At 35.9% G+C, this 41,189-nt stretch carries 34 protein-coding genes, 1 pseudogene and 1 riboswitch (1 of these 36 cut by a window edge); of the genes and pseudogenes, 13 read left to right on the top strand and 22 right to left on the bottom strand.

The features are described 5' to 3' along the window. The first annotated feature begins 179 nt into the window (after nucleotides 1–179). Genes rsxD through nth form a run of 4 tightly spaced genes read left to right on the top strand, consistent with a single transcriptional unit; the run spans nucleotide 180 to nucleotide 3,499 of the window. On the top strand, nucleotides 180–1,271 hold the full coding sequence (gene rsxD, locus Q4503_RS08060; RefSeq protein ID WP_303601934.1) for an electron transport complex subunit RsxD: 1,092 nt from the start codon (nucleotides 180–182) through the stop codon (nucleotides 1,269–1,271). A 3-nt stretch (nucleotides 1,272–1,274) separates the two neighbouring features. After that, nucleotides 1,275–2,006 (top strand): electron transport complex subunit RsxG, encoded by a 732-nt coding sequence (gene rsxG, locus Q4503_RS08055; protein ID WP_303601933.1) that lies wholly within the window; start codon nucleotides 1,275–1,277, stop codon nucleotides 2,004–2,006. After that, the gene (locus Q4503_RS08050) at nucleotides 1,996–2,796 is read left to right on the top strand and encodes an electron transport complex subunit E (RefSeq protein WP_215972572.1); all 801 of its coding nucleotides are present in this window, start codon (nucleotides 1,996–1,998) and stop codon (nucleotides 2,794–2,796) included. The genes rsxG and Q4503_RS08050 overlap by 11 nt, the downstream gene beginning before the upstream one ends. A gap of 43 nt (nucleotides 2,797–2,839) precedes the next feature. Beyond that, a complete protein-coding gene (gene nth / locus Q4503_RS08045; protein ID WP_215972573.1) occupies nucleotides 2,840–3,499 on the top strand; it encodes an endonuclease III in 660 nt (219 codons plus the stop codon). Nucleotides 3,500–3,505: 6 nt separating this feature from the next. On the opposite strand, the gene sigX is transcribed toward nth, so the two are convergent. Continuing rightward, nucleotides 3,506–4,030: an RNA polymerase sigma factor SigX gene (gene sigX / locus Q4503_RS08040; RefSeq protein ID WP_215972574.1), complete on the bottom strand. Its 525-nt coding sequence runs from the start codon at nucleotides 4,028–4,030 to the stop codon at nucleotides 3,506–3,508. A gap of 515 nt (nucleotides 4,031–4,545) precedes the next feature. Here sigX and Q4503_RS08035 point away from each other — a divergent pair. Then, the gene (locus Q4503_RS08035; protein WP_303601932.1) at nucleotides 4,546–8,718 is read left to right on the top strand and encodes a two-component regulator propeller domain-containing protein; all 4,173 of its coding nucleotides are present in this window, start codon (nucleotides 4,546–4,548) and stop codon (nucleotides 8,716–8,718) included. A gap of 145 nt (nucleotides 8,719–8,863) precedes the next feature. Beyond that, nucleotides 8,864–9,282 (top strand): annotated as a pseudogene (locus Q4503_RS08030) (VOC family protein). Nucleotides 9,283–9,350: 68 nt separating this feature from the next. Here Q4503_RS08030 and Q4503_RS08025 read toward each other — a convergent pair. Further along, nucleotides 9,351–10,472 carry an alanine--glyoxylate aminotransferase family protein gene (locus Q4503_RS08025; RefSeq protein ID WP_303601931.1) on the bottom strand — a complete coding sequence of 374 codons (1,122 nt, stop codon included), beginning with the start codon at nucleotides 10,470–10,472 and terminating at the stop codon, nucleotides 9,351–9,353. Between the two features lie 169 nt (nucleotides 10,473–10,641). On the opposite strand from Q4503_RS08025, the gene Q4503_RS08020 reads away from it, so the two are divergent. Beyond that, nucleotides 10,642–11,184, top strand: coding sequence for a YaeQ family protein (locus tag Q4503_RS08020; RefSeq protein ID WP_303601930.1), 543 nt, complete (start codon nucleotides 10,642–10,644; stop codon nucleotides 11,182–11,184). A gap of 61 nt (nucleotides 11,185–11,245) precedes the next feature. Next, complete coding sequence (locus Q4503_RS08015) at nucleotides 11,246–12,622, top strand: M28 family peptidase (RefSeq protein ID WP_303601929.1); 1,377 nt, start codon at nucleotides 11,246–11,248, stop codon at nucleotides 12,620–12,622. 14 nt (nucleotides 12,623–12,636) lie between these two features. On the opposite strand, the gene Q4503_RS08010 is transcribed toward Q4503_RS08015, so the two are convergent. The 4 genes from Q4503_RS08010 to Q4503_RS07995 form a co-directional block, all read right to left on the bottom strand. After that, nucleotides 12,637–13,104, bottom strand: coding sequence for a GNAT family N-acetyltransferase (locus Q4503_RS08010; protein ID WP_215972580.1), 468 nt, complete (start codon nucleotides 13,102–13,104; stop codon nucleotides 12,637–12,639). A 122-nt stretch (nucleotides 13,105–13,226) separates the two neighbouring features. Continuing rightward, a complete protein-coding gene (locus Q4503_RS08005) occupies nucleotides 13,227–14,090 on the bottom strand; it encodes an EamA family transporter (protein WP_303601928.1) in 864 nt (287 codons plus the stop codon). A 131-nt stretch (nucleotides 14,091–14,221) separates the two neighbouring features. Continuing rightward, a complete protein-coding gene (locus tag Q4503_RS08000; RefSeq protein ID WP_215972582.1) occupies nucleotides 14,222–16,114 on the bottom strand; it encodes a TonB-dependent siderophore receptor in 1,893 nt (630 codons plus the stop codon). A gap of 529 nt (nucleotides 16,115–16,643) precedes the next feature. Further along, a complete protein-coding gene (locus tag Q4503_RS07995) occupies nucleotides 16,644–17,150 on the bottom strand; it encodes a peptide-methionine (S)-S-oxide reductase (protein ID WP_303601927.1) in 507 nt (168 codons plus the stop codon). 341 nt (nucleotides 17,151–17,491) lie between these two features. On the opposite strand from Q4503_RS07995, the gene Q4503_RS07990 reads away from it, so the two are divergent. Both Q4503_RS07990 and Q4503_RS07985 read left to right on the top strand, forming a co-directional pair. Beyond that, the gene (locus tag Q4503_RS07990) at nucleotides 17,492–17,719 is read left to right on the top strand and encodes a DUF2798 domain-containing protein (protein ID WP_215972584.1); all 228 of its coding nucleotides are present in this window, start codon (nucleotides 17,492–17,494) and stop codon (nucleotides 17,717–17,719) included. Between the two features lie 328 nt (nucleotides 17,720–18,047). Next, complete coding sequence (locus Q4503_RS07985) at nucleotides 18,048–18,359, top strand: EthD family reductase (RefSeq protein WP_303601926.1); 312 nt, start codon at nucleotides 18,048–18,050, stop codon at nucleotides 18,357–18,359. 107 nt (nucleotides 18,360–18,466) lie between these two features. Here Q4503_RS07985 and Q4503_RS07980 read toward each other — a convergent pair whose 3' ends face one another. From Q4503_RS07980 to Q4503_RS07925, 12 genes are all read right to left on the bottom strand, one after another. Next, nucleotides 18,467–18,646 (bottom strand): DUF6435 family protein, encoded by a 180-nt coding sequence (locus Q4503_RS07980; protein ID WP_215972586.1) that lies wholly within the window; start codon nucleotides 18,644–18,646, stop codon nucleotides 18,467–18,469. A gap of 298 nt (nucleotides 18,647–18,944) precedes the next feature. Then, nucleotides 18,945–20,774, bottom strand: a complete 1,830-nt coding sequence (gene atzF / locus Q4503_RS07975) for an allophanate hydrolase (RefSeq protein WP_303601925.1) — start codon at nucleotides 20,772–20,774, stop codon at nucleotides 18,945–18,947. Beyond that, nucleotides 20,774–24,385, bottom strand: a complete 3,612-nt coding sequence (gene uca, locus Q4503_RS07970; protein ID WP_303601924.1) for an urea carboxylase — start codon at nucleotides 24,383–24,385, stop codon at nucleotides 20,774–20,776. Before uca ends, atzF begins: the two co-directional genes overlap by 1 nt. Before the next feature lie 121 nt (nucleotides 24,386–24,506). Further along, complete coding sequence (locus Q4503_RS07965) at nucleotides 24,507–25,145, bottom strand: urea amidolyase associated protein UAAP2 (RefSeq protein ID WP_303601923.1); 639 nt, start codon at nucleotides 25,143–25,145, stop codon at nucleotides 24,507–24,509. A gap of 2 nt (nucleotides 25,146–25,147) precedes the next feature. After that, nucleotides 25,148–25,972 (bottom strand): urea amidolyase associated protein UAAP1, encoded by an 825-nt coding sequence (locus Q4503_RS07960; protein ID WP_303601922.1) that lies wholly within the window; start codon nucleotides 25,970–25,972, stop codon nucleotides 25,148–25,150. Further along, nucleotides 25,965–26,798 carry an ABC transporter ATP-binding protein gene (locus Q4503_RS07955; RefSeq protein ID WP_215972590.1) on the bottom strand — a complete coding sequence of 278 codons (834 nt, stop codon included), beginning with the start codon at nucleotides 26,796–26,798 and terminating at the stop codon, nucleotides 25,965–25,967. Before Q4503_RS07955 ends, Q4503_RS07960 begins: the two co-directional genes overlap by 8 nt. Further along, entirely contained in the window at nucleotides 26,798–27,610 is an 813-nt protein-coding gene (locus tag Q4503_RS07950) for an ABC transporter permease (protein ID WP_252727433.1), read from the bottom strand. The genes Q4503_RS07955 and Q4503_RS07950 overlap by 1 nt, the downstream gene beginning before the upstream one ends. A gap of 20 nt (nucleotides 27,611–27,630) precedes the next feature. Beyond that, nucleotides 27,631–28,719, bottom strand: coding sequence for a putative urea ABC transporter substrate-binding protein (locus Q4503_RS07945; RefSeq protein ID WP_303601921.1), 1,089 nt, complete (start codon nucleotides 28,717–28,719; stop codon nucleotides 27,631–27,633). Between the two features lie 51 nt (nucleotides 28,720–28,770). After that, nucleotides 28,771–28,866, bottom strand: a riboswitch (guanidine-I (ykkC/yxkD leader). 440 nt (nucleotides 28,867–29,306) lie between these two features. Next, entirely contained in the window at nucleotides 29,307–30,638 is a 1,332-nt protein-coding gene (locus Q4503_RS07940) for a TIGR03503 family protein (protein WP_303601920.1), read from the bottom strand. Beyond that, on the bottom strand, nucleotides 30,617–31,417 hold the full coding sequence (gene dnaQ / locus Q4503_RS07935; protein ID WP_215972594.1) for a DNA polymerase III subunit epsilon: 801 nt from the start codon (nucleotides 31,415–31,417) through the stop codon (nucleotides 30,617–30,619). Before dnaQ ends, Q4503_RS07940 begins: the two co-directional genes overlap by 22 nt. Before the next feature lie 28 nt (nucleotides 31,418–31,445). Further along, the gene (locus Q4503_RS07930) at nucleotides 31,446–31,946 is read right to left on the bottom strand and encodes a DUF2919 family protein (protein WP_215972595.1); all 501 of its coding nucleotides are present in this window, start codon (nucleotides 31,944–31,946) and stop codon (nucleotides 31,446–31,448) included. Then, nucleotides 31,943–32,677, bottom strand: a complete 735-nt coding sequence (locus tag Q4503_RS07925) for a DUF599 domain-containing protein (protein WP_215972596.1) — start codon at nucleotides 32,675–32,677, stop codon at nucleotides 31,943–31,945. Before Q4503_RS07925 ends, Q4503_RS07930 begins: the two co-directional genes overlap by 4 nt. A 331-nt stretch (nucleotides 32,678–33,008) precedes the next feature. On the opposite strand from Q4503_RS07925, the gene Q4503_RS07920 reads away from it, so the two are divergent. Then, nucleotides 33,009–35,324, top strand: coding sequence for a carbohydrate binding family 9 domain-containing protein (locus tag Q4503_RS07920; protein WP_303601919.1), 2,316 nt, complete (start codon nucleotides 33,009–33,011; stop codon nucleotides 35,322–35,324). A gap of 6 nt (nucleotides 35,325–35,330) precedes the next feature. Here the strand turns inward: Q4503_RS07920 and Q4503_RS07915 are convergent, their stop codons facing one another. From Q4503_RS07915 to Q4503_RS07905, 3 genes are read right to left on the bottom strand one after another with little or no spacing between them, the layout of a single operon-like run. Next, nucleotides 35,331–36,545, bottom strand: a complete 1,215-nt coding sequence (locus Q4503_RS07915; RefSeq protein ID WP_303601918.1) for an RDD family protein — start codon at nucleotides 36,543–36,545, stop codon at nucleotides 35,331–35,333. A 33-nt stretch (nucleotides 36,546–36,578) separates the two neighbouring features. Next, complete coding sequence (locus Q4503_RS07910) at nucleotides 36,579–37,751, bottom strand: VWA domain-containing protein (protein ID WP_215972598.1); 1,173 nt, start codon at nucleotides 37,749–37,751, stop codon at nucleotides 36,579–36,581. A gap of 18 nt (nucleotides 37,752–37,769) precedes the next feature. After that, on the bottom strand, nucleotides 37,770–38,615 hold the full coding sequence (locus tag Q4503_RS07905) for a MoxR family ATPase (protein WP_215972599.1): 846 nt from the start codon (nucleotides 38,613–38,615) through the stop codon (nucleotides 37,770–37,772). Nucleotides 38,616–38,800: 185 nt separating this feature from the next. Here Q4503_RS07905 and cysK point away from each other — a divergent pair, with 185 nt between their 5' ends. Continuing rightward, nucleotides 38,801–39,796: a cysteine synthase A gene (gene cysK, locus Q4503_RS07900; protein ID WP_215972600.1), complete on the top strand. Its 996-nt coding sequence runs from the start codon at nucleotides 38,801–38,803 to the stop codon at nucleotides 39,794–39,796. Nucleotides 39,797–39,941: 145 nt separating this feature from the next. Beyond that, nucleotides 39,942–40,376 (top strand): hypothetical protein, encoded by a 435-nt coding sequence (locus tag Q4503_RS07895; RefSeq protein ID WP_215972601.1) that lies wholly within the window; start codon nucleotides 39,942–39,944, stop codon nucleotides 40,374–40,376. A 54-nt stretch (nucleotides 40,377–40,430) separates the two neighbouring features. Here Q4503_RS07895 and Q4503_RS07890 read toward each other — a convergent pair whose 3' ends face one another. Further along, on the bottom strand, nucleotides 40,431–41,189 hold the 3' portion of the coding sequence (locus Q4503_RS07890; protein WP_303601917.1) for a methyl-accepting chemotaxis protein. The gene runs 408 nt beyond the window's last position; only the last 759 of its 1,167 coding nucleotides appear in the window; its start codon lies off the right edge, out of view; the stop codon is at nucleotides 40,431–40,433.

Raw genomic sequence — 41,189 nt, 5'->3', positions numbered from 1 at the left:
CAGGTAGAACAAGTAACAAGCCAAGCTGATGATAAAAAAGCTCGGATTGCGGCTGCCGTTGCAAAAGCTAAAGCGAAGGTAAATGCTAAAAAAGCCCAAGAACAAGAAGCTCTCTTACAAGTCAATAACAGTGATAACACATCACCTTTAAAACCTAGCAATGAAGAATTAGAATAATTATGGCATTTTGGATAGCAAGTTCGCCCCATAATCACAATCAAACCGAAACATCGGCTTTAATGCGTTTAGTCATTTATGCTTTATTCCCTGGGATATATGCTCAATGGTACTTCTTTGGCTGGGGTAATATTATTCATATAGCATTAGCTATCACCACAGCATTACTCTGTGAATTTTTCGCTTTATCACTACGAAGTAATTCAAAGAAAATCAATAAACAATTGTTCGATGGTAGTGCCATATTAACGGCAATACTAATTGGTATTTGTTTACCTGCTGTTGCTCCATGGTGGATTTCAGTTATTGGCGCTGCATTTGCTATTTTAGTGGTAAAACAACTCTATGGTGGTTTAGGGCACAACCCATTCAACCCAGCGATGGCTGCTTACGTTATGTTGCTCATTTCTTTTCCTGTTCAAATGACATCATGGCAGCCGCCATTGCACCTGATGAATATAGATTTAAATTTCACCAATACGTTAACCACAATATTTACCGGTTTTACCAATGAAGGCTACTCCGTCGAGCAACTTCGCACGAGTATTGACGGCTTTACTATGGCTACGCCATTAGACACTTTAAAAACGAACCTAAATTTAGGTTTTACCACATTAGAAATCATACAAAACAACTTATTTTCTAATACTATAGGTCCAAGTTTAGGTTTTGCTTTTGGTTGGGAGTGGGTAAATATTGCATTTTTAATTGGCGGCTTAATCCTAATAGCCAAAAAAGCTATTGCTTGGCAAACCCCTATTAGCTTTTTAGTAAGCTTATTTATCTGTTCTTTTATTGCTTATAGTCTAAGCCCAGATACCAGTGCTTCACCTCTATTCCACTGGACAACAGGTGGTTGTATGTTAGGGGCATTCTTTATTTTAACAGACCCTGTCTCTGGTGCTACAAGTGTAAAAGGTCGATTAATTATGGGTGCTTTAGCAGGATTATTAGTGTACTTGATTAGAACGTTTGGTGGCTATCCCGACGGTATTGCCTTTGCTGTATTACTTTGTAATATGACAGCCCCTTTAATAGATCAATATACACGTCCGCGTACCTACGGCCATGATATTGATAGTAACAAAGGTTAAATAATGACTAACTCTTTACCCCCTAATAAAAATGCTAAAGATAAATCAGCATTCCGATTACCAATACAAAAAAATAGTCAAATACTCGCAATATTTGCTATTGTTTGTACAGTTATCGTTGGCCTAGTTAATGAATTAACAAAAGATAGAATACAAGAACAAACACAATTGCAATTATTAAATACATTGCATGAAATAATTGAGCCAAGTAGTTATAACAACGAAATAACTCAAGACTGTGTGAATATTAGTTCACCTTTACTTGGTAGCACCCAAAATACCAATATAGTGCAAAAAGCTTACATAGCTCGTAATAATAACTCTCCTGTAGCAGTAGCTATCACAAGTACAGCACTCGATGGCTATAATGGTAAAATTGAACTGATTGTTGCTATCAATATAGATAATAGTATTAGTGGCGTTAGAGTGTTAAAGCATCAAGAAACGCCGGGGTTAGGTGATAAAGTAGAGCTTAAAAAAAGTAACTGGATCACAGCCTTTAATGGTAAAAAGCTATTATCAGAGCTAGACACTCGCTGGCAGGTAACAAAAGATGGTGGTACTTTTGATCAATTTACCGGAGCAACTATTACGCCAAGGGCAATCGTTAAAGCAGTGAAAAACACGCTATTATTTTTTATCGAAAACAAAAACAAAGTATTAACGCTTCCTAATAGCTGTTTAATAGGTGATCAAGAACCTCAACCTGAATATGAGGCTACTAATGAATACTAGTGAAAATAATGTAAATGAAGCTCCTCAATTGTCAGAGAACAATATTGAGCTTGAGCAACAATTAGCAGAAAAAACATTAGCCCAAAAAGCACTTAAAGCTGAGTATAAAGAGTTAGCTATTCAAGGGCTATGGAAGAATAACCCAGGTATAGTTCAATTACTCGGCCTATGTCCATTGCTAGCAGTAACCGCCACTATCACCAATGCTTTAGGTTTAGGACTAGCGACCTTGTTAGTTCTAGTCGCCTCTAATGCTACTGTTTCTGCTATCCGTCATTGGGTACCTAAAGAAATTCGCATCCCTATTTTTGTCTTAATTATTGCTTCATTTGTTACTTGTGTTCAGCTATTAATGAACGCATATACTTATGGTATATATCAATCATTGGGAATATTTCTCCCATTAATCGTCACCAATTGTGCCATTATTGGTAGAGCAGAGGCTTACGCATCTAAAAATCCAGTAAAACAAGCCAGTTTTGATGGCTTAATGATGGGACTTGGTTTTGCATTAGTGTTAATTTTGCTAGGCGCGATTCGAGAAATCTTAGGACAAGGTACATTATTTGATGGTGCTCACCTACTCTTTGGTGATTGGGCAGGTGTTTTACGCATTGAAGTGGTAAAATTAGATAGTCAGTTTTTATTAGCCATACTCCCTCCAGGAGCGTTTATTGCTATGGGCTTTATCATCGCACTTAAAAACAGTATTGATACTTATATAAAACAACGTCAACCCAAAAAAGAAAAAGCCACTATTGAGCGAGTTAGAGTTAACTTTGACTCATAAGTAACATGATACCAATTGCAATGAATAATAGTGACCGATACAAATGAATAAAGCCAAACGATTAGAAATGCTGACTAGGCTGCGTGATAATAATCCGGAGCCAACGACAGAGTTAAACTTTAGTACCCCTTTTGAATTACTAATAGCAGTACTTCTTTCGGCCCAAGCAACAGATGTAGGGGTAAATAAAGCAACCGCAAAATTATATCCGGTAGCGAACACTCCTCAAGCAATACTTGATCTAGGCTTAGAAGGGTTAATTTCTTATGTGAAAACCATAGGCTTATTTAATACCAAAGCTAAAAACACCATGAAAACCTGTCAAATGTTGGTTGACTTACATGGTGGTGAAGTACCAGAGAATCGAGCTGCACTCGAAGCATTACCCGGTGTTGGTAGAAAAACAGCCAATGTTGTATTAAACACTGCTTTTGGTTGGCTTAAAGATAATGAAGGTAACTACTTTTTAGCCGTTGATACTCATATTCAGCGACTGGCAAACCGTACAGGCTATGCCAAAGGTAAAACGGTTGAACAAACAGAACAGGCGATAATAAAAAACACACCAAACAAAACAGAGTTTATGTTCAATTTGCATCACTGGTTCATTTTACATGGACGTTACACTTGCACTGCACGTAAACCTAAATGTGGTTCTTGTATCATTGAAGATTTATGTGATTTTAAAGAGAAAACAGATTAACGCTACTTATTTTAGCTTTTGCTTTAAAAACTCGACAACCCGTTTATGCCGCATTTTTACCGCTGAAAGTTTTAGCTGATGAATATTCGCAATATCCTGAAAACTTAATTCACTACGATAACGTAATAGCATAATGTTACGATCGGTCAATGATAAATGTTGTATTAGCTCAGATAATACGGAAGCAGGGTCTTCGCTATCAGTCTTCTCATCTATTAAGTTTTCGAGGTATTCTTCATCATTCTCAATAATTCCCCAACGTCGCTCTCTTATCTTGTTAATACATTCGTTATAAGCAATTTTGAATAGCCATGCTCTAAAAGACACAACCCACTTAAAAGCCTTTAAATTTTTTAATGTTTTTATAAGAGTTTCTTGTACTACATCCTCAGCATCAGACTGATTATTAAGCAATTTTACACAGTACCCTTTTAATTCAGGTAAATATGGAGTAATTAACTGCTGAAATAAACGCGTATCATAAGGAAGACGCTCTTGTACTAAAACAACAAGCTGTCGTTCATTAAGCATAGTAAACAGTAACTCTTCTTGAAGGCTTTAATTTAATCGAAAAACTATTAGTTATAGTTAATCGATTGCAGAAATTAATTTAAGGTTATTACGAACAAAAAGTACTTAAGGGCTGTTGTGATCAGATATAACTACCATCTACTACTGATATAAATACAGAAGAAGTTATTAAGGCAATTACTATACCTACAGCGAATAACACTCTATTGTTCATTAAGGTTTCCTGACTCATTTGGATAAGATTTGGCACTACAGATGAGTCACTTAATCATGTATCTATGATAGGGGGAAAGTAACTTTAGCGTTTATCAAAATCGGACGTTATTTTATCAATAACGGTCTAAATAACTTAAAAAGTAAATTTTCATGTTAAAAATAAACAGTTTACGATGTATGTCTGAAATGCGACAATAATAACTTACTGATAAAATGACGTATAAAAATTTTCTATGCCATCAAAAACAATAAAAAATAACTGTTCACTATCCTCCTTTTCTTGGGGGGTATTTTTTATCTTGTTTTTTTCACCAGCAAGTCTAGCAGCGTCCATTGATTACCTTGGTAAAGAACAAGGATTAAGTAACTCCAATTTGCATACTATTTTTCAAGATAGCGATGGTATTATTTGGGCAGGTACTGAGACTGATGTTAATTGGTATTTAGGAGGACAGTTTAACGAGTTAGCTATTGAGTTAAACGATACAGGAGAGAAGCCATTAAATGTTGCCCATATTTATGAAGATAACCACAAGGGAATTTGGTTTTTAAATTTTTCTAATGGTATTTTTCGATTAGACAAACGTGAATGGAAACTAGCTAAAATCTCATTCAAAGATCTACACGGTAAATTAATAGAACTAACTGGTCATCAAGTTTTTGTTGATAAAAAAGGAACTATTTGGTTAACGACTGATTCGGGGGTATTCACTTATGATGCCAATACACAATTACTCACTGCAATTCCTATCGCAAATACTGAACCTAATGAGTTATTAATTTTTAATCAGATTAGTTATTTCTCTGATAATCAAATGGCCCTAGCAACCAGCCAAGGAGTTTATTTTTGGCAAGAGCAATACGGTAAGTTTTATCCGCTAAAATCTGATTTTTTAGAAAACAAACCCGTAGAAAAAATCATTTACAATAATGGCTATAGCTGGATATTAACGACAGAATCAGTTTATCAAATAAATCAACAGACCGATAAAATTAAAGTTGTTTTTACTTCTGACTCCCCCACCAATAAACTGCTAGATATGCTTATTGAACATGATGCTAGCTACTGGGTAACAGCTGATAACGGTATTTATCAGTTGTCAGCAGAAAACAAACTAATCCAACACTTTCAACCTAAGCTTTTTAATCAATCGGAAAACAACAGAGCCTTAGCAATAAAGAAAATTGATGAAAGGCTATGGGTAGCCTTACCCAGTTCATTAGTTGAATATGATTATAGCAGCGAAAAAATGAAGTTTATTGCACTAGGTGCTTTTCCCAAAAGTGATGAAAGTAACGAGATACTCAATATTTTTAGTGATACCTCAAAAAACTTATGGATGATTACCTCACAAGGGATTGCCAAAGTAAGTTTTAACCGACCAACATTTAATAGTTACCTTTTTGATCCTAAGTCATCTTTTGGACCTATTAGCACATTAAGTCGTGCAATTATGTATGATTCTAAAAACCGCTTATGGTTGGGTAGCCAAGATAGAGGTATTAGCCGCTATCACAGCCAAACTAAAAAGTGGGACTACTTTTCTCATCGTATAAATGACAAAAGCGCCTTGTCCAATAATCATGTAAGAGCCCTTCTTGAAGATTCACAAGGTGACATTTGGGCAGGAACAGAAGGAGGTGGCCTTAATTTATTTAACGAAGAAACCAAAAAATGGCAGCAATTTAAACAAAACGGTTGGCAAGATCATATTTTCAATTTACATGAAGGGAAAGCCCATAACTTATGGATAGGTCATGGCAGAGGCATCACTTCTTTTTCAACCAAATCTCACGAATTTACCAATTACTCTCCAGTAGAAGACAATGATACGGCACCAATGGTCAGAGCATTAAGCCCTGATAATAAAGATAACTTATGGATAGGCACCCATTTTAATAAAACAAAAGAACAAGAAAAATACACTTATGCGAGGGGGTTATATAAATTTAATACGCTAAGTCATGAATGGAAGAACTTTAATCATGATCCCGAACAGCCAGATAGTTTATCTAATGATTTAATATTTGCCATTAAAGTAGACAGTCATCAAGATGTTTGGGTGGGAACTTGGGGGGGAGGCATTAATTTATTAAAAAATGATGGTAAAAGTTTCCAGCATTACACAATGAAAGATGGTCTTTCGAGCAATGTTATTTATGCTATTTTTGAAGATACATTAGGTAATCTGTGGATTAGCTCGGCTGGAGGGCTTGATAAAATGACCCCTTGTCATAGATACCCAGTCACATCTAACTATCAATGCAAACCGATAATAAAACACTATAAATTTTCAACTCCGTTATCGGAAATTGAATTTGATTCCGAGAGCGCGTTTCAGGCCGAGGACGGTACAATATATTTTGGCGGCTTAAATGGTGTACTTAGTTTTAATCCAGAAAAACGTATGGGCTCTAACCCAAATATTCCCAAAAACACATTTTTTAGCCAACTTAGAATTAAAGACCAATTAATCACGCCTGAATTACATCAAGGTTTAGATCAATGGATAGGCTACGCAGATAAATTACAACTCAGTTATGATGATCAGCCCTTCTCACTCTCTGTCGCTAATAATGAATTTACTCAACCAGAAGAAAACCAGTATCGCTATAGAGTTGATAACGGCTATTGGTCAAGCATCAATCCTGATTTCAAAGACTTAACATTTAGAAAGCTACCATTTGGGCAGTATAAAATTGAAATTGATTCCAGTAATAACGAAGGTATGTGGTCTAATAATCCCAAAACACTAATGCTAACAGTTACCCCGCCATTTTATTACTCTTGGCTAGCCTTTACTTTATATGCCATAACTATTATCACCGGTATTTATCTTTATATATTAGCTCGACAAAATGAACATAGAAAACGTGAAAATCAGCTTAAAAGCCAAGTAAAATTAAAAACTGTAGAAATTTTACAAAGTAAAAATGAAGTTGAAAAACTGCTTAAAGAAAAACAACATTTTATTGAAAATATATCACACGAATTAAAAACCCCATTAACACTTATTTTCAACGCATTAGAAACGGTATCTAATACCGACTTAAATGCCGAAAATAATAAAAAAATAAGTAATATCAAACATAACGGCCAACGATTATTTAATCTTGTTGAGCAATTATTGTCACTTGCTAACAACAAACAATCAACTGCCAAAAAGTCAATTGTTAAGTTAGAGCATACCTGTAAACAAATCATTAATAATTTTTCTAGTTTAGCCTCAGCAAAATCGCTAACCTTTTCATTTGATTGTAAAACCAATGCCGAACTAATTATTGAAACTGAGTTGCTAGAGACTGTTTTAAGTAACCTGGTTTCAAACGCCATAAAATATGCCGAGAGTTCGAGTGAAATTAAAATTATCTGTATGTTAGATAACCCTTTTTGCATTATTAAAGTCACCAATGTAGGGCCTAATATTCCAGAACAATACGAAAATGTTATTTTCGAAAAATTTTATCGTCTTAAACATCACCACCAAACGGAAGGACAAGGCATAGGTCTTTCTTCAAGTAGAGAGCTAATTGAGTCTTATCAAGGGATGTTAACTTTAGATAATACTCAGCCTAATCTAGTTCAATTTATTATTTCCTTGCCTATTGATTTGATTTTTAATATCGATCAAACATTAATCGAGAATAAAAACAATCAAGAAGCTAATTTACAACCCAGCATCGCTATAAATCAATGTAATACCAAGCTACTTATTGTTGAAGATAACCTAGAAATAAACCAATTTCTGACGGAGTTATTGGCATCAAACTATGACGTTTTAAGCGTACACAACGGACAAGAAGCCGTTGAGCTTATTGATGGATTTCAACCTGATTTAATTTTATCTGATGTGATGATGCCATTAATGAATGGCTTTGAACTTTGTCAATTTATCAGGACAAGCAATAAACCATATAGTAAATGCCCTATCATTTTTCTTACCGCAAAAAGTGATATAGCAAGCCAAAAACAAGGCTTACAAGTTGGTGCTACAGATTATATCAATAAGCCTTTTAGCGGCGAAATATTAAAATTAAAAATTGCTAATTTATTAGACTCATCCACCGAGACTAGAAATAAAATTACAGCAATAGCAGCTAACCATTTACAAATAGAGTTATCAAACGATAGTACTGGTAATAAGTTTATTCAACGAACTAGAGAGTTTTTAAAAATACACTTTCCTGATCCTGAGTTTAATGTAAAAAAACTATCAGAATTATTAGCTATGGATGAAAGAACATTAAGACGTAAAACAGAACTTTATCTATCACAAAAACCTAAAGATATTATTCGAGAATATCGACTTCAATGCGCATATGAAATGCTAAAATTTGGTGATAGTATTTCAGATATATCAATAGCTTGTGGTTATACAACTTTGCCACACTTTTCGAAATGTTTTAAAGATAAGTTTCAAGAAACCCCAAAACAAACTCAGCGAAAACTTATTATTGAAAATAACCAATAAAGAATGTGTTGTTAATAAAAAATACCCTTCTTCTATTATTGCATGACTTAAATAAGTACAATTTACCGATAGAAGCGTAGAAACTAAGTAATACCCATGTACTAAGATTTTATCTTGCTATAAATTCACAATCAAAGGAATATCAATGAAATTTTTACATGCTATGGTGCGCGTTCGTGATCTTGAGCAATCACTAGACTTTTACATCAACAAGCTCGGTTTAATTGAAACAAAGCGCGTAGATGTACCTGAAGGCAAATTCACCTTAATCTACTTAGCTACAGCGATAGGAGAGCCTGAAGTTGAATTAACTCATAACTGGGCTCAGAAGAAAACTATAAAGGTGGGCGTAACTTTGGTCATTTAGCTTTTGAAGTAGATGATATTTATCAAACATGTTTAGCGCTACAAAACAGTGGTGTGGTTATTAATCGTCCACCACGATGTGGCAATATGGCATTTATTAAATCACCTGATAATATTTCAATTGAGTTATTACAAAAAGGTGATGCACTACCGCCACAAGAGCCTTGGTTAAGCATGGAAAATATAGGCTCTTGGTAGTATTTGAGCACTATCATTAACGAGCTAAGTATATTATTGCCAATAATATACTTAGCTCTTAGCAATATTTATTGAGCTAATGCCTCTTTAAGCGCTGCTAAACATACTAAGACATTTTCATTACGCGCAGTATGGCCCATTAATCCAATTCGCCAAGCAGTGCCTGCAAATTTACCTAAACCTGCACCAATTTCTAAATTATATTCTGTTAATAAGAATTGACGAACCTTAGCATCATCAACACCTTCTGGAATATAAACGAGATTTAATTGTGGTAAACGTTCTCCTTCAGGTACGATAAACTCAAGCCCTAAGCTTTCTAAGCCAGCCGCTAATTTTTTATGTTGTGCTTGATGGCGTGCCCAACTATTTTCCAAACCTTCATTTTGTAACATAACTAATGATTCATGTAGTGCATATAAAGAGTTTACTGGTGCGGTATGATGGTAGCTGCGTTTACCCTGCCCTGACCAATATCCCATCACCAATGATTGGTCTAAAAACCAACTTTGTACAGAGCTATCACGATTTTTAATAATTTCAGCCGCCTTATCACTAAAGCTTATTGGTGATAATCCTGGCACACAGGATAAACATTTTTGACTACCAGAATAAACTGCGTCAATCCCCCAATCATCAACTCTTAACTCAACACCGCCTAATGAGGTAACAGCATCAACAATAGTTAAACAATTATATTTACGTGCTATTTCACATAAAGTTTTACAATCAGACAGCGCACCGGTAGAAGTTTCTGCATGCACAAAAGCAACAAAACTCGCTTCTGGTGTTTGTTTTAATGCTTCTTCTAAAGCTTCTGGGTCAACTGCTTTACCCCATTCTCCTTCAACAACCACAACCTTAGCGCCAATACGGACAACATTTTCAATCATACGTGCACCAAAAACACCATTTTGACAAACAACGACCGTATCATCAGGGGTTACTAAGTTAACAAAACAAGCTTCCATTCCCGCTGAACCTGGAGCCGAAATTGCCATGGTATAGGTGTTTTTCGTCTGAAATGCATATTGTAATAATGATTTAACTTCATCCATCATTTCAATAAACTTAGGATCTAAGTGACCTATGGTAGGTCGAGCAAGTGCAGATAAAACTCTAGGGCTAACATCTGAAGGACCTGGCCCCATTAATGTACGTTCTGGTGGTATAAAAGATTGAATTGGCATAATAAACTCAAATAAAAAAATTATTAGAACAATACCATAACATTCTCTAAATTATTTATTAAATTTATCGCTATTATCTCAACTATTTATTTTAAAAATGTGTAGTAAGGGTTTCTTATACTGTTATCATTATCAATAACTTATTTTTTGAATATAGCAAAAAACACACATGGCACTTAAAGCAACAATTTATAAAGCTAATATTGAGCTTGCAGACATGGATCGTAACTACTACGACTCTTTGCAACTTACCATAGCACAACACCCTTCTGAAACAGATCAACGACTTATGGTGCGTTTGATATGCTACATTTTAAATGCCCATAATGATTTACAGTTTGGCAAGGGGTTAAGTGATGAAGATGAAGCAGTAATGTGGCAAATAAACTACAGCGATGAAATTGCTTTATGGATTGAATTAGGCCAAATAGATGAAAAACGCATCAAAAAGGCTTGCAATAAATCAGCCCATGTAAAACTTTACTGTTATGGGCCAAGCGTTGAAACTTGGTGGTCACAATCGCAAAACACATTAAATAAATTTCCCAAATTGAGTATTGAACAGTTTGAAACCAGTACTACAGATGCATTGGTAAAACTACTCAATAGAACGATGGAATTTCAATGCAGCATTCAAGACGGTCAACTATGGCTAAGCTGTGGTGATGAATCTTTATTAATAGAAACAACTACATTAAAAATAGAGCAGTAATTTACTACAACCTTGCTCAAACTTAACTGCTCAAACTTAATAGAAAACACAGGAAAATAATATGATTAAAAAAATCTCAACGTCTTTATTTACAGCCAGCATATTAGCAACAAGTATCGTCTCCTCATTTTCGACTTTAGCAGAGCAAAGCACGATATCTTTAGCACAAGTAACTAAAGATATAACCTACTTAGCCAGTGACAATTTAAAAGGTAGAGGAAATTTCTCTACCGAAATTAAACAAGCGGCCAGCTACATAGCAAGCCGTTTTCAAGAAAGCGGTTTAATCGGCACTGAAGATATCGCAACGCATAGCTTTTTACAGAAATATAAAATATCAAAAATGAGTTCTACAAAACTCGACTTAGTTTTAAATGGACAAGCACAGGTCACTGACAACTTAACAATAGCCAGTACAGCAACAGACGTGTCATGGTTAATGACTAATGGGGTAAAGAGCAATGAATTTACAATTCACACTATTGGTAAAGATGATAGCCTGCGTGAAGCACTGAGCAATATAAATAGCCAAGGTGGAGATCACCTGGTTCTTTTAAACCCTGCACATGAAAAAACATTCCAACGCTATCAACAACGATTTGCCCGCGGAGTCACTAAACTGGTAGAAAAAAATAATCAGCAAGATATTGGTGGCACAATAGTAATAGCGCTTTCTAAAGTAACATCAGAAGAAGTTAAAAACATAGGTCTTGTCGCTAAAAACAAAAAAAGTATCAGTGAACTTAGCAACGTAATAGCCGTATTACCCGGAAAAACCAAACCAAACGAAATCGTACTTTATTCTGCGCATTATGATCATTTAGGTATGACAAATAGTGAAGGTGATCATATTTTTAATGGTGCTGATGATAATGCTTCTGGCACAACCGCAATTATTAATATTGCTCAGCATTACGCTAAACAAAATGACAATGCTCGTACCTTAATGTTTGCAGCGTTTAGTGCAGAAGAGCTCGGAGGTTTTGGATCACAATATTTTTCAAAGCAAGTAGATCCTAACAGCATCACTGCAATGATTAATATTGAAATGATTGGTAAACCGTCTAAGTTTGGCGCAGGCACAATGTGGATGACAGGAATGGAACGTTCTAATTTAGGTCAACAATTAAACCAAGTGTTAGCTAAATCGGGTAACGAAATTCATCAAGACCCTTATCCTGAACAAGGTTTGTTTTATCGTTCAGACAATGCAACATTAGCAAGATTAGGCGTACCTGCCCATAGCTTTAGTAGCACTCAATTAGACAAAGATAAACATTATCATAATGTAACTGATGATCTGTCTTCATTAAATTTACCTTCGTTACATAAAGTAATAGAAGCACTAGCAATTGCCACTCAACCTTTAGTAGATGGTTCAGTGACACCATCGCGTATTGATGTCAATAAAGTAAAAAATAGAGGTCTGATATATTAACTTACACTCTCAAATTAAATAGCTAGAACATCAAGTGGGCAGCGCATTTGAAATTCTACTTTATTTTTTCCTTCAATTTGAAAGCCATGACGTAAATAAAGCCCTCTAGCAGGGTTTTTTAATAATACATTCAGAGTAATAGGTAGTTGAAGCTGTAATGCCTTTTTTTTAACGACCTTTAACACTTTACTGCCGATCCCTTTACCTTGATATTCAGGCAATATTTGTAATTGCCTGATATGCAAACTCTTGCTGGTATTATTAAGAGAAACGATTCCGAGTTTTAGTAGACCTATTGGTTTACGATTTCTTAGGATAATATGTGAATCGTAATAATGCTCTTTCACTCTTTCAAGGTGTTGTTCATTGGTTAGTTTTATTTTTGCATTTGCTAAATGCTTAGACATTGATTTTTTTCTTAAAATTAATAAAAAATCTAAATCTTCATGCGTAACGTTTCTAAAGCCTATTGTAAATTTCATTTAAATAGTTTTTAATTTTTCTGTATAAGGACAGTATAACAATATTTTCTGAAATAAAATCTACATAAGTACGATAATTATTGCGTAATCAGTAGCTATATCATCAACCTAAGTTTATAAGGTTAAGATCTGCGTTTAGCTATCAACAGTGCTGTAACAATAAACAAGGAACCAATCGCAAGTCGTGCAAGCTCTTCTGTTGTACCACCTTTTGCTTCACCAAACACAAATAAAGAAGCAAACATAGCTAACGGCACAACAGCATTATTAAAGGTAGCTAATACTCCGACACTTGTTTGAGTTCCTCCTTTATTCCAAAAAAAGAAACTAAGTCCTGAAGCTATTACCCCCATATACACTAAGACCAACCACTGCTCAGGTGTTGCATCTAAAGGTAAAGGTGGCTTTTGTGAAATTAATAATGTTGCAAGTATAGTAAAGACAGTAGCACCAAGATATAAAAAGCCAAAAACAGAGCTGTCGCTAATATGTGGTCGTTTTTGTTTCCAATCACGATAATAAACTTGCCCAAACGCAAAAGCAATATTAGCTATTTGCATAAGACCAAACCCTAACCAAATTTCGTTTGAGTCAATATTGCCCATTTTTATAATCGCTGCTCCAAACACCGAAAGTATAGTGGCTAATAAATACCAAGGAGTAAAACTGCGTTGTCGCAGGTCATTAATAATAACAATATAAAGCGGTGTAAGTACGCTAAATAGTGCAACTAAATGGGAGGGTAAATAACGAAAAGCAGAGAGATAACAGGTATACATTACACCATACTGAAAAGCTCCCAGTAATATCAGTTGCTTTTTTTCTTGCCAGTTAGTATTGCGTAGCTTTATAAAAGGAAGAAAAGCAAGTAATGCCAACAATAGTCGAGTATCAGCGATCTGCAGTGGATCAATACCTTTAAGCGTATTACCAATAAGACCAAAAGAAAAAGCCCAAATCAACGTAGTTATCACTAAATAAATCATTCAAAATCTCTATAAGTAAAGTTAATGTATTTAATAACTACCCTAATAAATACACAATTTCATCTTGCTCAAATACTGCTTAAAACTATTCCCCCTAATCAATGAATAGGGGGTACTAAACCTTTACTATATTACCAATGGTAAGTAGCACTAATAGTATATTGCTCACCACGACCAGGGGTACCAGGCACTTCTTCAAAAGACTCATCCCAAAGGTTATCAGCAGCAAGCATAATATCTAAACCTTTAATTTGTGAAGGAGATATTTTTACCGTTAGGTGTGTAAATAAAGCATCTTCATCTCCGTTGCGAAGAATATTTTCTTGCTGCTTACGCCATTCATTATCAACACGCACTTCAACAATGCTAGTAGGACGCCAGATCACACCTAAGGTTACACGGTGGTCTGGAAAGTTCAAAGCGTAAAAGCTAGCATCAATATCAGCAAGGCCGTAGTCTTCCGATTTATCGAGAAAGGTATAACTAGTGATTATTTCAGCATTTTCTAACCGCTTTATTGCAATTAACTCAACACCTAATGTATCTATGTCAACCGGATTGGCAGTACGAGCAGAGGTTGAACTTAAGCTGTAAGTCCAATCTGTTAAATCATTATCTTGTCGATAAAAAATAGCAGAATCCAAACGCCAAGTGTCGCGATCTAAGGCGAGTCCTAGTTCAATATTTTTCGTAGTTTCTCGATCAAGCTCGTAATTACTTCTAAATAATCCACCGGTATTACTTCCACCAATAGCCGTATAACCAGCTACTTGACTAGCTTCTGCATAAGAAACATAAAGTGTTTGAGAAGTATCATCTGCATTGATTGTATTCCATGTGATATCACCAATTAATGAAGCTTGTGAATCGTCACGGTTCGTATCATCAAAAGCAGCACCTAAACGAAAAGATAACTGTTGTTCATCAGCTAACTCTATTCTATATTCAGGTAATACACTGAATTTGTAATAGGAACGAGAGGTAAAATTATTTTCAAGTGAGGTTGATGTAATGTTATCTTCTATAAACTGTGCTGAATAATTTAATGCAAATTCAGCTGTTTGTACATGACGACCAGACAAACCTATCGATTTTACATTCGTTTCATGAAAAGATTGAAATGATTCTGGGTTTTCACGAGAAAAAATATAATGATCGTTGTTATTACGATAATAAGCAGATACTTCAAATGTACTATTTTGAGCATAATGCTGTTTATGATTCAATATAAATAACTCTGTTTTAATATCTTCAGTTTCATTAACATTAAATGGTGTGTACATATTCGGCCAGCCAAAAAACTTTTCTTGAGAGCCAAAAAACAAATCAGTTTGAGATGATGGACTCGCTAACTGAATGCGGCCTGAAGCTCGCTGAAAGTCGTGATCGCCAAACTCTATAGTACCGTCACTTTCAGAGCGTGAATATTCACCTTCAAAACCAATAGTCCAATCAGTGAAATCGTCAAGTTCAATACTAACAGCACTGTGTATTCGTTGTAGATTAGAATTATTATTACCTACCCCAATTGAAGCACTACCCGACGTTTTTATCTCTTTCCATTCACGAGATACAGTTCCTACAGAGCTATTCATCCCTAGAAGCGCATTATCAACCCCTGTAAGTACGTTAGCATTACTCAACATTTCTTGAGCAATAGGAATTTCAGCAAAGTAATGCCCCGTTTGTGGGTCAACTAAAGTGGCACTGCCGACCCTAAACCCGGTATTTTCAAAAATTCCACCACGAATTGTTACATCTGCTTGGGCTTCAGCCATATTACGTGATTGAAGATCTACACGTGGGTCATATTCTAAATTTGACACTGGCGAGCCAAAGGTCCCTACAGGTTTGTTATTTGCTGTAGTTGAACCTTCCACCATGATTTTTTCAATATCATGACTTGATTCTTCCATCTCATTTTTTACTTCATTATTTGTTTCCTTATTCACATCAGATGCTAATACAGAAGTCGATAGACTAAATAACAAAGCAGGTAAGGCAACTTGTACAATTCGAATCATATTAATATTCTCTATTCACTCTATTGGTAAAAAACGATCTTTTCTTTTAAGCACAAAATACATCAACAAAAGTTAACTCCTTCAATTGCTAATGTAAAAACAGAGCTTAAATATCGAAACATCAAGCAGGAATACCATCAGTGATATTAGCTTTAGTTATAATCGTTAGGTTGACGGGCATTATATAGCAGTCAGTAAAACATCATAGATGTAAACCAGATAAGAAGTAACTTGGTTTACATTGGTACAAAAAGAAACCACAACTGATGTAGATTATCAATTGGCGTTTACTGGTTTGGTGAGAATATAGCAGCACTAATAGCTAAAATTTATCACAAATTGATTACGACAAAGTTTATAACGACAAAGTTTATAACGACAAAGTTTATAACGACAAAGTTTATAACAAGTTTTCAGTATAAAAAAATCGTTAATATGAATATTTTAACTCATTTGTTCACAGCAATAATCGAAATATCACTAACACTATATAAAGAATCAATTACCTCGAACATTAAATACATTAACGCTACTTATATTTATGTAATATTTTTTTAGGGATATGACAGTAATCATTTGGAAAGCGAGATAACCTTTCTTGGTGTTCCTCGTCACTTTTCACATAATTAAGAAGCGGTAATATTTCTACAACAATCTTATCCGCATCATCACGACAGTTAATAAACCGAGTAGCACTTTTGAGGTGACTACTTTGTTTGCTGTATATTCCAGTTCGGTATTTCTTTCCTACATCTTCCCCTTGCTTATCAATACTATATGGATCAATTATTTCAAAAAAATAACCAATAAGTTCATTAACATTAACTACATTGGGAGAAAAAATTACTTTTACACACTCAGTATAACCATCATAACTACTTTTAGTACTATCCGTTAACCCATTAGCTCGTCCTGCTTCAGTTTTAGAAACCCCTGGTAGATACTTAAGAAACTCCTGTACTCCCCAAAGACATCCACCAGCAAAATAAATAACTTCCACTTCGTTGTTATCATGATTATATTCTTCAATCTTCATTTTTACTCTTTACAAAAAGGTTTTTGGTTCGTTGTTTTCGTTAATATACTTTTACCATAACTCGCTATTACATTATTTATCAATAACACCCGAATATCAGTCAGCATCTTTGCAAACAAAAGTAAGTTATCGACTTCAATGGTAACATCATAAGCTATCCCCTATTCTATCAAGTTAAACCGAAAGATAAGCAATACCTTTATTTTACAGTGAAATAAGTCTAATACATTATATAAAGACAACAAATAAAAAATAACTGTTGGCTTTTCTTCATTCATCGCTTATTTTAGCCCATTATTGCCTCCCTTAAGCAAGGCGTTATGCCAATTTAGAGTAATTTAATGATTTCACGTAAACATCACAAAATAGTATTTTCTTTTTTTATGGCATTGCTCATGTCATGTATTATGTCTTTCGTTATCAGTGTTTTTAACGTAGGTATGGTGAGCAACATCATTGATATTTGGTTAAACGCTTGGAGCTTTGCTTTTCTCGTTGCATTTCCAGCCATCATTATTGTGTCTCCTATCGTCCATAAACTCGTTAACATTGTATTACATGAGGAATAAACAGCAGCTAATTCACTTTTTCATTAGCAATTAGGAGTAAAAGCTTACTCTATAATTATTCTGTATATTCTTTATTCTCGACAATCATTTATCAAATATTGTCAATATAGCGATAATGATAAAGGGCTACATCTATGTTGATTAAATAAAAATTAGCACCTTTTGCACCTTCTGACATTTAATAATGCATGAAAAATGAGTTGTAATAGTAATTTACCTCCGTGTATCATCCTTAAGGTGTTTAAATAACAAGCTAAAAATTAACCTGCATTAAGTGTTAGTCGTATGCTAAACCGTTAAATAAATATAAGCGAAAAGGATAAAAACAATGATAAAAGTTAGCGTGATGTATCCAAAGTCTTTAGATGGAACTTTCGACATAAACTATTACTGTAAAACACATATTTCGTTAGTTGGAGAACTGTTGGGAGATAGCTTAAAGCATGTAACTGTTGATTCTGGCCTTGCTGGTGGTGCTCCTGGGGAAGATCCTGCCTTTATTGCAATGGCACATATGACATTTGATTCAGTTGAAAGTTTTGAAGAAGCTTTTGGGCCTAATGCCGAGACCATAATGGCGGATTTGGCAAATTTTACAAATATACAACCTCAAATTCAAATTAGTGAAATTAAACTCTAATATATTCTATCAACAAGAACTTCACTGTAGTATAAAAGTAGAGAATAGTTGGTTATTTTTGATGACTTATTGTTATAACCAACTGTTTATTATTACTAATTAGTCTCTTAATCTATGGTAGATTTTTCTAACACTACTATTTTTTCTCTAATTGCTTCCGCTTCAGCGGTAATCATAGCATACGATTTAATATCGCCACTTCTTTGTGCGTTCATCGCTAGTTCAAGCTTAGCTTCATAAGCCTTATTTAACTTTTTAACTGGATCTTTCTTAAAAATTGCGAACATTATCATTACTCCTAAAATGGTAGTAATTAATTATACGCAGATAAACATATTTTGGTTTACTTATTGCGAACGATTAAAGGATCACAATACGTAAGATTTAAATTTAAAGCTTATATTTATACCAATTTCACTAACTATGTGATCATTTCTACTTGTTAAAACCATCAACTACATCATTATTTAATAATTAGAACAACTAGTTATTGAAATAAATGTCTTGTATTTGACAATTTTTTCTACGTATAAAATTGTAACCTAATGAATGAAACTGGTATTATTGATATATCATTTCGAGCAATTACATATTTTGATTAGCATAAGCGCGCCAGCCGCCTAAATGCGTAATATCAGTAGCAGATTCGATTGCGTACCCTTCACAAATAAAGCTAGTTATCCAACTACCATCGTCTAGTTCAACTTTACCTAATCCTAATGGTTGCCCTATTCCCTGTAAAAAACTCCCAACAGTACTTACCGGTATACGCCACACTTCAACGTCAATGGCGGTTCCGTCTTCTGCTACTCGAATTAAACCTGGGCGAAAAGGAGGATCACCTGCTAATGCGTAAAAACGATAATCCGCAGAGGTTTTACAACTTTTCACTAAGTAGCCACCACGCTCTGTTAATTGGTGATTCAGTGGAAAACCAGTTAAATGTGCGCCACAAACAGCAATATCAACTTGCTCTACATTTGCATCACTTAAAACTGTACTACTTACTTTACTTAGAGCTTGCTGCGTCGCTCCTAAGGTAAAGTTATTCAGTTGTTGTACTTTAGCGCCAGCGCTCAATAGTAAACGGTCGCTAAACGCAGGGCCAAATAAGGTAATACCAAACGGTAATCCTGATGCTAAAAAGCCGGCAGGCACAGCAATTGCGGCATAATCCAATAAATTCATAAAGTTGGTGTAATAGCCTAAATTAGAATTTAGCTGAATAGGATCGGCTTCAAGTTCCGCTATAGTATAAATAGTGCCAGCAGTTGGCGTGACAATACAATCTAATTCAGCAAGGATGGCATCACATTCCACTTTGAAAGCCTGTAATTTATACATTGCTTTAAAAGCACTTACCGCAGAATGTTTAGTTGCACCACCAATGATGGTTTCAATAACAGGTAAACATTGTTTAGGGTCGTTAACAAAAAATTCTTCAATAGCAGCGTAACGCTCTGCAACCCAAGGGCCTTCATACAGCAGTTTCGCGGCATCTAAAAACGGTTGAAAGTTAATAGTAACTACTTCTGTGCCAGCTTGTTTTAGCTGCTCAACGCTATTCTCAAATAAGGCTTGTGCGCTTTCGTCACCAAAAAAGGCAAGCTGCTCTTGTTCTGGCACACCAATTTTTAATGACGCAAGACCTGACGCTGGTTGATAAACCGCATCAGCGCCCAGGTTGAGTCTAGAGTAGCAGTCGCTCATATCTTGTTTTGCCGCAATCGTTAATAGTTCATTTAACTCATCAACCGTATTAGCAAAAAAGGTAACGCAATCTAAACTTTTACAAGCAGGCACCACACCAGTACAACTCAACAAACCTTTTGTCGCCTTTAACCCCACAATGTTATTAAGCGCTGCAGGTACACGGCCTGAGCCTGCAGTATCGGTACCTAATGAAAAGCTTACGTTACCGTTAGCAACCGCAACGGCACTACCCGAGCTTGAACCGCCTGAAATATATTCAGGGTTAAAACTATTTTTTACTGCACCCCATGGGCTTCGAACCCCCACAAGCCCTGTAGCAAATTGGTCTAAATTAGTTTTACCTAATGGAATAGCACCCGCTGCCATTAACAATTGCACAACTTGCGCTGATTGCTCAGGCTGATAACGATACGTTTCACAGCCGGCAGTAGTCGGCAAAATGTTTAAATCAATATTATCTTTAATCGCAAAAGGTACGCCGTATAAAGGTAACTCGTCGAGCGACTTATCGCTCAGTGCCGCTAACATTTCAGTTAACTGCTCATCTGAAACCGTCGCTAACCAAACATTATTTTGATCGTCTTTAGCTTGCTTTAATTTAGCGGTTAAAAAACTTTCAACGTTTAATTCACCACTACGGTAAGCATCTTGTAAAGCGCTAATGGTCATATTTTGTGTGATCATGTTGTTAGTATCAATCATTAGTTTTTCTCCAAAATCAATAAACGTTGTCCAGCGTGTACTTGCGCACCTTCTTTTTGAACTAAGCTTGCAACAGTACCTGCGGCAGGTGCTACCACTTCAATCTCCATTTTCATGGCTTCTAAAATTAATAACGGTTGTCCAGCTGTCACTTTTTCACCTGGCTTCACTAGAACCTTCCAAATATTACCCGCGACATGACTGTCAACACCGCGTTGTTCGGCAGTTAAACTTACAACATCAGTTTCTACTTGAGTCATTTCGTCGGCAACAAAATTAGCTTGTCCTGATTCTTGCCATTGTTGACGCTCCGTTTCAAATGCTTTTTGTTGCTTGTCTTTAAAGGCAACAATTGACTCTTGGTTTTCACTCAAGCTTTCTTGGTATTGCGCTAAGCTAAAAATTGTTTCTTCAATTTTTAATGGGTAATCACCGCGAGGAAAGTCATGACGAATTTGTGTTAATTCTTCACTGCTTACTGGGTAAAATTTAATTTGGTCGAAGAAACGTAATAACCACGGTTTTTGAAATTCTGCTGTTTTACGGTAGCGGTTCCACATTTGTAAAGTACGACCAACAAACTGATAACCACCTGGGCCTTCCATACCATAAACACATAAATAAGCGCCACCAATGCCAACAGCATTTTCAGGAGTCCATGTACGTGCAGGGTTATATTTTGTGGTAACTAAACGATGACGAGGATCTAGCGGTGTTGCCACTGGCGCTCCTAAATAGACATCACCTAAGCCCATCACTAAGTAACTTGCGTTGAAAACAATGTCTTTTACTTCTTCAACCGAATCTAAGCCATTAATGCGACGAATAAATTCAATATTATCAGGACACCAAGGTGCGTCTTTACGTACTAATTCATCATATTTTTTTATCGCTAAACGTGTGGCGTAATCGTCCCAAGATAAAGGAATATGAACAATACGTGATGGCACAGTTAATTGGCTAATATCACCCAACGCTTGCTCTGCTTCGGTTAAGATTTCTAATAACTCAACAAGAGGAAGCTGTAAGTTCTCGTAATGTACTTGCAGCGAACGAATACCTGGCGTTAATTCATCAATACCAGCAATATTCATTTCTTGTAGTTTTAACATCAGCGCATGAACACGGAAGCGTAAGGCCACATCTAATACTTGCTCACCGTATTCAACCAATAAGTAATCTTCACCACTGGCTCGGTAAACTACTTGCTCGTTTAGCTCTGATTTATCAATTGTTTTGATAATAGCACTTTCAGGTAGTTCTGTTGGTGCTTTTTGTTCAACAAACTGAGCTGATTGTAATTGTTCAATTTGTTGTGTTTCTAACTGTTGCGCATCAAGAATAGAGACGGGTTGAAAACGAATGCTCGCCCCCGCTTTTAACTGACCTACTTTCCATAAATCTGCTTTGATAATGGTAACGGGACAAACAAAACCACCTAAACTTGGGCCGTCAGGACCTAGGATAACTGGCATATCACCAGTGAAATCAATGGTACCAACCGCATAAGCATTATCGTGAATGTTTGAAGGGTGTAATCCTGCTTCTCCACCATCATTACGTGCCCATTTAGGTTTTGGCCCCATTAAACGCACACCAGTACGGCTTGAGTTAAAGTGTACTTTCCACGTTGCATCAAAGAAGGCATCAATATCTTCAGGACAGAAGAAGTCTGGCGCACCATGTGGTCCGTAAATAACACGAATAGTCCATTCATCGGTAATATCAGGTAATAATGTTGAGCCTTGTGTTTCAGTACCTTCAAATGTGCATTCAGAAAAGTCTGCAATGCTTAATACATCACCCGTACGTAAAGCACGACCGGCATGACCACCAAATTGACCTAGCGTAAAGGTTGATTTACTGCCTAAATAATCTGGACATTGAATACCTTCTTGTACGGCTAGATAAGCACGTGAACCAGCCCCTTTAATATTACCCAGTGTTAAAGTTTGTCCTGCTTCCACGTTAATAACAACACCATTAGTCACACTAACGTTATCTAATTCCGCGTCTATTGTGGCACCGGCTAAAACAATACGTGTTGCACTGTTAAAGCGTAATGTTGGGCCACTAACAGTAATCTCTAAACCTGCAGCATCATCGGTATTACCTAATAAGGTATTCGCTAAACGAAAACTAACACTGTCCATTGGACCTGAGGGTGGTACACCGATATTCCAGTAACCTTTACGACCAGGGTAATCTTGAATAGTGGTTTGTGTACCACCAGCTAACACGTCAATTGAACAAGGTGAGTAAACAAAGCTATTTAATGTTTGTGTTAATAGCTCGGCATCTTCTACTACTTTACTGCTTAATAACTGGTGTAAATAATCTTTATTGGTTTCTATACCGTAAATTTCACTACGAATAAGTGCTTGTTTTAAGCCGGTAAGCGCTTGTTCACGTGTTTTACTATGACAAATAACTTTAGCTAACATAGGGTCAAAAAATGGTGACACTTCAGTGCCACTTTCTAACCAGTGATCAATACGTAATGTGCCTTGGTCAACTTCTGTTGCCCATTTAACATGACTAATTAAACCGGCGCTTGGTTGGAATGATTTATTCGCGTCTTCTGCATACATACGCACTTGAATAGCATGACCTTTAGCCACTAATGTTTTTTCAAGTTCAGCTAATGGCGCTAACTCTTTTGCCGCTAAGCATACCATCCAGTTAACAAGGTCAACGTTATATACTAACTCGGTTACACCGTGTTCAACTTGTAAGCGTGTATTTACTTCTAAGAAGTAGAATTTTTGATCTTGTTGGTCAAAAACAAACTCTACCGTACCTGCGTTACGATAATTAACCGAAGCGGCTAAACGGGTTGCTGTACTATGTAATTGTTGACGAACATCGTCGGCTAAATTAGGTGCTGGACACTCTTCAATTACTTTTTGGTTACGACGTTGTGCTGAGCAATCTCGTTCACCCAGAGCGATAGCATAACCTTCACCATCACCAAAAATTTGCACTTCAATATGGCGCGCTTGCACAATAAATTTTTCTAAAAATAATGCGCTGTTACTAAAGTTGTTTTCACTTAATCTTTTTACTGAATCATAAGCTTGGCTTAATTCTTCTGCGCTATTACAGCGCTGCATGCCAATACCACCGCCACCAGCAGTACTTTTAAGCATTACTGGGTAACCAATTTTTTCAGCACACGTTAATGCATCATTTAAATCTTCAAGTAGATCACTACCTGGTAATAACGGCACGTTAGCTGCTTCAGCAATTTCACGTGCTCTATGTTTAAGACCAAACTCAAGCATTTGTTCTGGTGTTGGCCCTAAAAATACTAAATCATTTTCTTCACATGCTCGAACAAACTCAACATTTTCACTTAAAAAACCGTAACCTGGGTGAATAGCCTGCGCGCCACATTCTTTGGCGATAGCGATAACTTTTTCGATATCAAGATACGTTTGTTTAGCGCCACCTTCGCCTAATGAATAAGCTTCATCAGCTTGAGAAACATGCAGGCTATCTGCATCGGCTAGGCTATAAATAGAAACACTTTGAACCCCCATTTCTGATAGGGTACGGATAATACGACAAGCGATTGCGCCACGGTTGGCAATTAATATTTTAGTGAACATAATGATGACCTTTTAAAGGTTGGGTCGTCCCGAAAATAGTACTGAGCGTTTGGTAACAAGGTCGTCCTTGCTGGCTCGTAATGGCTGCTAAATAGTTTATGTACAGCACGTTATCTTTTAATTAATCCCAAATCAGCATTTCAACTGCGGTTGGATTATAAGCATTACAAGGGTTATTCAATTGAGGACAGTTCGACAATAAAACAATTACGTCCATTGCAGCTGTCATTTCTACATATTTACCCGCTCCGCTGATACCGTCAGCAAAACTTAAACCACCGTCACTACTTACCGGTACATTCATGAAGAAGTTAATGTTGTGAGTAATATCGCGTTTACTTAATCCGTATTGTGGGTTTTCGGCTACGGCTAATAACCAGCTATCGCGACAAGCATGCATACATTTTTTTTCTATCGCGTAACGCACTGTATTACTTTCGGTTGCACACGCACCACCTAATGTGTCGTGACGACCACAAGTATCGGCAGTAATTTCTAACATCTCGTTACCGTCGTTAGAAAGCAATTTGCTTCCTGTCGTTAAGTACACATTACCTTGCTCACGGATAGTATCCATGGCGCTGTAACGCTCACTTGGGTCGTTCGCGCTGTAAAATAATGTATCTGCCGCTTGGTTACCCTCTAAATCTAAAATGCGTAGCGTTTGCCCTGCTTTAAGTACTTGCATGTAATAGTCACCGGCAAGGACAGTATCGCTGCGAGTCGCTTGCTCTGCTTTAAGTTGACTTGAAGTGATCATGATTATGCTCCTTGTGTTTCAGTGTGATTAGCATGTGAGTGATGCGGGTGTTGGCAACTATGCATTAGATTTTGTTGAAAGTTATAACGACGGTTATTTTCAAAACCGCGACCATTTTCATCGCTAGAATTTAAACATTTATCATCATCTGTCATTGCAGGAGCTTCGCTTAAAGCAATGCTCACAGAACGATTAGGATATTCGCTTGCGGGGTTCATTGGATGAGGGCATGTAGTGAATACCACTAGCGTTTCCATTTCAAAACGTAATTCTACGGTATCGCCGGCTTTACTGTGATTTGGAACAAAGCTTAAATAGCCATCGTCATTGGTTTTAACTTGGCTGAAAATATTGATGTTAGCCGCTAAGTCACGTTTGCCTAAACCATATTTAGCCACTTCAACTAATAAACTGTCGTGCCCGTTTTGCAACCAAGCATTACGGTCGCTTTGGTAATTTCTTTCACCCCATTTTTCTGCCACTTTTTGTTTATTAGCAACACCACCAACACTGTCAATCCAGTTGGTGTCATCACGCACAATTGAACAGAAAATACGACCCATATCTGAATACAAGCAATGGCCATGAGTTAGCTTAAACGTATGTTGGCACTTTAATGTATCAGGGGCGTTGTAACGCTCTAATAAGTTATGTGGGTTATAAAACAACATAGAAACATTAGCACCGCCTTCTATATCGGTAACAGCTAATACTTTGCCTGCAGGAATAACCATAGACCAATGGCTTGCACCTGGAATAGTGTCTTGATAAATCACGCCTTGTGGTGGCTCTTGTAGTGGTTTTTGTAACGAAATATCTTTACTCATGAGTGTTCTCCCGAACAGCATCTTTAGCTGTTGCTTCTTTTTCTATTAACGTCTGTATTGTTGATGGAATAGCCTGCGCTGAATTAAGCGCAATATCGTAAACAACTTGTGCGCCGTAACGCTCTGGCTGTTGTGGATCGATTCGCGGCTTATCTAATACCCAAACACGCGATCCAAGGCTAAAACCTTCCGACAAATCGTGAGTAATCATAAAAATGGTTAAACCACGCTTTTGCCATAACTCTCGTACCAGTTTATGCATGTCTTTACGAATGCCTGGATCCAGTGCACCAAAAGGCTCATCCAGTAATAAAATACGAGGCTCTTTAATCAGAGCTTGAGCAATAGCTAAACGCTGTTGCATACCACCAGATAACTCACTTGGGTATTTAGCAGCCGCATGGCCTAAGCCAACGGCAGTTAACATCTCTAACGCTTTTTCTTTAATTTCTTTACGTTGTTTACCAAGCACTTTTCCGAAAAATGGAGCTTTGGCAAATTCGGCACCTAACATGACATTTTCTAAAGCATTAAGGTGCGGAAAAGCTGAATACTTTTGAAAAACAATACCGCGAGTTGCGTTAGGCTCTTTAGGCATAGGTTCGCCATCAAGTAAAACGTCCCCTCTACTGTGAGCTTCAGTACCTAATAACATATTTAATAACGTTGTTTTACCACAACCTGAGGCACCAACAATGCTAATAAATTCGCCGGCTTGTACGTTTAAGTTAAGTTTTTCAAGCACGATATGATCACCGTATTCTTTCCAAACTTGTTTAATTTCAATAATAGGCTCAACCGTATTTTTAATGAATGGATCTGTCATTATTCTTCTCCTCCTTTACCGTGGTACCAAGGAAAAGCCCGCTTTGAAATAAGTCGTAAAATGGTATCCATTAAAAAAGCTAATACCGCAATCCAAAGTACGTAAGGTAAGATTACGTCCATGGCTAAATAACGACGAATTAAAAAGATCCGATACCCTAAACCTTCTGTTGCGGCAATGGCTTCACCCGCAATCAAGAACAACCATGCACTACCTAAGGTTAAACGGACTGCGCTCAATAATGGTGGTAATACTTGTGGTAACACTACTCTAATCATTATTTGCCATGTATTAGCACCTAAGGTTTGTGCCTTAAGTAACTGCTCTGCAGGTAATGACTGTGTACGTAGTTGTAAATCACGAATTAAAATAGGACAAATACCAATGATAATTAGCATTACTTTAGATAATTCACCCAAACCAAAGACGATAAACAATATCGGTAATATCGCCATTGGTGGAATTAACGAAATAGCGGTAACCAAAGGAGAAAGTGTTGCTCTGAACAGCGGCAACATGCCATTAATAACCCCAAGAACTAAACCAATAAGTGCACTAATACCAACCCCAAAAAATAAGCGTTCTAAACTTGCCCCGGTATCAGCCCATAACAAATATTCGCCAGTACGTTTACTTGGTTCAAATGCCATACGCTGTACCGCATCAGCAAAACTTGACCATGAAGGTAATAATTTGTCACTTGGGTTTTCTAATAAGCGTGCATCAGATGCAACCGTATAAATAATTAACAAGAGAACAAAAGGTAATAAGTTTAAAATCAGTCGTACTGAACGACTGGGTTTGCTATTCATTAAACGCATAACAATCAGCCTTATAGTTTATTGTCGATAGCCATTTGCATAAATGAAGGAGTAAAACGAAGTTTGATATTTTGTTTGTTACCATAAACACCACTTGGTGTTTCAATACCAATGAATGTAGCATCACTTGCACCCTCACCTAATAAGCCATGTTTAAATGAAAATTCTGCTACTTTACCCATGGTATTTTTAAGGTCAGCGCTGTTGTTAAACATTACGGCATCTTTAGCATTGAAGAACATTTTTGTTGAAGCTAATTGTGCATCGTATCCTGCTAAATCAGTGCCTGAAGCTTCTGCCATCATGGTACGTGCATCAATCGCTTTTTGATCGCTACCTTGCATAGTGGCCATAATTTCATACCAAGCACCTGTTAAGGCTTTACCTAATTTAGGATTATCATTAAGTGTTTGTGTATTAACAACTAACAAGTCGATGATTTCACCAGGGATCATTGAAGAGTCAAATACTTTACTGGTATTTGGCATTGCGGTTATTTCACTTAATAATGGGTTCCAGGTAGTGACTGCCGTTACATCATCAGTAGTAAATGCGGCAACAAGGTCAGCATCCGAGGTATTTACAACACGTACATCACGTTCAGTTAGCGAGATAGTTTCTAGTGCACGAGCTAATAAATAATGAGAAACACTTAGTTCAACTAAGTTAATATTTTGTCCTTTAATATCAGCTAGTGTTTTTTTACCTTTAAGCACAACACCATCATTACCGTTAGAGAAATCACCAATAATTACCGCTGTAGAATCAACACCACTGGCTGCAGGAATAGTTAATGCATCCATATTAGTCATTACGGTTGCATCAAAACCACCAGCCGTATATTGGTTAATAGATTCGACATAATCATTAACCTGAACAACTTCAATGTTGATGTCATATTTGTCAGCCCATTTTTTTACAATGCCTGACGCATTACCATAATCCCAAGGCATCCAGCCGACATAAATAGTCCAAGCTAAACGGAAAGTAGGTTTTTCATCTGCTGCACTGGCTACTGAGTTAAACAAAACAACGCTGCAAAGAGCGCTAAGTGTGAGGAATTTAGAAACTGAGCTACGTAAATGTTTAATAATATTCATATCTTTATCCTTTAGTTACACATAGAAAGTATGAGAGACATTGCTCTAATCTTCTCCCGGGCTTTTATCCCTCCGTGTAACCTTCAAATAAAGGTCGACAACTCTCGGTCCAGTCGCTAAAAAGCCGGAACCCTAGATGTCTATTACCAAATTGTGATATTGATAAGTGACTTACCAATATCCCTCATACGAGTAACTAGAAAAGAGCAAATATAATGCCAATTAGAAATACCCAGTAATTACAGCAACATAGCAAGAAAAAATATTCTCAACTTTAGTAATAATGCACCATAAAGGGTAAATATCAGTTAAGCTTGATCCAAAATAGTGCTTAAATTCTATTCGTAGGTTTATTTAAGAAAGCGCTTTATTTCCTAAAAAAAGCACGTCCCTTTTATAAAAAGAAAGCTTTGTACATGATTAATTTTTAGGATGAATAAGTATCAAATGAATATATTGATGCTTGAAAGTATTTGAGAAGGCTTAACAGCAGCCCTTCATTGATTTATAACAGTTGTTTTTCTACTAAGAGATAAAAGGTAAATTGATTTATCAGCGAGATTACTTTGTTTAGAAAACGAACCAATTTAACTGTTAACTTTTCTTTTACGTACAAAGAAAAATAAGGCAATAGCGAACAAAATAATAACAAGATTAGCAACTATAACAGTAACAATGGTTTTCATACTATTTTCTTCATCTAGTTTTTGTTGCTGCGCTAATTTATCGGCAAGTTCAATTTGCTGTTCATCCACTGTATTCTCCTCTGGTATTTGCGTAATTTCCTTAGGAAATTCTTTAATATTAAAAGAAAAATCAGGTACAGCTAGACGAAACTCACGTCCTGTTATTGTGCGGCCAAAAGCACTCACAGTCACACGATGAATACCAGGTTCAGTGTAAGGGAAATCTTTAGTTCGAACGGTCGGGCTTTCTATATTTTCATTATCCGTAATAGAAAAGGGTCTTGTATGTCTATCAGGTGATGTTATCTTTCCTTGAAAAATTAAACTACTTGGATCGACATAAGTAGGGTCAATAGTCAAAACTAACTTATGTGCCATGGTATCATCTTCTGCAGGCACTACCGATAATTCAACTGGTGCTTCATGTAAAATAACAGGCTCATAACGAAGCTCTCTTGTCATTAATGGCAGCTTTATAACGAAAACAGGTTGCCATTCACCAGGAGCAAAATTCAACATGAATTCCCCCGTATAAATATTATCTCCCGCATACTCATCTAGACCACGACCATCATCGCTAAACGAGCTAACTTTAAGCGCATCGGCACCAAAGTTTGCATAATCTGAATTATTGGTACTAAAAAAGTTTACATCTAACTCAACAACCTCTTTAAACTCTGAAACCTCAATATTTCGATTGCCATTGTAAAGCTTACCAACAACTTTTATCGTTTCCCCTGACAATAAAACATTGGGAAAAGGTTCTATTTCAATTTTAACTTCTGACACAATTAATATCTTACTCTCAGGTAAAATATTACCAATTGCTTGCCAAGGACCAGGCATAGGTTTATTAATTTTTACCATGTCAAAAGTCTTATCGTCGTACCATTTCACCGTATCAGGATCATGAACACTAGACCGTATCTTTTTACCGTCCGGTTGTACTAGAATTATAGACCTACTACCCTTCACTCTAAAAAATATGAGAGTTATTTCATCAAGCTCAGCATCAATATGAAAGCGATTATCGAAGTAAGGTATTTCATTAGTGATATTATCGCTTTGATAGAAATCTATTTCTCGTTTTGTTAGATTTTTTTCTTCACTATCAGTTAGATAACTATCTTTTTCTATAGCCTTTACGTCTGTTTTTTCTGCATTTTGCGCAACGGCATAATTAACATTCGTTAGTAACAGCAAACAAAATACTAATAGCTTGGTAATTTCCAAAGTGGCTCTCCCCCTTTTTGCTTAACAACGGCTAACCTTTCTTTATGTGCTTCTTTTTCATCGACCGTAGCAGCAATAACCTTTAATTTTTTTCTATCTTTACTAAGTCGTCTAATTTCTTTGGCATCGCCACCACTATTATCACCAACAGAAAGGTTAAATGCTGATTGCTTTCGCGTCATTTCAATATACACAAAAGCAAGCAATTGAGCATCAATTAAAGCCCCGTGATAAGTACGATCAATAAGCTTATCAACTTTATAAAAACGGGCTAAATAATCTAAGGTTTTAGGTGATCCAAACTCGTCTTTCGACGTTTTCAAAGTATCGGTAATAGTACAAATATCTTCTGTCATAGGTACTTTATTACGAGAACGTTCGGCAAAATTCAATAAAGAAAATTCATGATCCATAAAGCCAACATCAAACTTAGCATTATGAATAACCAAGTTTGCACCGCGAATAAAATCTATGAACTCATCCACAACTTGAGAAAAAATAGGTTTATCATTTAAAAATTCATTTGTTAAACCATGGACATTAATTACCTCTTGCTCCATCACGAAGACTTCTCCGCGCGAATCCATCGGTTTTATATAGGCATGAAATGTTCGGCCAGTTAACTGTCGATTGATCATTTCTACACAGCCAATTTCAACAATTCTATGCCCTTCTCTTGGGTTGATACCCGTCGTTTCCGTATCAAGAATAATCAACCGCTCTTCTGTCTTAGCGTCGGCTCTTGTATCTTTATTAGTAGGGTTATTGCTTAAATTCACTATACATATCTCTAATTTTTTGATGAAGTTATTTTTCAGGTATTTTTTGTGGAAATTCTGATAGATTAATATTAAATCTGTCACTAGTATAACAAAGTAATATTAACGCTAACGTTATTACCGTTTGAAGTATAAGCCACTCTAAAGAAAATAATTGCCAATAAAAATAAGCAATAACATGGGTAAGTAAATCAAACAATAACGCAACGCTTAAAATTTTTCTGCAATGTCGCCAGCTTGTTTGCACCCAAGAACCGGCTTCTGGCCTGCGTAAACTAATGATCAATAAAACAAATAAACCGATAGCACCTGAAAACAAACTAAAATAGAATAGTGACTTTTCAGGGTATATCCAAGAGATGATACTCACTCTATCACGCATATTAGTCACTGACATCAACCAAACGAGATAACCTCGTAACAAAAATATTAGCACTAAATAAAATTTTTTTGATAATTTTAAGCAATCATAGCTGTCAAAATCACCTACCGAATAATGCTGATATTTTTTAGAAAAACTTTTATTCACCCCTTACCCTTATTTTGCATTTTGTTATCACGTTCAACTTTTAATAGTCTTTGTGCCGCGGTAATTGCTTTTACCGCTTTTGAATTAAATTCACGTGTATATAAAGTATAAACAACCCATATACTCATCAAAATAAGTAAAACAGGATGAAAAAACCAACACATTGCAGCAAGTGCAAAATAATATGAACGAAGCCCATAATTATAGGCGTGAGCAGCTTGGTCTTGTACTGTGGCCATTTGTTTTGCATAAGATTTTAGGTTTTCATTTTGACCTGAAACATCAATAGGAGCTGCACCCATCATCACATTAACAAAACCATATTGACGCATCGACCAAGTAAATTGGAAAAATGATAGAACAAAAATAAAAGCAAGCAAACTTAACTTTAATTGTATCATTAAATGGCTAGTATGATCGGCATAAGGCATGGATGAAATAACCATGTCTAAGGTTTCAATTTTTGCAAAAAGGGTTAATAAACCCGCTAAAATTAATAGAGTGCTCGAAGCAAAAAACGTTATATTTCGCTCTAAATTTGACAATAATGAAGCTTCACCAACTCTCATTTCTTTAGTAATAGCTTCGTGCATCCAGTGAATTCTATGCTGATGTAAGCTACGCGCTAAACAATCCGTACTTTTTGCTTTTTTACGAGCAAACCAACTGTAGCCAGACCAAGAGAGGATAAAGACAAACAAGGCAAAAACATCAATTATCGATAAGGGCATTTAAAACTCATAAAATAAAAATGAACTAACTTTAGCAATAGTAACTTTTTAGCTAAATACTGCAACACAATATCGATGATAATTACCTTTTTTCGAAGAAAATAAAGATATAACAATTAATTTCGCTAATAAAAAACGATCGTAAATACTCAAAATAAAGTAAACATTGTGTTAACGAATAAAATTTGTAACAATTTACCTCAAAATTTATACAGTTAAACTTAACTTGCTATAGAATATGAAAATTAATTAATAGCGATAGGGATATATTTAGAATAAATATAATATTTTAAATTCATAATAATAATAATAATAAATTTACGGATGATGTATGCAAAAGCTAAGTTATAATAACTTATTTGTGCTTTTTGTTGCTTGCTTGCTGATATTACCAATGTCAGCAGTACAAGCATTTAACACAAAAAAAGAAAGTGAAACAACAATTCAACCTTTAGATATCCCCTATTACGAAGGTAAAATTAATATTGATGGCAAACTCAATGATAATTTGTGGTTACATGCCCTTACTGTAGAATTAAACTTGGTAAATAGTCCATGGAATAATCTGCCTAGCCCAGTAAAAACGACCGCTAAACTGGTAGAAAATGGTGAATTTCTTTATATATCATTTCTCGCAATAGATCCTAATCCTGAAAAAATTCAGGCATTCTTAACCGATCGTGATAATGCTTGGTTTCATGATTTAGTCGGTATTAAACTTGATACCCACAATAATCGCCGCTTAAATTACGAATTCTTTGTCAACCCTTATGGCGTACAAAATGATGCTACCTTCAATGAAATTACTGGTGAAGGAAATACTTCCTGGGATGGACTTTGGTATTCCTTTGGCAAAATAACGAGTCAAGGTTATCAAGTAGAAATAGCGATTCCCTATAATATTTTAAATTTTAAAAATGATGGTCTAGAAAAAAAATGGGCGATTGAATTAGTAAGAACCTACCCAAGAGACACAAGTTTACGTATATCTCATGTTCCGCTTAATAGAGATAACCCTTGTTGGTTATGTCAATACCCAGAAGCAAAAGGCTTTAAAAATGCTCGCATCGGAAAAAATTTAAGGTTCACACCAACTCTTACAGCAACAAGAGATGAATTTCGTGATGTCTATTTAGCTAATGATGACCCAGCGAATGGTTGGACTACAAATGATGATATTGAAGCTGGTCTTGATTTACGCTGGGGAATTAATAGCAATAATTTATTAAATGCCACGATAAACCCTGATTTCTCTACCGTAGAAAGTGATAGCGGACAACTTAGCGTTAATACTAACTTTTCATTATATTATGAAGAAAAACGTGCTTTTTTCTTAGATAATAGCGACTATTTTAGTAGTGATTTCGATTTAATATATACGCGAAATATTGCTGATCCTGATTTTGGGGCTAAACTCACTGGGCGTATAGATAAGCACAGTTATGGTGTCTTTACCGCTAACGACACTGAAACGAATATACTACTGCCTGGCAATTTAAATTCTAGGTTAGTCACTCTCGATAAGAAAAATAATGCTAGTGCTTTACGTTATCGTTATGATTTTAATGAAAACTTAACTGTAGGCTCTATAGCAACATTTCGTTCTGCAGATAACTATCATAACTATGTTGCAGGAATTGATGCACGTTATCGTTTATCTGAATCAAATGCTATTAAAGCACAAGTATTAAGCTCTAACAGTGAATATTCTGACAGTATATTCTCAAATAAACCCACTAAATACGTTGAGCTAAATAATACCCGTTTAAAAGATCAAGCTTTTAAAATGAATTTTAATCACCATTCTGAATATTGGTTGTTAGACATAGAGCATCAAACTATCGGCGCAGACTTTCGTGCTGATTTAGGTTATATGCCCCAAACAGATATAAAAACAAATACAGCATTGTTAAAAAGGACTTTTTATTCCGATCAAGACAGTTACTGGCAAGAAGCTGGTCTGGCAGGCGAGTGGAAAATTGCTCATAATATAAATAATGAATTTATAGAGCGAGAGTTAACAGCAAGCTTTACGATTGATGGCCCTTTACAATCGATCTTAGAAGTCGATTTCATTCATGGTGAAAGAGTTGGACTTCGTTATGATAAGAGTATAGCCAATATTGATGGTAATACTTCCATGTTTAACGAAGATCAGCTGCAATTATATTCCAGTGCCAATATAAATAATCGTACTTATTTATCACTTAATATTATTGTTGGTGATAAAATTGATTATTCTAACGACCGTTTAGGTGACTTAATAGAAGCCACGGGTAATTTAACTGTTTTTATTACTGATCATTTAGAATTTGATTTTTACCAAACTTACAGTAAATTAGATGCCAAAGAAGATGATCATGATATTAATGTTTATATCGCCAATATTTCTGAACTACGCTTATCTTATCAATTTGATGTACTGAGTTACCTTAAATTCAGTTTAGTTTATGATAACATTGAATACTCAGGCTCTGAGAACATAAAAGCGTTATCTACTCAACTAATTTATGCTTATAAGCTCAACCCCCAAACTGTATTTTTCTTAGGTTATTCCGACAATAGCTATCAAGATCAAGATTTAACTAAGTTAACCCGAACTGATAGAACTTTTTTTACAAAAATCAGTTATGCTTGGGCTCCATGAATTTAATTAATCTAATATTGGCTTACGCGCTTTATTCAAATCAATTACCACTGTTGCCGAAATTTTGTCATGAATAGCTTGTTTATTAGGATCCCAATAAATTTGAATAAAGCCTAATAACCCCGTAGCAAGACCGGCTCCATAACCACCGTATCGACCAAAACTATCCCATAAAGACAAAGGTGTACCATCTAACTGTATTACTTTAATTTTTAATAGTTTTTTACCTAATGTTTGACCTTTTCCTAAAGCAATGGATACGGTGAAATAAAACATAGCCCAACCAAAACCCAACCCGAGATCATTTATTATTCCTTTAAGCCATGCAATGAGAGAATAAGCTTGTCTATTCGTTTCTTTCTCTTCAAGAGTATCACCACTCATTAAACTTTCATCTCCTGCTAAAACAATGGCTACGTCTGTCTGAGCTTTATTAATAGGTTTGCTAGGTTGCTCTATTACTGAAGAGCCTTTTATTATTTTATTTTCTGAATTTTTAATCAATTCGCTTGGTTGCTGAAAAATTTCTTTATCATAACTCGTCTGCATAGCTGTAATTAATTGTTCTTGATCTTTTTTCGGTAAATCAATTTCTTGCACAATATCGGTAAATATTTCACTGAGTTCAGTAGGCGCTACATTTATCTCATTCTCAACGCTTACATTTGCAATATTAGCTGCTACTGCTGTTAACTCAACTTGCCAACATTCAATTTTTTTGCAATGACTATTATTTATTTTGTGCAATGTAGACAATGTAATTGCGCCAATCGATAAGGACTGACTTAACGATAGCGAATTATTATCAACACTATCCTGATGTTGACCTTCTTCAATACCAACAAGTTTAAATAAAGCGGGTAACACACTCAGCAAAATAATAAACGCCATCGAGGCAGCAATAAAACGCATAGTAGCGCGACGTTTACGCCCTTTTGTTTTATTTTGATCTTGTGCTCTTTTTTTATTGCCTAAATAGTAAAGTGTGATTGCAATAGCAAGCGCTAACAATACGCCAGGTATATCACTTAATAAAGCCACTAAAAGTAAATCGATCAATAAAGCTCCCCCTCGTTTTGTTGGTGTCGCTAGAGGTAAACCAAATAAAGAGTTATCCATCTTAAAAGCAAATGGCGTTAAGTATTGCTTAGTTTCTTTTTCCGATAACGCTGCAACATTATCAACAGACATATGTTCAACAGGTATAGTGCTATTTTCCAACAGGGTGATCCTTATTCCATTACTTTGAAACAATTAAGTTAATGCTTTGATACCTTGCCCTAAGCCAGCCAGCGTTAATGGATACATTTTACGTTCAACAAGTTGCTGCATTATTTGTATCGATGCATAATAAGGCCATTGTGGCTCTGGTTGAGGGTTTAGCCAAATCACTTTATTGAAGTGATCTGTTAACCTTTTCATCCACACACTACCGGCTTCTTCATTCCAATGTTCAACACTACCGCCAGGATACGTAATTTCATAAGGCCCCATAGTAGCATCTCCCACAAAAATGACTTTATAATCTCGACTATAGGTATGCAGTACTTGCAATAAATCTATTTTTTCACTTTGTCGACGATTATTATCACGCCAAACCGTTTCATAAAGGCAATTATGAAAATAGAAAAACTCTAAATGTTTAAACTCGCCATGTATTGCCGAAAAGAGTTGCTCACACACTTTAATGTGATCATCCATTGAACCACCAATATCAAAGAACATCAGAACCTTAATGGCATTATGGCGTTCAGGTTTCATTTTAATATCTAAATAGCCAGCATTACGTGCTGTCGCCGCAATAGTATCATCAAGAGCAAGTTCTTCGCTGCTACCAGTGCGAGCAAATTGACGTAACTTACGTAACGCGACCTTAATATTTCGTGTGCCTATCTCAACATTTGCATCAAGGTTTTTAAATTGGCGTTTATCCCAAACTTTTGTCGCCTTACGATGTCGCGAGCTATCTTGCCCAATACGAACACCTTCAGGGTTATAGCCATAAGCACCAAAAGGAGAAGTACCACCAGTGCCTATCCATTTATTACCACCTTGATGACGCTTTTCTTGTTCTTTTAGCCGCTCAGCAAGCGTTTCCATCAGTTTATCTAAACCACCTAAAGCCGCTATTTTTGCTTTTTCTTCATCACTTAATTGTTTTTCAAACTGCTTTCTAAGCCATTCTTCTGGTATTTCAGACAAATCTAACTCTAATGACGCCACGCCTTTAAAATAATCAGCAAAAGCACGGTCAAATTTATCAAAATGCGCTTCATCTTTAACAAGAATAGTACGACTTACACTATAAAAATCATCAATACTAGCAAACACAACGCCTTGTTCTAACGCACGAAGCAAATCTAACAATTCACGTAATGTACAAGGCACTTTGTAGTCGCGTACTTTACAAAAGAAATCAATTAACATAAGAATTTCAGCCTTCGATTAACGGTTGCGCTGGTTCATAAAAGCAAGTTTTTCAAATAAATGAACATCTTGTTCATTCTTTAATAAGGCACCGTGCAATGGCGGAATAACTTTTTTTTGTCTGGTTTCATGTAAAACTTCTTCTGAAATATCTTCGGCCAATAATAATTTTAGCCAATCAATTAATTCAGACGTAGACGGTTTTTTCTTCAGTCCTGGCATTTCACGTAAATCAAAAAATAAAGCAAGCGCTTCATCTAATAACTTTTGTTTTATCTTGGGAAAGTGAACATCAACAATGGCTTGCATTTCAGATTTTTCAGGAAAATTGATGTAATGAAAAAAACAACGACGTAAAAATGCATCTGGCAGCTCTTTTTCATTATTTGACGTAATAATAATAATAGGTCTTTGCTTAGCCACGATTTTTTCTTGAGTTTCATAAACAAAGAACTCCATTTTATCAAGCTCTAATAATAAATCGTTTGGAAATTCAATATCAGCTTTATCGATTTCATCAATCAGTAATACTGGACGCTTGTCTGCAGTAAAAGCATGCCACAATTTACCTTTAATAATATAGTTACCAATATCTTCAACTTTATCATTGCCTAACTGGCTATCTCTTAAGCGAGATACGGCATCATACTCATACAATCCTTGTTGTGCTTTAGTTGTCGACTTTATGTGCCACGGAATAAGCTCTACATTTAAACTAGCTGCTAACTCTTCTGCTAACATCGTTTTTCCGGTACCCGGCTCGCCTTTTATTAGCAGTGGCTTTTCTAAAGCAATCGCAGCATTTACAGCTAATTGAAGATCTTTTGATGCTATATAATTGGTTGTCCCCTGAAATGCGTTCATATGTAATTTCCAATAATTTATAATAATAGTGGTGTGCTTACTTTACACTTTTTGAATAATACTAGAAAAGTATATATCTATTCCATAAAAGCATATAAGTTATAACAAAATATCACTTCTTTTTCTGTTGTAAAGGACTAATCTTAGCAAATATACTTATGTGAAAGAAGTCAGAGGATCCCGCTATGTCTAATATATTTGAAGATAATTCAACCTCCATTGGTAATACACCACTGGTAAAACTTAACCGTGTAATCGCAAGTAAAAACAGCGATGGCACCCCTACAGCAACTGTTTATGCAAAAATAGAGTCGAGAAACCCTAGTTTTAGTGTTAAATGTCGTATTGGTGCTGGCATGGTTTGGGATGCAGAAGAAAAAGGGTTATTAGCTCCTGGTAAAGAAATTGTTGAACCAACAAGTGGTAACACAGGTATAGCCCTTGCATTTGTTGCTGCTGCTCGAGGTTACGGTATTACGTTAACTATGCCAAGTACAATGAGTTTAGAGCGCCGTAAACTACTAACGGCTTTAGGTGCAAAAGTTGAATTAACTGATGGTGCTAAAGGTATGAATGGCGCGATAGCTAAAGCCCAGGAAATTAAAGACTCTAATCCTGAAAAATATGTTTTATTAGGTCAATTCGATAATCCTGCGAACCCAAAAATTCACGAAAAAACGACAGGTCCTGAAATTTGGCGTGATACTAAAGGTGCAATTGACATTTTAGTAGCAGGTGTAGGTACAGGTGGAACAATTACTGGTACTAGCCGTTATATTAAACTAACCGAAGGCAAAGCAATACAAAGTATCGCCGTTGAGCCTACCGATTCTCCGGTTATTACTCAGAAAATTGCTGGTGAAGATCTAACACCTGGCCCTCATAAAATTCAAGGTATTGGCGCAGGCTTTATTCCAGGTAACCTTGATTTAGATATAATTGATGGTGTTGAGCAAATAACAAATGATGAATCGATGGCAATGGCACATAGATTAATGAAAGAAGAAGGTATTCTTGCCGGTATTTCATCTGGCGCAGCGGTAATGGCTGCCAAGCGTCTTGCTGAAAAACCAGAGAATTCAGGTAAAGTTATTGTCGCTATTTTACCTAGCTCTGCAGAGCGCTATTTATCTAGTGCTTTATTTAGCGATACTTTTTCAGAAAAAGAATTAGTACAGTAAGTTTTATGCTTATTCTATAAAATGAAATAACAATTTTTCTCATTTTATCTTTAAAGGCGCTTCGGCGCCTTTTTTATTGAACAACGGATCAAGTTTGCGTTATGCTAATGTTAATACTCGTTAGTTGGCTTAGTTAATTTACTTTATGTATAAGACACTTTCTTTAATATTCATGTTTATCATTTTTCTTCCTGCTTGTAGCGATGAAGACAAAATTAACGACCTTGATGATCCAAAACTTGTCACAATTGCTTTTTTTGAAGCAATATACAATGAGAAAAATATTAAGAAAGCTGCTTCGGTTTGCTCACCTAAATTAGCACGTTTACTCTTACACTATAAAACACCACAGTCAGTTGCTAGGCACTTATTTAACATGCCATATGATAAGGTTACAGAAATAAAGCCTGATGATTCTGGCATGAAAATCAGAGAAATATTTAAAGATAAAGCGATCGTAACTGTCTATTTATCTGGCTATCAAGGCGAAGATAATATCAAAGATGTTAAACGCCTATCTTTGATTCAAAACGATAGAAATCAGTGGATTATCGATAAAATATTGAAAGATCCTTTTTAACATTATTAGTGAAACCTATATAGATAGAATACTTATCTTGCTCGCCAATAAATATTAAACACAAACTCGGTTTAATGTAATATCTACCTCTGCAGATGTTTGCTGTTGTAGGTTTGCATGTTCGGCAACAAAAGCAAGTCCTTCATTTACATCCCTACTAAGGGATAATACTGCAACCATATTATCATTGATGGAAACCGTTGAACTTTGCTGTGCTTGAGTGCTTTGAGCTATTTGAGAGGTTAAACAGTCGACTTCTTCAAATGACTGCTTAATTTGTGTTAATGCACTAACAACCTCTGTCGATTGAGATAAACTATGTTGAGATAAAGTTTGCCCTCGGGTAACCGCGGCGACAGCATTTGCTGTTTTATCTTGTAAACCTTCAACCATAGACTGAATTTCAACAGTAGCTTGTTGAGTTCTATGCGCAAGTGCTCTTACTTCATCAGCAACAACAGCAAAACCTCGACCTTGCTCACCTGCCCTAGCCGCCTCAATGGCTGCATTAAGCGCCAGTAAATTAGTTTGATCTGCAATACCCCGAATAACATCTAACACAGAGCCAATATGAGCACTCTCTTCTTTTAAAAGTACTAAATCTTTAGTCATACTGTCTACTTCTTTAGCAAACGATTCACTGGTGTCTTGATTAAGGTTAGAAGATGAGATCCCTTGATTCAATATATCCATAACAACATTGGTAGTATTACTCACTTGATCCGTATTCGTTGTTAAAATTGAAGAGGTATTCACAACCTCTTCAATTGAAATCGCCATTTGCTCAATTTGATTAACCGACTTATCGACAGA

This window comes from Colwellia sp. 6_MG-2023, assembly GCF_030547765.1.
Lineage (GTDB): Bacteria > Pseudomonadota > Gammaproteobacteria > Enterobacterales > Alteromonadaceae > Colwellia.
Note: the sequence above shows the minus strand (reverse complement) of the source record. Positions and strands in the feature narration are given on the sequence as shown.

Excerpts from the sequence above, each read along its gene's own strand:
- rsxD (WP_303601934.1), top strand. The coding sequence starts at position 180 with ATGGCATTTTGGATAGCAAGTTCGCCCCATAATCACAATCAAACCGAA.
- rsxG (WP_303601933.1), top strand. The coding sequence starts at position 1,275 with ATGACTAACTCTTTACCCCCTAATAAAAATGCTAAAGATAAATCAGCA.
- Q4503_RS08050 (WP_215972572.1), top strand. The coding sequence starts at position 1,996 with ATGAATACTAGTGAAAATAATGTAAATGAAGCTCCTCAATTGTCAGAG.
- nth (WP_215972573.1), top strand. The coding sequence starts at position 2,840 with ATGAATAAAGCCAAACGATTAGAAATGCTGACTAGGCTGCGTGATAAT.
- sigX (WP_215972574.1), bottom strand. The coding sequence starts at position 4,030 with ATGCTTAATGAACGACAGCTTGTTGTTTTAGTACAAGAGCGTCTTCCT.
- Q4503_RS08025 (WP_303601931.1), bottom strand. The coding sequence starts at position 10,472 with ATGCCAATTCAATCTTTTATACCACCAGAACGTACATTAATGGGGCCA.
- Q4503_RS08020 (WP_303601930.1), top strand. The coding sequence starts at position 10,642 with ATGGCACTTAAAGCAACAATTTATAAAGCTAATATTGAGCTTGCAGAC.
- Q4503_RS08015 (WP_303601929.1), top strand. The coding sequence starts at position 11,246 with ATGATTAAAAAAATCTCAACGTCTTTATTTACAGCCAGCATATTAGCA.
- Q4503_RS08010 (WP_215972580.1), bottom strand. The coding sequence starts at position 13,104 with ATGAAATTTACAATAGGCTTTAGAAACGTTACGCATGAAGATTTAGAT.
- Q4503_RS08005 (WP_303601928.1), bottom strand. The coding sequence starts at position 14,090 with ATGATTTATTTAGTGATAACTACGTTGATTTGGGCTTTTTCTTTTGGT.
- Q4503_RS08000 (WP_215972582.1), bottom strand. The coding sequence starts at position 16,114 with ATGATTCGAATTGTACAAGTTGCCTTACCTGCTTTGTTATTTAGTCTA.
- Q4503_RS07995 (WP_303601927.1), bottom strand. The coding sequence starts at position 17,150 with ATGAAGATTGAAGAATATAATCATGATAACAACGAAGTGGAAGTTATT.
- Q4503_RS07990 (WP_215972584.1), top strand. The coding sequence starts at position 17,492 with ATGATTTCACGTAAACATCACAAAATAGTATTTTCTTTTTTTATGGCA.
- Q4503_RS07985 (WP_303601926.1), top strand. The coding sequence starts at position 18,048 with ATGATAAAAGTTAGCGTGATGTATCCAAAGTCTTTAGATGGAACTTTC.
- Q4503_RS07980 (WP_215972586.1), bottom strand. The coding sequence starts at position 18,646 with ATGTTCGCAATTTTTAAGAAAGATCCAGTTAAAAAGTTAAATAAGGCT.
- atzF (WP_303601925.1), bottom strand. The coding sequence starts at position 20,774 with ATGATTGATACTAACAACATGATCACACAAAATATGACCATTAGCGCT.
- uca (WP_303601924.1), bottom strand. The coding sequence starts at position 24,385 with ATGTTCACTAAAATATTAATTGCCAACCGTGGCGCAATCGCTTGTCGT.
- Q4503_RS07965 (WP_303601923.1), bottom strand. The coding sequence starts at position 25,145 with ATGATCACTTCAAGTCAACTTAAAGCAGAGCAAGCGACTCGCAGCGAT.
- Q4503_RS07960 (WP_303601922.1), bottom strand. The coding sequence starts at position 25,972 with ATGAGTAAAGATATTTCGTTACAAAAACCACTACAAGAGCCACCACAA.
- Q4503_RS07955 (WP_215972590.1), bottom strand. The coding sequence starts at position 26,798 with ATGACAGATCCATTCATTAAAAATACGGTTGAGCCTATTATTGAAATT.
- Q4503_RS07950 (WP_252727433.1), bottom strand. The coding sequence starts at position 27,610 with ATGAATAGCAAACCCAGTCGTTCAGTACGACTGATTTTAAACTTATTA.
- Q4503_RS07945 (WP_303601921.1), bottom strand. The coding sequence starts at position 28,719 with ATGAATATTATTAAACATTTACGTAGCTCAGTTTCTAAATTCCTCACA.
- Q4503_RS07925 (WP_215972596.1), bottom strand. The coding sequence starts at position 32,677 with ATGCCCTTATCGATAATTGATGTTTTTGCCTTGTTTGTCTTTATCCTC.
- Q4503_RS07920 (WP_303601919.1), top strand. The coding sequence starts at position 33,009 with ATGCAAAAGCTAAGTTATAATAACTTATTTGTGCTTTTTGTTGCTTGC.
- Q4503_RS07910 (WP_215972598.1), bottom strand. The coding sequence starts at position 37,751 with ATGTTAATTGATTTCTTTTGTAAAGTACGCGACTACAAAGTGCCTTGT.
- Q4503_RS07905 (WP_215972599.1), bottom strand. The coding sequence starts at position 38,615 with ATGAACGCATTTCAGGGGACAACCAATTATATAGCATCAAAAGATCTT.
- cysK (WP_215972600.1), top strand. The coding sequence starts at position 38,801 with ATGTCTAATATATTTGAAGATAATTCAACCTCCATTGGTAATACACCA.
- Q4503_RS07895 (WP_215972601.1), top strand. The coding sequence starts at position 39,942 with ATGTATAAGACACTTTCTTTAATATTCATGTTTATCATTTTTCTTCCT.